Genomic DNA, 55,999 nt, shown 5'->3' on the forward strand with positions numbered 1-55,999 from the left:
CGGCCCATTTCCGACCGTTCGTCGGCTGGCCGCTGTTGTGGCCCCACACCCCCGGGCAAGCGATGTAGCGGCGCGTCATAAGCGCCACCTACTATGGTCTGGCGAGGGAATCCAGGAGCCTGCATGCACAACGTGCAGGCGCCGTCTGAAAGCGTCAAGCAAAGCGAGACCATGAGCAAAGACACCTGCACCGCCGTTCGGGAAGACGGCCTGCGCTATGCCTCCAAGTTGGGGGGATCGCCTTTCCAGGGAAGCGGACAGACACGCTCCTGCTTCAAATGTGGCCGGCACCGTCCGTCCAGCAGCCTGCAATCGAAACGCATCCTGGGCCGGACCGAATTGATCTGCAAACCGGCCTGCGAACCCAAAACCTGAATCGGCGCGCTGTGCAGCGCCTGCTTTGACCGGACCCTGCGGTTTTAGCGTCATTTCAAGGGTGTTTGAAGCCGGTCCACGGGTCCCGTCGTCCGGTCAAAGTCCATCCGTGTCATGGCCTGAGATGCATTTGTGATTTGCCACGCCTGTGCGGCTATGGGCACAATCCCGCTTTTACCCGGATGGCCGGCCTGCGCGCCGCACGATTCATGTCTTCCAGCACCCAGCCGACCTCGGCGCAACCCGGCGATGCCGCTTCCTCGACTCCGGAAACGGCGACCGAGCGCCTGACGCCTTTGGCTCCTTCGGCGGATGCGTCCATGGCCACGCCCATGGACACAGCAGCGCCCGCAGCGTCGTCCGACCCCGTCGCCCTTTCAGAAAACGCTACCGAGGCCTCGTCGCAGCGCGATGCCGCACAGGCGCAAGGCGATCACGCCGAAAGCGCAGAGAGCCCAGAGATCCCAGAGATCCCCGAGAGCGACGATGAAGCCGGGCAGGTTTCGCCCCCCGAGTCCGGTGGCAAATCCGGCGGCAAATCCGGCAGCAAAGCCAGCGGTGAGGGTGGGCGTGTGGATGTGCCCGCCGTGGCCGCCGCACTGAAGGAACTGTTCCCGGCGCTGTTCAGCGGCCAGGCGAAGCCGGTCAAGCTGCGCATCCAGGCCGACATTCAACAGCGCGCGCCCGGCAAGTTCAGCAAGCAGCAGTTGTCGGCGTTCCTGCGCCGCTACACCGGTGGCACCGGTTATCTGATCGGGCTCACCAAGGCCAAGCAGCGCTTTGACCTGGATGGCCAACCGGCAGGAGAGATCACGGACGAGCATCGTCAGGCCGCTCAGGAAGAACTGACCCGCCGTCGCGGCATCACCGAAACGCGCCGTGCGGACGAAGAACGTGGCCGTCAGGAACGTGCCCAGTTGCTGCGCGACTTTTCCCGCACCACACTGACTCCGGCAAACTTCTGCGCACTCAAGGGACTGACGCAGGAACAACTGGACGCTCAACTGGCCCTGGCCCGCGAAGAAGCGACCCAGCAGCCGGTACGGGACGAACGTCCTCCGCGCGGCGATGACCGTCGGCCCCAGGGCCACGGCCGGCCCGACGGTGGCCGGGGCGGTGAGCGTCGCGGCGATCGGCCCCATGGTGGCGGTGGCGGTGCCGGGCGCGGGGGTGAACGCCGTGCCGACGGTGCCCCCAGGCCTGCGCGTGCGGACGGGCAGGCTCGCCCTGAAGGCGGTCGGCGGCCTCCGCGACGCAACAACAATGGGGCTTGAACGGGTTTTCAACGGCTGATCGAGGGGGATCTTCAAGATCTCCATCCGCCACACCCTCTGACGATCCCCATGGCTGCGACCGGCGCAGAAACCCACACCGTCAGCGGCGCATGCGAAAGCATGGCGCCGCTTTCTACTTCACGACAGCGGTGCGGTGTCTGCGCGCGCCCGCTGGCAGGATGCTGGTGTGCCTGCGTGAGGCGGGTCAGCAATCGGGTGCAGGTGCTGATCCTTCAGCATCCTGATGAGGTCCATCAGGCGAAAAACACGGCGGCGTTGCTGCATCGCTGCCTGGACCGCGCCCATCTGCAGGTGGGTGAGACCTTCGACGTGCCGAGCAGTATGGGCGCAATGGTGCTGCTCTATCCGGACACGTCGGGTGATGCGCATCTGCCGACGGCGCGACTGTGGACATCATCGAACAACGCCGCTGGCGTGTTGACGCTGGTGGTGCTGGATGCCACCTGGCGCAAGAGTCGGCGGATGCTCTACAACAACCCTTGGCTGGCCACCCTGCCCCGCTTCAGCCTGGAGGCCCCACCGCAGTCGCGCTACGCCATCCGCCGCGCGAATGGCAAGGACCAGCGCAGTACGCTGGAAGCCACCGCTTTGGCGCTCACCCTGCTCGAAGGCGACAGCCATCGATATCAGCCGCTGTGGCAAGCCATGGAGGCGTTTGTAGAACTGCAGCAGCGCCTTGCGCGCGAGGGCTGCGCCCGACGTGGCGCTCGGGAATCCACAAGCGGGTAAGCTGACGGCTGACCTTGAACCATTGGGGTTGCGTCTCCCTGACGCAATCGGCCCCTTGGTGCCTTGAATGGTTGAATTCCCCGGAGATATCGATGAGCACCACCCCTGCCGCACAAGAACCTCGACTGACCTCGCTCTCGCATGGGGGCGGCTGCGGCTGCAAGATCGCACCGGGCGTGCTGTCGGAGATTCTTCGCGGCACCTCCGGCCTGCCGCTGCCGCCCGAATTGCTGGTCGGTATCGAGACCTCGGACGATGCTGCGGTCTACAGGCTCAATGACGAGCTGGCACTGGTCGCCACCACCGACTTCTTCATGCCGATCGTGGACGACCCGCATGATTTCGGCCGCATTGCGGCCACCAATGCCATCAGCGACGTGTACGCCATGGGCGGGCGGCCGATCATGGCGCTGGCCCTGGTCGGCATGCCGATTTCCGTCTTGAGCACAACCACCATCGGCCGCATCCTGGAAGGTGGCGCGTCGATCTGCCGGCAGGCGGGGATTCCCATTGCGGGCGGCCACACCATCGACTCCGTGGAACCGATCTATGGGCTGGTTGCATTGGGGCTGGTGCATCCCGACCGTGTGCGCCGCAATGCCGATGCGAAGCCGGGTGATGTGCTGGTGCTGGGCAAGGCACTGGGCGTTGGGGTGATGTCGGCGGCGTTGAAGAAGGGGCAACTGAATGAGCAGCTCTATCAACGCATGATGGCCACCACCACGCAGCTCAACACCCCGGGGCCGGATCTGGCGGCGATCCACGGTGTGCATGCCATCACCGACGTGACCGGCTTTGGCTTGGCCGGCCATGCGCTGGAGATGGCACGCGGCTCACGCTGCCAGGTGCAGATCGACTGGTCGGCCGTACCTCTGCTGGAGGGAGTGCCAGCGCTTGCGCGCGAGGGGTTTGTGACCGGCGCATCGGGACGCAATTGGGCGGCCTATGGGCAGGACGTGGAGCTCTCCACTGCACTGCCTCCCGAAGCGCAGGCACTGCTGAGCGATCCGCAGACCAGCGGCGGGCTGCTGGTGTCCTGCACGCCCGAGGCGTTGGATGCCGTGATGCAGACCTTTGCCAACCATGGCTTCGACGCCGCCGCCGTTGTGGGCCGGGTCCGTGAGCCGGCCCTGCAAGGGCGGCCGTTGCACGTGGCTTGATGGCGCGAAGGCCGTTGCATCTGGCGCGACGGGGCGAAGGCCACAGCATCTGGCTCGACGGGGCGGTCACGCGGGCCGCGATCGAATGGCCTCCACGCGACCCACTGCCCCGCTACATCGATCTGCAGCATCGCGCGTCGCCGGGCTCAACAATGGATTGAGCCCAGTGCGCGTGTTGAGCGCACTGTGGGTGTTGGAGGCATTGAGCGCATCGCCCCCGCGTGATGCACTCCAGGCGCATCCATGTGAATCAATGCGCATCAAACGAAAAAGCCGCTCCGACTTGAATCGGAACGGCTTTTTGACCTTGGTTGCGGGGGCAGGATTTGAACCTACGACCTTTGGGTTATGAGCCCAACGAGCTACCAGACTGCTCCACCCCGCGACTGTTTTGTCGCCATCGATATTGCGCTGCATGGTGCCCTATGGATGCTGTCTATAGCATCCAGTGAGGCCACCACTACAGCACCCACCGATGCTGTTGATGCGTTCACGTGAACGACATCGAATTCTGGTTGCGGGGGCAGGATTTGAACCTACGACCTTTGGGTTATGAGCCCAACGAGCTACCAGACTGCTCCACCCCGCGACTGAGAAAGAGAGTCTAGCACGATTATCGAGTTGGGGGCCAGCTCATTGCCAAATCGTGCTGCATTGTGCGAGGGTCAGCGAATGCCGGCTTCCTGCAAGGACTGAAGAAATCGTTCGGCCTTCTGGAATCCGATCACCCGAACCTGCGTTTGCTCCTGGCCGGCGGCGTCGAAGAAGATGGTGCCGGGCGGCCCGAAGAGGTGGAATCGCTTCAGCAGCTCCCGGTCCTGTTCTGAATTGGCAGTGACATCCGCCTTGAGCAGCAGCACACCGGCCAGCTTGGCGCGAACCTGCGGATCGGTGAACGTGTAGCGCTCCATTTCCTTGCAGGACACACACCAGTCCGCATAGAAGTCCAGCATCACCGGCTTGCCAGCGGTGCGCAGGGCTTCATCCAGATCCGCCACGCTGCCAATCTTTTTGAAGCTCACTTCATCTGCCGCCGAACCTGCCCCGATCGGCGTGGCCGCAGCCGATGTCGCTCCCAGCGCCAAGCCCGCCAAGGGCTTGAGCGGATCGGTCCCGCCCGCCGCGACGCCCACAAACTGCGCCAGCCCAAACACGGCAGCGGCCACGGCCACGCTCTTGCGCAACCAGGTGCGCGGCGCATGCGGCTCGGTGGCATGGAAGAGCCCCAACAGGCCCGCAAGACCGATCAGCAAGGCGCCCCAGAGCCATTGAGCGATCACATGCGGCAGGACCGGCTGGACGATCCACAGCGCCACGCCCAGCAGCAGCAGGCCGAAGAAGTATTTGACCGAGTCCATCCAGGCGCCGGCGCGCGGCAACAAGGCCCCCGCCGACAGGCCCACCAGCAGCAACGGCACACTCATGCCACAGGCCAACGCGTACAAGGCGCCGCCGCCCAGCACCACATTGCCGGTCTGCCCGATGTAGACCAGCAAGGTGGCCAGCGGTGCAGCCACACAGGGGCTGACGATGAGCGCCGACAGCGCCCCCATGGTGAAGACACTGGCATACCGCCCGCCAGGCAGGCGCTGCGTGACGCCGGACACCCCGCTGGTGAAGCGGGTGGGCAGCTGCAGCTCATAGACACCGAACATGGACAGCGACAGCACCACCAGCAGCAGGCCAAATACAGCCAGCACCCAGGGCTTCTGCAGGTAAGCAGCCAGGCCACCACCGATCAGTGCCGCCGCAACCCCCAGCGCGGTGTAGACCAGCGCCATGCCCTGCGAATACGACAGCGCCAGCAGGAAGCCCCGCGTGCGGGAGACCTGCGTCCCCTGCCCCACGATGATGGACGACAAGATCGGCACCATGGGCAGTACACAAGGCGTGAAGGACATCAGCACGCCCAGCAGGAAAGCTGCCGCCAGCGCCGTCCACAGCTGCCCGGATTCCAGCAGACGCTTCAATCCGCTGCCATCGGCCAGATCCAGGGCGCTGGAGGTCGTCAGACCGGCTTGTGGCGTTGCGACGCTACCCTCACGGCCGGCACCACTGTCCGCTGCAGGCGCCGATGCGACCGCGTTGGCCAGACCGAAGCCGCTCATCGCATTCTTGGCGGCTGAGATCTTCACCGCCCCATCGCCGCCAAAGCCTCGCAGGCCCAGCATCACGTCGCTGGACAACGGTGGATAGCACAGACCCTTGTCCGCACACCCCTGCCCGGTGAGCACCAGATGCATCGGTACCGCCGCGAGCGACTGCACCGGCACGTCCAGCGTGAGGTGGTCGCGATAGGTCTCGACCTCCTTGTTGAAAGTTTCGTCGAACTTGCGCTTGGGCGTCGGCCATTGGATGGTTCCGAGCGTGGCCCCCTCCGCTTCCAGCTTGAACTGGTCCCGATACATGTAATAGCCCGGCGCGATGTCAAAGCGCAGACGGAACTGGCGATCGCCCACGAGCTCGACACTGACCTTGAAGGCTTGTTCAGGATCCAGGAAATCGTCGGCGTGAGCGGCCTGCAGGAACCCCAATGCCAAGAGCAGCAGGCACAGGATCCGACGGATCAACAGGAATACATTCATGGGGACGGGGGCGGCATCCGCAACAGGCGGCTGGCCTTGAGGGGGAGAGGAAACCGCAAGCTTAGCGCGACGGCGTTCACAGGCCGGTCGTCAGGGTGACGGCTGTGCGCTGGCGGAAAAAGAAAAAGGCCAGCAGAGGCTGGCCTTTTGTGTGCGCGGAGTCGGGCGCGGCGACTGCTTATTCAGCAGCGGCTTCGCCTTCGGTCGCTTCCGGACGATCCACCAGCTCGACGTACGCCATGGGGGCGTTGTCGCCGACACGGAAGCCCATCTTCAGGATGCGGGTGTAGCCGCCCGGACGGGTGGCGAAACGCGGGCCCAGTTCATTAAACAGCTTGCTGACGATGTCCCGGTCACGCAGGCGGTTGAACGCCAGACGGCGGTTGGCCAGCGTGGGTTCCTTGGCCAGGGTGATCAGCGGCTCAACGACGCGACGCAGTTCCTTGGCCTTGGGCAAGGTGGTCTTGATCGCTTCGTGTTGCAGCAGGGACACTGCCATGTTGCGGAGCATCGCGGCGCGGTGCTCGCTGGTACGGTTCAGCTTACGGAGGCCGTTACGGTGGCGCATGGTGCTTTCCTTTCCTTCAGTTATTGCCGGCAGCCGGATCAGGTACTGCCGGGGGCACCGGGCGGGACCAAAAGGCCCTCACCCTCTTTCAAAAATCAACGCTTGTCGAGACCTTGGGGCGGCCAGTTCTCGAGACGCGAGCCCAGGGTCAGGCCGCGCGAAGCGAGCACTTCCTTGATCTCGTTGAGCGACTTGCGACCCAGGTTCGGGGTCTTCAGCAGCTCGGTCTCGGTACGCTGGATCAGGTCACCGATGTAATAGATGTTTTCGGCCTTCAGGCAGTTGGCCGAACGCACGGTCAGTTCGAGCTCGTCAACCGGACGCAGCAGGATCGGATCGAAGCTGCTCGAACGGGCGGCAGGCGCCTGGTCGAACGCGTCCACCAGATCGGTGCCTTGCAGCTGGGCGAAGACCGCCAGCTGTTCGACCAGGATCTTGGCAGAAGCGCGGATGGCTTCTTCCGGGGAGATCGCACCATTGGTTTCGATCTCCATGACCAGCTTGTCCAGGTCGGTACGCTGTTCCACACGGGCGTTTTCGACGGCGTAGCTGACGCGCTTCACCGGGGAGAACGAAGCGTCGAGCACGATACGGCCGATGGCCTTCGTGGGCTCGTCGCCATAACGGCGCATGTTGCCGGGCACATAGCCGCGGCCCTTCTCGACCTTGATCTGCATGTCCAGCTTGCCGCCTTGCGACAGGTGGGCGATGACATGCTCAGGGTTGATGATCTCGACGTCGTGCGGGGTCTGGATGTCGGCAGCGGTCACAGGACCTTCGCCTTCCTTGCGCAGGACCAGAGTCACTTCTTCGCGGTTGTGCAGGCGGAACACGACGCCCTTGAGGTTCAGCATGATGTGAACCACGTCTTCCTGCACGCCGTCGATGGCGGAGTACTCGTGCAGCACGCCCGCGATCGTCACTTCCGTCGGCGCATAACCCACCATCGAAGACAGCAGCACACGACGCAGGGCGTTGCCCAGCGTGTGGCCATAGCCGCGTTCAAACGGCTCGAGGATCACCTTGGCGCGATGACCGCCCAGGGGCTCCACAGTGATGGATTTGGGTTTGAGCAGATTCGTTTGCATGAGGTCTTTCTTTCAATACCCTCGGTTCGTTACACCGATAAGGCTGAGGGACCAACCGGACCCGCCCCTCAACGGGCGGGCAAAGTCCGGACGAGGAAACGCCAAGCGGCCCCTACAGAACAATGTCTGGGCCGCTTGGCAGGCACGAAAGAATTAACGCGAGTACAACTCAACGATCAGCGATTCGTTGATCTCGGCGCCGAACTCGTCGCGATCCGGCGTCTTCTTGAACACGCCTTCCATCTTCGACACGTCCACGGCCACCCAGGCCGGCAGACCGATCGATTCGGCCAGCTTCAGGCTGTCCACGATACGCAGCTGCTTCTTGGCCTTTTCGCGCACGGCGACGACGTCACCGGCCTTGACCAGGTAGGAAGCGATGTTCACGATTTCACCGTTCACGGTGATGCCCTTGTGCGACACGAGCTGACGTGCTTCAGCGCGGGTCGAACCAAAGCCCATGCGGTACACGACGTTGTCCAGGCGGGACTCCAGCAGCACCAGCAGGTTCACGCCGGTCGAGCCCTTGCGGCGCTCGGCTTCGGCGAAGTAGCGACGGAACTGACGCTCCAGCACGCCGTACATGCGCTTGACCTTCTGCTTTTCGCGCAGTTGCAGACCGAAGTCCGAGGTGCGCTGGCCAGAAGTGCGGCCATGCTGACCGGGCTTGCTGTCGAACTTGGCCTTGTCGCTGATGGCGCGGCGGGCGCTCTTCAGGAACAGGTCGGTGCCTTCACGGCGGGAGAGTTTGGCCTTGGGGCCGAGATAACGTGCCACTTTGCGTGTCCTTCATCAATCTGACGCGGTTCGACCTCACCTGGCGGATGACTCCGCTGGGTCAGGCGCGCACTGCGCGAGTCTGGCCAACTGTTGTTCTGGGCTCAGACGGTGGGCTTCATGCTGAAGTGGCCCGCTGGCTACAGCGCGCCACTTCAGCAAAACGGCCGGCTGGTGCAGTACACCAGCCGGCAGCATCGGAAAAGAGTCCGAAATTATGGCACCAAACACAGTGGTCTGGTGCACCTCAGAGCAACAGCCTTAGATGCGGCGGCGCTTCTGAGGACGGCAGCCGTTGTGCGGCACCGGGGTCACGTCCGAGATCGAGTTGATCCGGATGCCCAGGGCAGCCAGCGCGCGAACCGACGACTCACGACCCGGGCCAGGGCCCTTGATCTTCACGTCCAGGTTCTTGATGCCTTGTTCTTGAGCAGCGCGGCCCGCCACTTCAGCGGCCACCTGGGCTGCGAAGGGGGTGGACTTGCGGGAGCCCTTGAAGCCCTGGCCGCCCGACGAGGCCCAGGACAGCGCACCACCCTGACGATCCGTGATCGTGATGATGGTGTTGTTGAAAGAAGCGTGAACGTGGGCGATGCCGTCGGCAACGTTCTTCCGAACCTTCTTGCGAACGCGCTGGGCAGCCGAGTTATTGGGTGCTTTTGCCATGGTGAGCTTTCTTCAGTTGCCGCGATTACTTCTTGCCAGTAGCCGCCGACTTGCGCGGACCCTTGCGGGTACGGGCATTCGTGCGGGTACGCTGACCGCGCACCGGCAGGCCACGGCGATGGCGGAAGCCACGATAGCAACCCAGGTCCATCAGACGCTTGATGTTGATGGACATCTCGCGACGCAGGTCGCCTTCAATGGTCATGCGGCCCACTTCCTCACGGATCTTTTCCAGATCGGAGTCAGTCAGGTCCTTGACCTTCTTGTCAAACGGAATGCCGCAAGTGGTGCAGATCTTCTGCGCGGTCGTACGGCCAATGCCGTAGATCGAGGTCAGACCGATCTCCGTGTGCTTGTGCGGCGGAATGTTGATACCAGCAATACGTGCCATTTGCGTCCTCTAATTCGCTTGCGGTGTTGCCAATCAGCCTTGACGCTGCTTGTGGCGCGGATCGGTACAGATCACACGCACCACGCCATTGCGACGGATGATCTTGCAATTGCGGCACATCTTCTTGACGGATGCCGAAACTTTCATGGTCTGCTCCTTGACCTAACTTTTCGCTCAATCAGCGTTGATCCGGGGGGTTGCTGTAAAGCTCACTTCGCCCGGAACACGATGCGAGCACGACTCAAATCGTACGGTGTCAATTCCACGGTCACCTTGTCACCAGGAAGGATGCGGATGTAGTGCATGCGCATCTTTCCGGAGATGTGACCGAGAACGACATGACCGTTCTCCAACTTGACGCGAAAGGTTGCATTGGGGAGGTTTTCAAGAATCTCACCCTGCATTTGAATGACGTCGTCTTTCGCCATACCTTCGAAACTTGCTGGATAGGGTCGTGTTGTTTATTTCTGCGGCTCAGCGGCTCAGTTGGCTTTGAAACTTGCCTTCTTGAGCAGCGACTCGTACTGCTGGCTCATCACGTAGGACTGGACCTGGGCCCAGAAATCCATCGTGACGACCACGATGATCAGCAGCGAGGTACCACCAAAATAGAACGGTACGTTGTATTTCAGGGTCAGGAACTCAGGCAGCAAGCACACGCCGGTGATGTACACCGCACCTGCCAGCGTCAGCCGGGACAGGATCTTGTCAATGTGCCGAGCCGTCTGGTCACCTGGACGGATACCGGGGATGAACGCGCCGCTCTTCTTCAGGTTGTCTGCGGTCTCACGGCTGTTGAACACCAGGGCCGTGTAGAAGAAGCAGAAGAAGACGATCGCAGCGGAGTACAGCATCACGTAGATGGGACGGCCAGGACGAAGTTCGTCCGAGATGTCCTTCAACCAGCGCATGCTGTCACCCGTCGCAAACCAGCTGACCAGGGTGGTGGGCAGCAGGATGATCGACGACGCGAAGATCGGCGGAATCACGCCAGACATGTTCAGCTTCAGGGGCAGGTGCGAGCTGGTCCCGCCATACACCTTGTTCCCCACCTGGCGCTTCGCGTAATTGACCAGAATCTTGCGCTGGCCACGTTCCACGAAAACAACCAGAAAGGTCACTGCGGCGATGATGGCGATCACGATGAGGCACGAGAAGATGCTCATCGAACCGGTACGCACCAGCTCCAGCAGACCCCCGACCGCTCCTGGCAGACCTGCAGCGATACCGCCGAAGATCAGGATGGAGATGCCGTTGCCCAGACCGCGCTCGGTGATCTGCTCACCCAGCCACATCAGGAACATCGTGCCGGCCACCAGGCTGGTCACGGTGGTGAGACGGAAGCCGAAGCCCGGGCTCAACACCAGACCCTGGGAGCTCTCCAGAGCGAACGCGATGCTCAGGCTCTGGAAGATCGCCAGGCCGAGCGTCCCGTAGCGGGTGTACTGCGTGATCTTGCGGCGGCCAGCCTCACCTTCCTTCTTCAGCGCTTCCAGGCTCGGCACCACATACGTCATCAACTGCATGACGATGGAGGCTGAGATGTAGGGCATGATGCCCAGCGCGAAGACGGTAAAGCGCGACAGCGCACCGCCCGAGAACATGTTGAACAGGCTCAGGATCCCGCCCTGCTGACCCTTGAACAGCTGCTGCAGCTGGGTGGGGTCGATACCGGGCACCGGGATATGCGCCCCGATGCGGTAGACGACCAACGCCAGCAACAGGAACACGAGCCGGCGACGCAGGTCACCGAACTTGCCGCTCTTGGCCAACTGGGATGCGTTGCTTGCCACTGTTGCCTAGTCCTGTTTGACGCCGATCAAGCGACGGTACCGCCGGCAGCCTCAATGGCCGCCTTGGCACCTGCAGTCGCGCCGATGCCCTTGAGGGACACCTTGCGGCTGATCTCGCCCGACTTGATGACCTTGACCGTCTTGGCCAGTTCCGACACCAGGCCCACGGCCTTCAGCGTCAGGAGGTCGATCTCTTCGGAGGTCAGCGCCTGCAGTTCCGACAGCGTCACTTCAGCGTTGTAGGGACGAGCCAGGGACTTGAAACCACGCTTGGGCAGGCGACGTTGCAGCGGCATTTGACCGCCTTCGAAGCCGACCTTGTGGAAGCCACCAGCACGCGACTTCTGACCCTTGTGACCACGGCCAGCGGTCTTGCCCAGACCGGAGCCGATGCCACGGCCCACGCGACGCTTGGCGTGCTTGGCGCCGGCGGCAGGCTTGATGGTATTGAGTTGCATCTTCTTTCCTCGATTCGCGCGGCGCTTACAGCACCTGCACGAGGTAGGCGATCTTGTTGATCATGCCGCGCACTGCGGGCGTGTCTTCCAGCGTGCGAGTGCTGTTGAGCTTGCGAAGGCCCAGGCCAGTCACGGTAGCACGGTGGGAGGCACGGCAACCGATAGGGCTGCGAACCAGCTTGACCGTCAGAGTTTTCTTGTCAGACATCTCGATCTCCCGGCGATCAGTTGAAGATTTCTTCAACTGTCTTGCCGCGCTTGGCCGCCACTTCGGCGGGCGTGGAGCAGCGCTTGAGCGCGTCCAGCGTGGCACGAACCATGTTGTACGGGTTGGTCGAACCGTGGCTCTTGGTCACGATGTCGGTCACGCCCATCACTTCGAACACAGCGCGCATCGGGCCGCCGGCGATCACGCCGGTACCAGCAGGAGCCGGAGCCATGATCACGTGTGCTGCACCGTGCTCACCCACCACGTTGTGCTGGATGGTGCCGTTGCGCAGTTGCACCTTGATCATGTTGCGACGAGCAGACTCCATCGCCTTTTGCACGGCCACGGGCACTTCCTTGGCCTTGCCCTTGCCCATACCGATACGACCGTCGCCGTCGCCGACCACCGTCAGTGCTGCGAAGGACAGCGTGCGGCCGCCCTTCACCACCTTGGTGACGCGGTTCACCGCAATCATCTTTTCCTTCAGGCCGTCGTCATTGCCTTCGGTCTGAGCGCGGGGTTGAAACTTTGCCATTTCCTAATCCTTTGTGCGTCAGAACTGCAGGCCAGCCTCGCGAGCGGCTTCTGCCAGGGCCTTGACTCGGCCGTGGTAGGCGAAACCAGCGCGATCGAACGCAACCTTCTCGACGCCAGCAGCCTTCGCCTTTTCGGCGATCCGCTTGCCAATCAGCGTCGCGGCGGCCACATTGCCACCCTTGCCGGCGAGTTGGGCGCGAACGTCCTTCTCGGCGGTCGAGGCGCTGGCCAGCACGCGCTGACCGTCTTCGGAGATGACCGAAGCGTAGATGTGCAGGTTCGAGCGGAAGACCGTCAGACGGGCCACGCGCTGCAGCGCAATGCGAGCACGCGTTTGACGCGAACGACGCAGGCGTTGTTCCTTCTTGTTCAGCATGGCGCGGCTCCTTACTTCTTCTTGGTCTCTTTGAGAGAGACCTTTTCGTCGGCGTAACGGATGCCCTTGCCCTTGTAAGGCTCCGGCGGACGGATGGCGCGCACTTCAGCTGCCAGCTGGCCGACCACTTGGCGATCCGCGCCCTTGATCAAGATTTCGGTCTGGGTCGGGCATTCCACCTTGATGCCGGCGGGCATGTCCTTCACAACCGGGTGCGAGAAGCCGATCTGCAGGTTCAGCTTTTGGCCCTGGGCCTGGGCACGGAAGCCCACACCAACCAGGTTCAGCTTCTTTTCGAAGCCCTTGCTGACACCGTTGACCATGTTGGCCAGCAAGGCGCGCATCGTGCCGCTCATCGCATCGGCTTCCGCCGAGTCGTTGGTCGGAACGAAGGTCAGCTTGCCGCCTTCGAGCTTCACCGTGACCAGAGGGTTCACGGCTACGAACAGGGTACCTTGCGGGCCCTTGACGCTGATCTTGTCAGCGGCGATCGTCACTTCCACGCCTTGCGGGACGACGACCGGCATTTTTCCAACGCGGGACATTGTCTGTCTCTCCTTGCGCTTAGGCGACGTAGCAAAGCACTTCGCCGCCGACACCGGCTTGACGTGCCTTGCGGTCAGTCATCACACCCTTGGGAGTGGTGACGATCGCCACGCCCAGGCCATTCATGACCTGGGGAATATCGTGACGGCCCTTGTAGATGCGCAGGCCAGGACGGCTCACGCGCTCGATGCGCTCGATCACCGGGCGACCGGCGTAATACTTCAGCGCAATTTCGAGCTCGGGGCGGGCGGCATCGCCACGCACCGCGAAATCGTCGATATAGCCTTCATCCTTCAGGACCTTGGCGATCGCGACCTTCAGCTTGGACGAAGGCATCACGACGCTGGCCTTCTCAACGCTTTGGGCGTTGCGAATGCGGGTCAGCATATCGGCGATAGGATCACTCATGCTCATACGAAATCTCCTAAACCTGCCGATTACCAGCTGGCCTTGACGACACCGGGGATGTCGCCCTTGAAGGCCAGCTCACGAATCTTGTTACGAGCCAGCCCGAACTTGCGGAAGGTGCCACGGGGGCGACCAGTCAGTTCGCAGCGGTTACGCTGGCGGGTGGGGTTGGCGTTGCGAGGCAGCTTCTGGAGCTCCAGGCGGGCGAGGTAGCGCTCTTCATCCGACTTCTTGCTGTCGTTGATGATGGCCTTCAGTTCCTCGTACTTCTTGGCGTACTTGGCGACCAGTTGGGCGCGCTTCAGCTCACGTTGCTTGATCGAGAGTTTTGCCACAAGTCACCTCAGTTCTTGAACGGGAACTTGAACGCAGCCAGCAGAGCCTTGGCTTCGTCGTCCGTCTTGGCGGTCGTCGTGATGCTGATGTTCAGACCACGCAGAGCATCCACCTTGTCGTATTCGATTTCGGGGAAGATGATCTGTTCTTTGACGCCGATGTTGTAGTTGCCACGGCCATCGAACGAGCGACCGGAGATACCACGGAAGTCGCGAACGCGCGGCAGAGCCACGGTCACGAAACGGTCCAGGAATTCGTACATCTGGGCACCACGCAGGGTGACCATGCAGCCGATGGGCACGCCGTCACGGATCTTGAAGCCAGCGATGGCCTTCTTCGACTTGGTGACCACGGGCTTCTGTCCGGCGATCTTGGTCAGGTCGCCAACGGCGTGATCCATGACCTTCTTGTCGGCAACAGCCTCGCTCACGCCCATGTTCAGGGTGATCTTGGTGATGCGCGGCACTTCCATCACGGACTTGTACCCGAACTTCTCGGTCAGGCTGGGCACGACCTTTTCGCGATAAAACGCTTGCAAACGAGCCATGTCTAACCTCTTAAGCCTTGATCTCTTCGCCGGTCGACTTGAACACGCGCACCCGCTTGCCATCGGCGCCGAGCTTGATGCCCACGCGATCGGCCTTGCCGGCTGCGGCGTTGAAGATCGCCACGTTGGATTGGTGGATGGGCATGGCCTTGTCGACGATGCCACCAGTCGTGCCCTTCAGGGGGTTGGGCTTGACATGCTTCTTGACGATGTTGATGCCGTCGACCACCACGTGGTCGGCATCGACGCGCAGCGTCACGGTGCCGCGCTTACCCTTGTCGCGGCCGGTCAGAACGATGACCTCGTCGCCTTTGCGGATCTTGTTCATTGGCAATACCTTTGTCTGTGCGAGGCTTAGAGCACCTCAGGCGCCAGCGACACGATCTTCATGAAACGCTCGGTACGCAGTTCACGCGTGACCGGGCCGAAGATACGGGTGCCGATGGGCTCCAGCTTGGCGTTCAGCAGCACGGCGGCATTGCCGTCGAACTTGACCAGGGAGCCGTCTTGACGGCGCACGCCCTTGGCCGTGCGAACCACCACCGCGTTATAGACCTCGCCCTTTTTGACGCGGCCGCGCGGAGCAGCTTCCTTGATGCTGACCTTGATGATGTCGCCAATATGGGCATAACGGCGCTTGGAACCACCCAGCACCTTGATGCACATGACGGACTTGGCGCCAGTGTTGTCCGCGACGTCGAGTCGCGATTGCATTTGGATCATGTCTGTCCCCAACTTTTCCCGTTCAGGCAACTGCGACCATCGCAGCCATCCAGAGCGGTCAGTCTTGGGCCCGTAAGCCATTCACCTGTCGCTTGATGCCGCGACCCGCGCCTGGCCTGCTTGGGCAAGAAACCGAGAACCGAAGTAAATGCCGCATTCACCAGTGTTGGAGGAGCCCCAAGACGGGACCCTGACTGACAAATGCCGCACTGTGGATTGACCTCATCCGCTTGTACGGTTAACCAGCCCGGTTCGGCCAGCGCCCCTGCACCCACAAATGAAATCGCACTTCGGCGAAGCAGCGGATTATGCCTGGGGCATTCTCCGCCTGTCAACCAAGGGCTTCGCACCGATCTCGGTGCGCACCCCGGGCTGTTGGATGGATCGTGAATTACTGCAGCGAATGAACGCTGCAAGAGCTCTCACGACCCGGATGGGCACCAGGGCAACAATTACAGCGCCTTGGCCTGCGCCAACAGCGTGGCCGCATCACTCACTTCGAACTTGCCCGGCGCCTCGATGTTCAAGGTCTTCACCACGCCGTCCTTGACCAGCATGGAGTAGCGCTGCGAACGCAGGCCCATGCCGCGCGCGGCCAGGTCCAGCGTCAGCCCGGTGGCCTGGGTAAAGGTGGCACTGCCATCGGCCATCATGCGAACCTTGCCCGCAGTCTTCTGGTCACGGCCCCAGGCGCCCATGACAAAGGCGTCGTTGACCGACACGCACCAGATCTCATCCACGCCGGCAGCCTTGAAATCGCCCGCCGCAGCGACGTAACCCGGCACATGCTGCGCCGAGCATGTCGGGGTGAAGGCGCCCGGCAGGGCGAAGATGGCAATGGTCTTGCCGGAGCTCAGCTTCTGGATATCGAAGCTGTTGGGACCCAGGGAGCAGCCCTCGCCCTCGACTTCGATGAATTCCTGCAGGCTGCCTGCGGGCAGATGGTCGCCAACTTTCAACATGGTTCTCTCCTTGATGGATGCCCGCGCATCATGCCCGCCCTGGAAAGAACGGGCCGGATCGGGGCCATAAAAGAAAAAGGCCGGGATACCGCTTGCACGGTATTCCAGCCTCTTGGCTCATCAGGGCAGCACCGCCACACCCCAACGATTCACGGCCTTGACGGCAGCAAAGATTAGACCAGCTGAGCCTTTTGGACCAGGCGGGTCACCACCCAGCTCTTGGTCTTGGACAGCGGACGACCTTCGGCGATCTCGACCACGTCACCCATCTTGTACTCGCCATTTTCGTCATGGGCGTGGTACTTGCGGGAACGGGCCACGATCTTGCCGTACAGCTCGTGCTTGGCACGACGCTCCACCAGCACGGTCACGGTCTTGGCGCGCTTGTCGCTGACAACGCGACCGACCAGGGTGCGAGTGTTCTTTTCTTGAGCTTGCGTCATTTCGCGGCTCCCTTCTTCTCGGCCAGGATGGTCTTGGCGCGGGCGATGTCACGACGCGTCTTGCCCAGCACCGTGGTGTCGGACAGTTGTTGCGTCGCCTTTTGCATGCGCAGACCGAAGTGAGCCTTCAGCAGATCGGTGACTTCCTTTTCCAGGGCAGCCACGTCCTTGGCGCGCAGTTCAGATGCTTTCATGGTGTTCTCCAATCAGGCGCCGAGCTGGCGGGTCACGAAGGTGCAACGCAGCGGCAGCTTTGCAGAGGCCAGCGTGAATGCTTCGCGAGCCAGAGCTTCAGGCACGCCGTTGATCTCGTAGAGCACCTTGCCGGGCTGGATTTCAGCCACGTAGTACTCCGGGTTGCCCTTACCGTTACCCATACGGACTTCGGCGGGCTTCTGCGAGATCGGCTTGTCCGGGAAGATGCGGATAAAGATGCGGCCACCGCGCTTGATGTGGCGCGAGATGGCACGACGAGCCGCTTCAATCTGGCGAGCCGTGATGCGACCGCGTTCGGTCGCCTTCAGGCCGAAGTCGCCAAAAGCAACGGTTGCGCCGCGGGTCGCCACGCCAGTGTTACGACCCTTTTGCTCCTTGCGGTATTTGCGACGAGCAGGTTGCAGCATGTTTATTCTCCTTTGGCCTCACCAGCGGCGGGCTTGCGCACCACACGCTTGGCTGCCGGCTTGGCATCGCCACCTTCGGCGGGCTTGTCGCCACGGCCACGGCCACCCGGGGCACCCGGACGAGCGTTGCGACGCGGACGACGGTCGTCTTCAGCACCAGCGGGGGTGTTGATCACGGGGGCCTCGCCATTGGCCAGGCGGTCACCGCGGTACACCCACACCTTCACGCCGATGACGCCGTAGGTGGTCTTGGCTTCGGAGAAGCCGTAGTCGATGTCTGCCTTCAGGGTGTGCAGAGGCACACGGCCTTCACGGTACCACTCGGTACGAGCGATTTCGATACCGTTCAGACGGCCGGCGGACATGATCTTGATGCCCTGGGCGCCCAGACGCATCGCGTTCTGCATCGCACGCTTCATGGCGCGACGGAACATGATGCGCTTTTCGAGCTGCTGGGTGATCGAGTCGGCGATCAGCTGAGCATCGATTTCAGGCTTGCGCACTTCTTCGATGTTCACAGCGACGGGCACGCCCAGACGCTTGGTCAGCTCGGCCTTCAGGTTCTCGATGTCCTCGCCCTTCTTGCCGATCACCACGCCCGGACGTGCCGAGTAGATGGTGATGCGAGCGTTCTTGGCCGGACGCTCGATCAGGATGCGCGAAACGGCGGCGTTCTTCAGCTTGGCCTTCAGGAACTCGCGCACTTGCAGATCTTCAGCCAGCATGCTGGCGAAGTTCTGGTTGTTCGCGTACCAGCGCGACGCCCAGTTACGGGTGACGGGCAGGCGGAAGCCAGTCGGATGAATTTTCTGTCCCATAGTCTTCCTTCAGGCTCAGTTGCCGACGGTCACGTAGATGTGGCAGGTCGGCTTGCTGATGCGGTTGCCGCGGCCCTTGGCGCGAGCCGAGAAGCGCTTCAGCGTAGTGCCCTGTTCCACATAGATCGAAGTGACCTTCAGCTCGTCAATGTCGGCACCGTCGTTGTGCTCGGCATTGGCGATCGCCGATTCCAGCGCCTTCTTGATGATCAGAGCGGCCTTCTTCTGGGTGAATTCCAGGATGTTCAGCGCTTGATCCACCTTCTTGCCGCGGATCAGGTCCGCCGCCAGGCGGCCCTTATCAAACGACAGGCGGACGCCACGAACGATTGCTTTGGTTTCCATCGTCGCCATCCTTACTTCTTCCCGGCCTTCTTGTCGGCCGGGTGGCCCTTGAAGGTGCGGGTCAGTGCGAATTCACCCAGCTTGTGACCGACCATCTGGTCCGACACATAGACGGGGACGTGCTGCTTGCCGTTGTGCACGGCGATCGTCAGACCGATGAACTCGGGCAGGATCGTCGAGCGGCGCGACCAGGTCTTGATGGGCTTCTTGTCCTTGATGGCAACAGCCTTGTCGACCTTGGCCATCAAGTGATGGTCCACGAAGGGACCCTTTTTGAGGGAACGAGCCATGGTGGTCTACCCCTTACTTCTTGCGACGCGAGACGATGAAAGTCTGCGTGCGCTTGTTGTTACGAGTGCGGTAGCCCTTCGTCAGGGTGTTCCACGGCGACACAGGCGCCTGGCCTTCACCCGTACGACCCTCACCACCACCGTGCGGGTGGTCAACCGGGTTCATGGCGGTACCACGCACGGTCGGGCGGATACCCTTCCAGCGGATGGCGCCGGCCTTGCCGTACTGACGCAGGCTGTGCTCTTCGTTGCTCACTTCACCGATGGTGGCGCGGCAGTCGATGTGAACACGGCGGACTTCACCGGAACGCAGGCGGATCTGGGCATAAGCACCGTCACGCGCCATCAGCACCACGGAGGCACCGGCGGAGCGAGCGATCTGAGCACCCTTGCCCGGCAGCATTTCCACGCAGTGGATCGTCGAACCCACGGGGATGTTGCGGATGGGCAGCGTGTTGCCAACCTTGATCGGGGCTTCAGCGCCGCTCAGGATGGACGTGCCGACTTCCAGGTTGCGCGGGGCGATGATGTAGCGACGTTCGCCGTCGGCATAGCACACCAGAGCGATGTGAGCCGTACGGTTGGGGTCGTACTCGATACGCTCGACCTTGGCCGGGATGCCGTCCTTGTTGCGACGGAAGTCCACCACACGGTAGTGGTGCTTGTGACCACCGCCCTTGTGGCGCATCGTGATGTGACCGTTGTTGTTACGGCCAGAGTTCTGCTTCTGGGGCTCGAGCAGCGATGCTTCGGGAGCGCCCTTGTGCAGGTGCTTGTGCACCACCTTCACCACGCCACGACGGCCAGGCGAAGTCGGCTTGACTTTAACGACGGCCATTACGCAGCCTCCCCGGAGAAGTTGAGCTCTTGGCCCGCCTTCAGCGACACATACGCCTTCTTGACGTGGTCGCGACGACCCAGACGGCCACCAAAGCGCTTGGTCTTGCCCTTCTGGTTCACGACGTTCACGGCTTCGACTTCGACCTTGAACATCAGTTCAACAGCAGCCTTGATTTCAGGCTTGGTCGCGTCGCGCAGGACCTTGAACAGGACTTGGTTGTGCTTTTCGCCGGCAGCCGTGGCCTTTTCGGACACGATCGGGGCCAGCAGCACCTTGGCCAGACGGCCTTCAGCAAACTTGGGCGCGCTCATGCCAGCATCTCCTTCAGTTGCTCGATCGCAGCCTTGGTCACCAGCACCTTCTTGTAGAAGACCAGCGACAGGGGATCGACATAGCGCGGCTCCACCACCAGCACGTTGGCCAGGTTGCGCGAGGCCAGCAGCAGGTTGTCGTCCACGGAGTCGGAGATCACCATGACGTGATCCAGACCCATGCCCTTAAGCTTGGCAGCCAGCAGCTTGGTCTTGGGGGCGTCGATCGAGATCGAATCCACCACGGCCAGGCGGCCTTCGCGAGCCAGCTGCGACAGGATGGCGGCCATACCGGCGCGGTACATCTTCTTGTTCAGCTTGTGCGAGAAGTTCTCGTCAGGCTTGTTCGGGAAGATGCGACCGCCCCCACGCCACAGCGGCGAGGAGGTCATACCAGCACGGGCGTTACCAGTACCCTTCTGACGGAACGGCTTCTTCGTCGAGTGACGAACTTCAGCACGGGTCAGTTGAGCGCGGGTGCCTTGGCGGGCATTGGCTTGATAGGCGACGACGACCTGGTGCACCAGGGCTTCGTTGTAATCGCGTGCGAACAGGGTGTCCGGAGCATCCACTTTGGAAGTGGCCTGGCCCTGCTCATTCAGGAGCTCGAGCTGCATCAGTTAGCTCCTTTCTTGACCTTGACCTTGACGGCGGGACGGATCACAACGAATCCTTCCTTCGCGCCAGGAACGGCACCGCGCACGAACACCAGCTGGCGCGCTTCGTCGATACGGACCACGTCCAGGTTCTGGACGGTCACGGTGACGTCGCCGAGGTGGCCGGACATCTTCTTGCCGGGGAACACACGGCCCGGATCCTGGGCCATCGAGATCGAGCCGGGCACATTGTGCGAGCGGCTGTTACCGTGCGAGGCACGTTGCGATCCGAAGTTGTGACGCTTGATGGTGCCCGTGAAGCCCTTACCGATCGACGTGCCTTGCACGTCCACCTTCTGGCCTTCAGCGAACAGGGTCACCGGAACAGTGCCGCCAGCCTTGTATTCGGCGGCGATGTCCGCGGCAACGCGGAATTCCTTCAGGATTTCGCCAGCTTCGACGCCAGCCTTGGCGAGGTGACCCGCTTCAGGCTTGGTGACGCGGGACGCCTTGCGAGCGCCGTAGGTCACTTGGATGGCGCTGTAGCCGTCGATTTCTTCGGTCTTGACCTGGGTCACGCGGTTGTTGGACACGTCCAGCACGGTCACGGGGACGGTATCACCGTCGACCGTGTACACACGCATCATGCCCACCTTGCGGCCCAGCAATCCGAGACGATTGCTAAGACTCATGGTTTTCTCCTGACCTCCAACACCACGACGGAGACACCGCCGACTGCGCCGGAAATCATTTCACGCACCCCGACATCGGTTGGCCGGGGCTGACAAGCATCGCTCGCAAGCGGTGACCTGGGTAAAGGCCATGGACGCTGCTCTTGAATCGATGCGACGACACCGCACAAGAAAACCTTGTGCGGAAAAGCTGGCGAGTATAGCGCCCGATGCGCCATTGCTGCAAGTTGCAGCAGTGGGCTTACCGCACGTTCGATCAACAAAAAAACAGCAAAAAAAGCGACCCGAAGGTCGCTTTGAGTGGCACGGAAGGACAAGCCCTCCGCCGCCTCCGCATCACTGCAGCTTGATTTCGACGTCCACGCCGGCCGGCAGGTCCAGCTTCATCAGCGCGTCAACCGTCTTGTCGGTCGGGTCGATGATGTCCATCAGACGCTGGTGGGTACGGATCTCAAACTGGTCGCGCGAGGTCTTGTTGACGTGCGGCGAACGCAGGATGTCGAAGCGCTCCTTGCGGGTCGGCAGCGGCACGGGGCCGCGCACGATGGCGCCGGTACGCTTGGCGGTATCCACAATCTCCAGGGCCGACTGGTCAATCAGCTTGTAGTCGAAGGCCTTGAGGCGGATACGGATCTTTTGCTTGGTAGACATGACTATTCCTTCAAAGAGCGACGCAAAGCCCTGTCGGGCGATGCGGGAGAGCTGTTGTCAACATCGGCCGGCCGATGGATCGACCGGCCGATGCCGCCAGCAAAAGATTTACTCGATGATGGTGGCCACGACGCCCGAGCCGACGGTACGACCGCCTTCACGGATGGCGAAGCGCAGACCTTCTTCCATGGCGATCGGAGCGATCAGCTTCACGGTGATGCTGACGTTGTCGCCAGGCATGACCATTTCCTTGTCCTTCGGCAGCTCCACGGCACCCGTCACGTCCGTCGTGCGGAAGTAGAACTGGGGACGGTAGTTGTTGAAGAACGGAGTGTGACGGCCGCCTTCTTCCTTGCTCAGCACATAGATCTCAGCAGTGAAGTGGGTGTGCGGCTTGATCGAACCCGGCTTGGCCAGCACTTGGCCACGCTCCACGTCTTCGCGCTTGGTGCCGCGCAGCAAGATACCGACGTTGTCGCCAGCCTGACCTTGGTCCAGCAGCTTGCGGAACATTTCCACGCCGGTCACGGTGGTCTTTTGCAGATCACGGATACCGACGATTTCGATTTCCTCGCCGACCTTGATGATGCCGCGCTCCACACGACCGGTCACCACGGTGCCACGGCCAGAGATCGAGAACACGTCTTCCACCGGCAGCAGGAAAGCGCCGTCCACAGCGCGCTCAGGCGTCGGGATGTAGCTGTCCAGCGCATCGGCCAGGCGCATGATGGCTTGCTCGCCCAGGTCGCCCTTGTCGCCTTCCAGCGCCAGCTTGGCCGAACCCTTGATGATCGGGGTGTCGTCGCCCGGGAAGTCGTACTTGCTCAGCAGCTCGCGGACTTCCATTTCCACCAGCTCCAGCAGCTCGGCGTCGTCCACCATGTCGCACTTGTTCAGGAACACGATGATGTACTTCACGCCCACCTGACGCGCCAGCAGGATGTGCTCGCGGGTCTGGGGCATCGGGCCGTCAGCGGCCGAGCACACCAGGATCGCGCCGTCCATCTGGGCAGCGCCGGTGATCATGTTCTTCACATAGTCAGCGTGGCCGGGGCAGTCAACGTGCGCGTAGTGGCGGTTGGCCGTCTCGTATTCCACGTGAGCGGTGTTGATCGTGATGCCGCGGGCCTTTTCTTCCGGAGCCGCGTCGATCTGGTCGTAGGCCTTGGCTTCGCCGCCAAACTTCGAGGCCAGCACGGTTGCGATAGCAGCCGTCAGCGTGGTCTTGCCATGGTCAACGTGACCAATCGTGCCCACGTTCACGTGCGGCTTGGTACGTTCAAACTTACCTTTTGCCATTTCAATTCTCCAAAAAGAGCATCAATCCAGTCTATTGGTTTAGCGTTTCCGTTGGAGTCAAAACCCCTGGCGGCTGGCAACCCGGCAACCCCAACGAAGACGATTCTGAAAAACGAAGATCCCCACACCCAGCGCGGCCGTCAGGCCCGCGCCCCTCCAGCGGTGCCGGTGGACTGGCTCTGCCAGTCCACTCGGCTCGCCCCCTGATGGGGGCCGCCGTCAGGCGGTAGGGAGAGAGAGCTTACTTCGCCCGTGCGGTGATGATGGCGTCCGCCACATTCTTCGGAGCTTCAGCGTAGTGCTTGAACTCCATCGTGTATGTAGCACGACCTTGCGTTGCGGAACGCAGCGAGGTCGAGTAGCCGAACATTTCCGACAGCGGCACTTCGGCCTTGATGACCTTGCCACCACCGACCATGTCGTCCATGCCTTGCACCATGCCGCGACGCGAGGACAGATCGCCCATCACGGTACCAGCATAGTCTTCCGGCGTTTCCACTTCCACGGCCATCATCGGCTCGAGGATCACGGGGCTGGCGCGGCGGCAGGCTTCCTTGAAGCCCATCGAAGCGGCCATCTTGAACGCGTTTTCGTTCGAGTCCACATCGTGGTACGAACCGAAGGTCAGCGTGACCTTCACGTCCACAACGGGGTAGCCCGCCAACACGCCGTTCGGCAGGGTGTCGATCACGCCCTTTTCCACCGCCGGGATGTACTCGCGAGGCACCACACCGCCCTTGACGGCGTCCACGAACTCGAAGCCCTTGCCGGCTTCTTGCGGTTCGACCGTCAGCACCACGTGACCGTACTGGCCCTTACCACCGGACTGGCGAACGAACTTGCCTTCGACGTCCTGGACAGCCTTGCGAATGGTTTCGCGGTAGGCCACCTGCGGCTTGCCGACGTTGGCTTCAACGCTGAACTCGCGCTTCATGCGGTCCACGATGATTTCCAGGTGCAGCTCGCCCATGCCGGAAATGATGGTCTGGCCGGATTCTTCGTCGGTCCGCACGCGGAACGACGGATCTTCTGCAGCCAGACGACCCAGGGCCAGACCCATCTTTTCCTGGTCAGCCTTGGTCTTGGGTTCCACGGCCTGCGAAATCACAGGCTCAGGGAAGACCATCTTTTCCAGGGTGATGACGGCTTCCGGATCGCACAGCGTCTCACCGGTGGTCACTTCCTTCAGGCCCACGCAAGCAGCGATGTCGCCCGCCAGAATTTCCTTGATTTCTTCACGCTGGTTGGCGTGCATCTGCAGGATCCGGCCGATACGTTCCTTCTTGCCCTTGATCGGGTTGTAGACGGTCGAGCCGGATTGCAGCACGCCCGAATACACGCGAACGAAGGTCAGCTGGCCGACGAACGGGTCGGTCATCAGCTTGAAAGCCAGAGCGGCGAACTTTTCGCTGTCGTCAGCCTTGCGGGTGACTTCCTTGTCGTCTTCGTCCGTGCCGGACACCGGGGGAATGTCCACCGGGGAAGGCAGGAAGTCGATGACGGCGTCCAGCATGCGCTGCACGCCCTTGTTCTTGAAGGCGGTGCCGCACAGCATCGGCTGGATCTCGGTGGCGATCGTGCGGGTACGCAGCGCCAGCTTGATTTCAGCTTCGGTCAGTTCGCCCGACTCCAGGTACTTGTTCATCAGATCTTCGCTGGCTTCAGCAGCCGCTTCGATCATCTTTTCGCGCCATTCGTTCGCGGTCGCCACGAGGTCGGCCGGGATGTCCTGGTACTCGAACTTCATGCCCTGGGAGGCTTCGTCCCAAATGATGGCCTTCATCTTGAGCAGGTCCACCACGCCGGTGAAGTTTTCTTCGGCGCCGATGGGGATCACGATGGGCACAGGGTTGGCCTTCAGGCGGGTCTTCATCTGGTCAACGACCTTGAAGAAGTTCGCGCCGGTACGGTCCATCTTGTTGACGAACGCGAGGCGGGGCACCTTGTACTTATTGGCCTGGCGCCAGACGGTTTCCGACTGGGGCTGCACGCCACCCACGGCGCAGTACACCATGCAGGCGCCGTCCAGGACGCGCATGGAACGCTCCACCTCGATGGTGAAGTCCACGTGCCCGGGGGTGTCGATGATGTTGAAACGATGCTCGGGGTAGGACATGTCCATGCCCTTCCAGAAGCAGGTCGTCGCGGCCGACGTGATCGTGATGCCGCGCTCTTGCTCCTGTTCCATCCAGTCCATCGTGGCGGCGCCGTCGTGCACCTCACCGATCTTGTGGTTCACACCGGTGTAGAACAGGATACGTTCGGTCGTCGTGGTCTTGCCGGCATCGATGTGCGCGGAAATACCGATGTTGCGGTAGCGCTCGATGGGGGTCTTGCGGGACATGGTGTCACTCCAAATGCATGGAGCCGCCAGCGGGTTGGTAAAAACCCGAGGCGGCCAGGAAGGTCTTGTTTAGAAACGGAAGTGCGAGAACGCCTTGTTGGCGTCGGCCATACGGTGCACTTCGTCGCGCTTCTTCATCGCGCCACCGCGGCCTTCAGCAGCTTCCAGCAGTTCGTTGGCCAAACGTTGGGCCATCGACTTCTCACCGCGCTTGCGTGCCGATTCCTTGAGCCAGCGCATGGCCAGAGCCAGACGGCGGACGGGGCGAACTTCCACGGGAACTTGGTAGTTCGCACCGCCAACACGACGGGACTTCACTTCGACCATGGGCTTCACGTTGTTCAGCGCGATCATGAACACTTCCAGCGGATCTTTGCCGGACTTGTTCTCGACCTGTTCCAGGGCGCCATAAATGATGCGCTCTGCGACGGCCTTCTTGCCCGATTCCATGATGACGTTCATGAACTTGGACAGATCAACGCTGCCGAACTTGGGATCGGGCAGGATTTCGCGCTTGGGTACTTCGCGACGACGTGGCATGGGAGTCTTCCTTCAATGCTTCAGTTGGCTGGCTTTCGCCTGCCGCGGATCTCCACCACCTATTGGGGGGATCCACTTACTCGGTTGTGGGTGCACATGCACCGAAACCGCAACAATTTGGTGACCGTTGTCCTGAGACCTCGGCAGCCAAAACCTGGGCTGATTAGGCCTTCTTCGGACGCTTCGCGCCGTACTTGGAACGCGATTGCTTGCGGTCCTTCACGCCCTGCAGGTCCAGAGAACCGCGGACGATGTGGTAACGCACACCGGGCAAGTCCTTGACACGGCCGCCGCGCACGAGCACGACGCTGTGTTCTTGCAGGTTGTGGCCTTCACCGCCGATGTACGAGATGACCTCGAAACCGTTGGTCAGGCGCACCTTGGCCACTTTACGCAGAGCCGAGTTCGGCTTCTTCGGGGTGGTGGTGTACACGCGGGTGCAGACGCCACGGCGCTGCGGGCACGACTGCATAGCCGGCGACTTGGATTTCGTCACCTCGGTCTCACGACCGTGGCGCACGAGCTGATTGATGGTTGGCATAAGTAACTTGTTCCCGTTTGAAGTCACAGCTTCAGCGGCAGTGAGAGGCGCGGCCAGTTCGACGACCCAGAAGACAAGCGACAAAAGCGCAGCGCCGACCTTGATCGCGGCACCACGCCCTCACTGCCTTCCGAACGTTTTCACTCGCTTCCCTGAATGGGGCTCAGTTGGCTCTACCGTACCTGGGCCGAGATCCGCTATATCCGTGATATCCGTGATATCCGCGTATTCGGCAGGTGGGCAGGGCCCAGGGGATCAAGCCCCCTTTTCAAGCCCCTTCAGGCGCATCTATACACGCTGAAGAGCCCGCGATTGTAGGCCAGTTCGCCGAAAACGCACAAGGCGCTATGCTGGCTGCCCCCATGAACCCTGCTGTTTTACCTTCATTGCCGCCGGCCTCACCCATCGGGCCCCTGCCCCTGCGCGTCGTTCTGGACACTCAGATCGTCATGGATTGGCTGGTTTTTGATGAACCACGCATCCGGCCGATCATTGCCCGCGTCGAAAGCCGGCACTTACTTTGGACTGCCACGGCCCCGATGAAAGCGGAAATGCTGCACGTGCTGGGGCGCGGAGTGGCTGCGCGCTATTCCCCGGACCTGGCGCGGATCCATGCGGCATTTCAACAGCACTGTGAATTCATCGAAGTGCCGGTACTGGGCATTTCGCGTCCGCGATGCAGTGACGAGGACGACCAGAAGTTCATTGACCTGGCGCTGCACTTGGCGGTGTCGCAGCCCACGGTCCTTCTTTCCCGGGATCGGGCTGTCTTGAAGGTGGCGAAGCGCGCGGCGAAGTTGGGATTATCGATTCTGTCTCCCGATGCGTGGCTCCAGCGCCACGCCACCACGGCACTCACAGACCTCGCCTCCCAGTAGCCTCTGCATCCGACAGGGGGGGCCGACCCGAGCTCGGGCTTGGGCTCGGATGGACATCGAGATTGGGCTCGGGATGGGGATGGGCGTTGTTGATCTCGGCCTCTTCGTTCAGTGTTTTTTCGCACGACTCGGTCCGGAGGCATGCGGGCGGAGGCTTCTGCGTAAGTCAAGGAGGAGCCCCGAAGGGGCGGGGGACATGGAGCAGAAGCCTCCGCCCGCATGCCTCCAGCGCCCGCTGCAGCCCCCCCAGAACCCGCCCGCCTCCAGCGCCCGCCCAGGCCCCTCCCCCCAGTCCGAACCCTGAGCGAAAAAAAAGGCTGCCCCCTTTCGGGTCGGCAGCCTTTTCAGCCGGACCGGCGGTTTCACCCGCCGGTCTCAGTCACTCAGGGTGATGAGTCCGCTCAAACGCTCGGCGTGTCGTCCGCATCCAGGGCGGACAGTTGCACCGCCGCCATTTCCTCGGCTTCCTGCATCGCGATGGAACGGCGCTCTGCGTCGTCCATCTCTTCCTTGACGCGACGCGCCTGGTGGAAGGCCATACCGGTACCGGCCGGGATCAGACGACCCACGATCACGTTTTCCTTCAGACCGCGCAGCTCGTCGCGCTTGCCCATGATGGCCGCTTCGGTCAGCACGCGCGTGGTTTCCTGGAAGGAAGCCGCCGAGATGAACGAATCGGTGGACAGCGATGCCTTGGTGATCCCCAGCAGCACGTCGGAGTGGGTGGCAATGATCTTGCCTTCGCCACGCAGACGGTCGTTGGTATCCAGCAGCTCCGAACGTTCGACCTGTTCGCCGGTGATGTAGGACGAATCGCCCGGGTTGACGATCTGCACGCGGCGCAGCATCTGGCGAACGATCACCTCGATGTGCTTGTCGTTGATCTTCACGCCCTGCAGACGGTAAACGTCTTGCACTTCGTCCACGATGTAGCGAGCCAGTTCCTCGATCCCCAGCAGGCGCAGGATGTCCTGCGGATCCGCCGGGCCGTCGACGATCAGTTCGCCGCGGTTCACCACCTGACCTTCGTGCACCAGGATGTTCTTTTCCTTGGGCACCAGCACTTCGTGCTTGCGGCCTTCCGGATCGGTGATCTCCAAGCGCACCTTGCCCTTGGTCTCCTTACCAAACGAGACCGTACCGGTCTGCTCGGCCAGGACACCCGCGTCCTTCGGCGAACGGGCTTCGAAGAGCTCGGCCACGCGGGGCAGACCCCCGGTAATGTCGCGAGTCTTCTGACCTTCCACCGGGATACGGGCCAGCACTTCGCCGGGCGCCAGATCCTGGCCGTCGCGCACCTGGATCAGAGCGCCGACCTGGAAGCCGATCGTCACCGAGTGGTCGGTACCGGGGATCTTCACCTCGTTGCCCTGGGCATCCAGCAGCTTCACCTGCGGACGAACCACCTTGGCTGCACCACGACGCTTCGGATCGATCACCACCAGGGTGGACAGACCGGTCACTTCGTCGACCTGCTTGGCCACCGTCACGCCTTCTTCGACGTTCTCGAACTTCGCCTGACCGGCGAATTCCGTGATGATCGGGCGGGTCAGCGGGTCCCAATTGGCCAGGATGGTGCCAGCCTTGATGGTCTGGTCAGCCTTGATGTTGAGCAGCGCACCGTACGGCACCTTGTGACGCTCACGCTCGCGGCCGTGCGGGTCGGAGATGACGATTTCGCCGGAACGGGAAATCACCACCAACTCGCCCTTGCCGTTGGTCACGTAGCGCATCGTGGCATTGAAGCCGATGATGCCGTCCGACTTGGCTTCCACGCTGGAGGCCACGGCCGCACGCGAAGCCGCACCACCGATGTGGAAGGTACGCATCGTCAGCTGCGTGCCCGGCTCACCGATCGACTGTGCAGCAATCACGCCCACGGCCTCACCGGTGTTGACCAGGCCGCCACGACCCAGGTCGCGGCCATAGCACTTCGCGCACAGACCGAAGCGGGTGCCACAGGTCAGCGGCGTGCGGACCTTCACCTCGTCCACGCCGGCTTGTTCCAGCAGGTCCAGGGTGTCTTCGTCCAGCATGTTGCCGGCGGTCAGCAGCAGCGCCTGCGTTTCCGGGTGCATCACATCCACGGCAGCCACACGACCCAGGATACGGTCGCGCAGAGACTCGATCACCTCACCGCCTTCCACCAGGGCGCGCATGTTGATGCCGTTGTCGGTGCCGCAATCGGATTCGGTCACGACCAGATCCTGCGTCACGTCCACCAGACGACGCGTCAGGTAGCCCGAGTTTGCGGTCTTCAGCGCCGTATCCGCCAGGCCCTTACGAGCACCGTGGGTGGAAATGAAGTACTGCAGAACGTTCAGACCTTCGCGGAAGTTCGCGGTGATCGGCGTTTCAATGATGGAGCCGTCCGGCTTGGCCATCAGGCCCCGCATACCGGCCAGCTGGCGGATCTGGGCCGCGCTACCGCGGGCACCGGAGTCAGCCATCATGTAGATGGAGTTGAAGGACTCCTGCTCCACTTCCTTGCCGTTGCGGTCCAGGATCTTTTCCTTGGACAGCTGCGACATCATCACCTTGCCGACTTCGTCACCGGTCTTGCCCCAGATGTCCACCACCTTGTTGTAGCGTTCACCGGCGGTCACCAGACCCGAGACGTACTGCTGCTCGATCTCCTTGACTTCCTTCTCGGCGCGATCGATCAGCTCGACCTTCTGCTTGGGCACCAGCATGTCGTCGATGGCGATCGAGATGCCGGCACGCGTGGCCAGACGGAAGCCGGACTGCAGCAGCTTGTCTGCCAGCACCACGGTTTCCTTCAGGCCGCACTTGCGGAAGGAGGTGTTGATCAGGCGCGAGATTTCCTTCTTCTTCAGCGCCTTGTTGATGTTGCTGAAGGGCAGGCCCTTGGGCAGGATTTCCGACAGGATCGCGCGGCCCACGGTGGTGTCCACCAGCTTGGTCTCGGGAACCCACTCGCCGGTGTCCTTGTCCTTGCTGTACTCGGTCAGGCGCACGCTGATCTTGGCGGTCACTTCCACCGCACCGGTATCCAGCGCGCGGATGACTTCGGCGATGTCCGAGAACACCATGCCTTCACCCCGGCCGTTCGTACGCTCACGAGTGGCGTAGTACAGGCCCAGCACCACGTCTTGCGACGGGACGATGGATGGTTCGCCGGAGGCCGGGAACAGCACGTTGTTGGAGGCCAGCATCAGCACGCGGGCTTCCATCTGCGCTTCGATGGACAGCGGCACGTGAACGGCCATCTGGTCACCGTCGAAGTCGGCGTTGAAGGCCGCGCAGACGAGCGGATGCAGCTGAATCGCCTTGCCTTCGATCAGCACCGGTTCAAAGGCCTGGATGCCCAGGCGGTGCAGCGTCGGAGCGCGGTTCAGCAGGACCGGGTGTTCCTTGATGACTTCTTCAAGGATGTCCCAGACCACCGGCGTGCCGGATTCGACTTCCTTCTTCGCCGCCTTGATGGTGGTGGCGATGCCCATCGCCTCCAGACGCGAGAAGATGAAGGGCTTGAACAGCTCCAGCGCCATCAGCTTGGGCAGACCGCACTGATGCAGCTTGAGCGTCGGGCCCACGGTAATCACCGAACGGCCCGAGTAGTCGACGCGCTTGCCCAGCAAGTTCTGACGGAAACGACCGCTCTTGCCCTTGATCATGTCGGCCAGCGACTTGAGGGCACGCTTGTTGGCGCCGGTCATCGCCTTGCCGCGACGGCCGTTGTCCAGCAGCGAGTCGACCGCCTCCTGCAGCATGCGCTTTTCGTTGCGCACGATGATCTCGGGGGCCTTCAGCTCCAGCAGACGGGCCAGGCGGTTGTTGCGGTTGATGACGCGACGATAGAGGTCGTTCAGGTCGGAGGTCGCAAAGCGACCGCCGTCCAGCGGCACCAGCGGACGCAGGTCCGGCGGCAGCACCGGCAGCACTTCCAGCACCATCCAGTTCGGCTTGATGCCCGAACGCTTGAAGGCCTCCATGACCTTGAGGCGCTTGGAGTTCTTCTTGACCTTCAGCTCGGAGCCGGTCATGTCGTTGCGCAGGCGATCGATCTCGACGTCGAGATCCATCTCCTCCAGCAGCTTCTTGATGCCTTCGGCACCCATCAGCGCGATGAACTCGTCACCGTACTCGACACGCTTCGCGTCGTAATCGTCCTCGGACATGATGCTGAACTTCTTCAGCGGGGTCATGCCGGGGTCCACCACCACGTAGGCTTCGAAGTACAGCACGCGCTCGATGTCGCGCAGGGTCATGTCCAGCACCAGGCCCAGACGGGACGGCAGGGACTTCAGGAACCAGATGTGGGCGCAGGGCGCGGCCAGGTCAATGTGACCCATGCGCTCGCGACGCACCTTGGTCTGGGTGACTTCAACGCCGCACTTCTCGCAGATCACGCCACGGTGCTTCAGGCGCTTGTACTTGCCGCACAGGCACTCGTAGTCCTTGATCGGGCCGAAGATCTTGGCGCAGAACAGGCCATCGCGTTCCGGCTTGAAAGTCCGGTAGTTGATGGTCTCGGGCTTCTTCACTTCACCGAAAGACCACGAACGGATCTTTTCGGGCGAAGCCAGCCCGATCTTGATCGCGTCGAAGTGCTCGTCCGGCGTGAATTGCTTGAACAGGTCCAGTAAACCTTTCATGTGTCTCTCCTGTTCCCTTTAGTTGCGCTCGAGTTCGATGTCGATACCGAGCGAACGGATTTCCTTCACCAGCACGTTGAACGACTCGGGCATGCCCGCTTCGATCGAGTGCTCGCCCTTGACGATGGATTCGTACACCTTGGTACGGCCATTCACGTCGTCGGACTTCACGGTCAGCATTTCCTGCAGGATGTAGGAAGCACCGTAGGCTTCCAGCGCCCACACTTCCATTTCCCCGAAACGCTGTCCGCCGAACTGCGCCTTGCCGCCCAGCGGCTGCTGAGTCACGAGCGAGTACGGGCCGGTCGAACGTGCGTGCATCTTGTCGTCCACCAAGTGGTGCAGCTTCAGCACGTGCATGTAGCCGATGGTCGTCGGACGCTCGAACTGCTCGCCGGTGCGGCCGTCATACAGGTAAGCCTGCGTACGGGTCGGCGTGAGGCCCTTGCGTGCGGCGATGTCCTCGGGATAGGCCAGTTGCAGCATCGCGCGGATTTCGCTTTCCTTGGCCCCGTCGAACACCGGCGTGGCGAAGGTCACACCCTTGGCCAGGTTTTGCGCCATGTCGATGACTTCAGCGTCGGTCAGCTCGTCCAGCTTCTCGGGCTTGCCGCCGTTCTGGTTGAACAGCTCATCCATGAAGCTGCGCAGCTCGGCCACACGAGCCTCGCGTTGCAGCATGTCGCCGATACGCTGGCCAATGCCCTTGCCCGCCCAGCCCAGGTGCACTTCCAGCACCTGACCGACGTTCATCCGGGACGGAACGCCCAGCGGGTTCAGCACGATGTCGGCGGGTGTGCCGTCGGCCATGTAGGGCATGTCTTCGATCGGGGTGATCTTGGACACAACACCCTTGTTGCCGTGACGGCCGGCCATCTTGTCGCCAGGCTGCAGGCGACGCTTGACGGCCAGGTACACCTTCACCATCTTCAGCACGCCAGCGTCGAGCTCATCGCCCTGCGTCAGCTTCTTGCGCTTCTCTTCGAAGGCCAGGTCGAAGCTGTGTCGGGTCTGCTCCAGCGAGTTCTTGATGGATTCCAGCTGGTTGGCGATGTCGTCTTCGGCCGGACGGATGTCAAACCAATGGAACTTCTCGACTTCCGCCAGATAGTCCTTGGTGATGACGGTGCCCTTGGTGATCTTCTTCGGACCCCCGTTGGCGACCTTGCCGTTCAGCAGCTTCTCGATCCGGTCGAACGCGTCGGCCTCCACGATACGCAGCTGGTCGTTCAGGTCCAGGCGGAAGCGCTTCAGTTCATCGTCGATGATCTGCTGGGCGCGCTTGTCGCGCTGGATGCCTTCACGGGTGAAGACCTGCACGTCGATGACGGTACCGCTGGTGCCTTGGTCCACACGCAGCGAGGTGTCCTTCACGTCGGACGCTTTCTCACCGAAGATGGCGCGCAGCAGCTTTTCTTCCGGCGTCAGCGTGGTTTCGCCCTTCGGCGTGACCTTGCCCACCAGCACGTCGCCCGGGTTCACTTCCGCACCGATGTACACGATGCCGGATTCGTCCAGACGAGCCAGTTGCTGTTCGCTCAGGTTCGGGATGTCGCGGGTGATTTCTTCGCTGCCCAGCTTCGTGTCGCGAGCCTTGACCACCAGTTCCTCGATGTGGATCGAGGTGTAGCGGTCTTCGGCCACCACGCGTTCGGAGATCAGGATCGAGTCTTCGAAGTTGTAGCCGTTCCAAGGCATGAACGCGACCAGCATGTTCTGGCCCAGTGCCAGCTCACCCAAGTCGGTCGAGGCGCCGTCGGCAATGATGTCTTCCGCTTCGACGCGGTCACCACGCTTGACGATGGGGCGCTGATGGATGTTGGTGTTCTGGTTGCTACGCTGATACTTGATCAGGTTGTAGATATCCACACCCACTTCACCGGCCACGGTCTCGTTGTCGTTCACGCGGATCACGATACGGTTCGTGTCCACATAGTCGACCACGCCACCACGGCGGGCGGCCACCACGGTCCCCGAGTCCTTCGCGGCCACACGTTCCACGCCGGTACCCACAAACGCCTTTTCGGGGCGCAGGGTCGGCACGGCCTGACGCTGCATGTTCGCGCCCATCAGTGCGCGGTTCGCATCGTCGTGCTCCAGGAACGGCACCAGCGAAGCCGCCACCGACACGATCTGCGTCGGCGCCACGTCCATGTACTGGATGCGTTCCGGCGAGGTCAGCACCGATTCGCCGTTTTCACGGGCCGAGACCAGTTCGTCGATCAGCTGACCGCTTTCGTTCAGCGAAGCGTTCGCCTGAGCGATGACGTACTTGCCTTCTTCGATGGCCGACAGGTAGTCGATCTGGTTGGTGACCTTGGAGTCCACCACGCGGCGATACGGCGTTTCGAGGAAGCCGTATTCGTTCAGTTGCGCGTAAAGAGCCAGCGAGTTGATCAGACCGATGTTCGGGCCTTCCGGCGTTTCGATCGGGCAGACGCGGCCATAGTGGGTCGGGTGCACGTCACGGACTTCGAAGCCGGCACGCTCACGGGTCAGACCGCCCGGGCCCAGGGCCGAGACACGACGCTTGTGCGTGATCTCGGACAGGGGGTTGGTCTGGTCCATGAACTGCGACAGCTGCGACGCACCGAAGAACTCCTTCAGGGCCGCAGAGATCGGCTTGGAGTTGATCAGGTCGTGCGGCATCAGGGCTTCGGTCTCAGCCTGGCCCAGACGTTCCTTCACAGCCTTTTCGATACGGGCCAGGCCGGAGCGGTACTGGTTTTCAGCCAGTTCGCCGACACAGCGCACGCGACGGTTGCCGAGGTGGTCGATGTCGTCCACTTCGCCACGGCCGTTACGCAGTTCCACCAGGATCTTGACGACGTCCAGGATGTCCTCGTTGGACAGCGTCATCGCGCCTTCGGGGATGTCGCGGCCCACGCGGGCGTTGAACTTCATCCGGCCAACGCGCGACAGGTCGTAGGTGTCTTCCGAATAGAACAGGCGGTTGAACAGCGCTTCGACGGCGTCTTCCGTCGGCGGCTCGCCAGGACGCATCATGCGGTAGATGGCGACACGAGCAGCCAGCTGGTCGGCGGTTTCGTCCGAGGCCAGGGTCTGGCTGATGTAGGCGCCTTCATCCAGCTCGTTCGTGAACAGACACTGGATGTCCTTGATGCCGGCGGCGCGCAGCTTCTTCAGCAGCGAGTCGGTCAGCTCATCGTTGGCCTTGGCAATGATCTCGCCAGTGTCCGGATCGACCATGTTCTTGGCCAGCACGCGGCCGAGCAGGAAGTCTTCCGGCACGGTCACATGCTGCGTGCCGGACTGCTCCATCTGGCGCACATGGCGGGCGGTGATGCGCTTGTCCTTCTCGACCAGGACATTGCCGCTCTTGTCGGTGATGTCGAAGCGAGCCACTTCACCCTTGAGGCGTTCGGCCACGAACTCCATCTGGGCGCCCGAGTCCATCAGGCGGAAGTTGTCGAAGACAAAGAAGTGCGCCAGGATCTGCTCCGGATTCAGGCCGATGGCCTTGAGCAGGATCGTGACCGGCATCTTGCGACGACGGTCCACGCGGAAATAGAGGATGTCCTTCGGGTCGAATTCGAAGTCCAGCCAGGAGCCGCGATAAGGAATGATGCGCGCAGAGAACAGCAGCTTGCCGGACGAGTGCGTCTTGCCCTTGTCGTGTTCAAAGAACACGCCGGGGGAGCGGTGCAGCTGCGAGACGATGACCCGCTCTGTGCCGTTGATGATGAAGGAGCCGTAGTCGGTCATCAGGGGCACTTCGCCCATGTAGACCTCTTGTTCCTTGATCTCCTTGACCGTCTTCGGGGTCGGGCTTTCCCGGTCGTAGATGATCATCTGCAGCTTGGCGCGGACGGCGGCTGCAAAGGTCAGCCCACGCTGTTGACATTCGCGAACGTCAAACGGGGGCTTGGCAATATTGAATTCGAGGAATTTCATTTCCACGAACCCGTTGTGCGAAACGATGGGGAACGTGGACAGGAAGGCAGCTTGCAGGCCTTCGGGTTTACGCTTGAGCGGAGCGACGTCTTTTTGCAGGAAGGCGACGTAGCTGTCCTTCTGCATCGTCAGCAAGTAGGGAACGTTGAGCACGCTCACGCGCTTGCCGAAGCTCTTGCGAATGCGCTTGCGCTCGGTGTAGCTGTAGGGGGTTGCTTGCGCCATAAACACTCCGTGTCGAGTGCGCCCCTGGCCGTGGTGCGCACCGCGTCGGCGACTGGCTGTTCGGGCATTGCACCCGAAGCTTGGTGGTTGGCCACTACCAACCGCTGGCGGACAACCCCGGCGGACTGGACATGACCGGGGGCATTGCACCCACGCATCATCTCCAGCCGGACCGCGGCCCGACCAAACCGTTCTCTGCAGTCGGATCAGAGAACACTTGAAAGAACCGCACATGATACATGGACGATGCTTTCAGGTGCTCTTGTCAAGCCCAAAACCCTGACAACAACCCTACTATGGGGACATTTTCCCGGATCGCGACGCCGTTGCGAGGCATCCGGAGCATGCCGCCCTTAAACGCGGAAAGGGGAGGCCCGTTGGGACCACCCCTCTCTCGGAGAAGAACCGGCAAGCCAGGCCTGCCGATTCTCCAAGGTCATTACTTGAGTTCGACCTTGGCGCCGGCTTCTTCCAGCTTCTTCTTGGCAGCTTCGGCGTCGGCCTTGGCAATGCCTTCCTTGACCGGCTTCGGAGCGCCGTCGACCAGGTCCTTGGCTTCCTTCAGGCCCAGACCGGTGATTTCGCGCACGGCCTTGATGACCGACACCTTGTTGGCGCCAGCATCGGTCAGCACCACGGTGAATTCGGTCTTTTCTTCAGCAGCAGCAGCGCCACCGCCAGCAGCGCCGCCAGCAGCGGGAGCAGCCATCGAAGCGGCGGACACGCCGAACTTCTCTTCAATTGCCTTGACCAGATCGTTCAGTTCCAGAACGGTCATGCTGTCCAGAGCGGACAGGAAAGCGTCTTTGTCGAATGCCATGATAGTTTCCTAAATACAGATGGTTTCTTGGGGGTGCGTCGTTCAGGCAGCAGCATCGGCCGGAGCTTCGGCTTCTGCGCCGCCGCCCCGTTGCTGAGCCAGGGCAGCCAGCACGGCCGCGGTGCGTTGCACCGGCGACTTGAGCAGGCCAGCCAATTGGGACAGCAGGACTTCCTTGCTGGGCACGGATGCCAGGGCCTTCAGGCCGTCAACATCCAGCACCTTGCCGCCATAGGCGCCACCCTTGAGGACGAGCTTGTCGTTGGTCTTGGCAAAGTCAGCGATGACTTTGGCAGCCGCGACAGCATCTTCCGAAAAGCCGTAGATCAGCGGACCGACCATGGCATCCGAAGCAGCCTCGAACGAGGTGCCGGCGACAGCACGGCGAGCCAGGGTGTTCTTCAGGACATGAAGGTACACGCCTTGGGCACGCGCGGTGACACGCAGCTTGTTCAGGGCTTCAACGGTGAGGCCACGGTACTCGGCCAGCGCCAGCGTCTGCGACTTGGCAGCTTGCGCCGCCACGTCCGACACAACGGCTGCTTTCTCGTTGCGATTGAGACTCAAGGTCTACTCCTCACATTACGCCCTCGATCCGACACTTGCGTGTCTCGTCTCGGGCACCGGATTCAGCGACCTTCTGTCGGGATCAGGAAACCATCTGGTGGCAAAGCCGGGCCAGAGATCAGATCCTTTCAGCGGGACCGCCATCTGCGCTGGCGGGAGGCCGAAGCCCCCGATTAAGCAAACTCCCCAGGACTGCGGGAATTCGCGCCAGCGGTCTTGGATGACCCGGGCCGGTGTTGCCACCGACCCGACCCACCAATTCATCAGCGCGACGCCAGACTCGCGTCACACCTCATCTGAGTTGCTTAGGCAGAAGCCGCGGCGTTGATGGTTGCGACGTCCACACGAGCGCCAACGCCCATGGTGGAGGACACAGCCACCTTGCGCAGGTACACACCCTTGCTGGTTGCCGGCTTGGACTTGTTCAGAGCCTCGACCAGGGCGCGCAGGTTGCCTTCCAGCTTGTCGGTGTCGAACGAACGACGGCCGATGGTGGCGTGCACGATACCTGCCTTGTCGATACGGAACTGAACCTGACCGGCCTTGGCGTTCTTGACGGCGGTAGCGACGTCCGGGGTCACGGTGCCGACCTTCGGGTTCGGCATCAGGCCACGGGGGCCCAGGATCTGACCCAGGGTACCGACCACACGCATGGTGTCCGGCGAGGCGATGACCACGTCGAAGGGCATGTCACCCGCCTTGACGCGCTCAGCCAGGTCTTCCATGCCGACGACGTCGGCACCAGCGGCCTTGGCTTCTTCAGCCTTGGCGCCCTGGGCGAACACAGCCACGCGCTTGGTCTTGCCGATGCCGTTGGGCATCACGACGGCGCCACGAACCACCTGGTCCGACTTCTTGGCATCCACGCCCAGTTGGACGGAGACGTCGATCGATTCGTCGAACTTGGCGTTGGCGCATTCCTTCACCAGGTTCAGCGCGTCAGCCAGGGGATACAGCTTGGTCGTTTCGACCTTGCCTTGCAGAGCTTGTTGACGCTTGGTCAGCTTGGCCATGTCACACACCCTCCACGATGATGCCCATCGAACGGGCAGAGCCGGCGATGGTGCGGACGGCGGCGTCCATGTCGGCAGCCGTCAGGTCCTTCTGCTTGGTCTTGGCGATTTCTTCCAGCTGGGCGCGGGTCAGCTTGCCGACCTTGTCCAGATGGGGACGCTGCGAACCCTTTTCGATCTTGGCTGCCTTCTTGATCAGCACGGTCGCCGGGGGCGACTTGATCACGAAGGTGAAGCTCTTGTCCGCGAAGGCGGTGATCACGACGGGCAGCTTGAGGCCCGGCTCATAGCTCTGCGTCTGGGCGTTGAACGCCTTGCAGAATTCCATGATGTTCAGACCACGCTGACCCAGCGCGGGACCCACCGGAGGCGAAGGGTTCGCCTTGCCGGCCGGGATTTGCAGCTTGATAAAGCCGACAATCTTCTTGGCCATAGTTTCTCCTAGCAGCGACGCAACGGCCCCGTCACATCGCCTGAGTGCTAACGCAAGGGGCTCAGGCGACCGCCCTTACCCTTGCTCCTCTTGTCCGCCTCTCGTTGCAGACTGGTCACGGACGTCTTCACAGCCGAAGCTGCGGAGCGATGTCAGGCTCCATGAACGACACCGGCGCCGCGAGCCAGGCTCGGGGCGCCAGGGGTGCGTGACGTCAAACCTTCTCGACTTGCGCGAAGTCCAGCTCGACCGGCGTTGCGCGGCCGAAGATGGTGACGGAAACGCTGAGCTTCGACTTGTCGTAGTTGACTTGTTCGATGCTGCCATTGAAGTCGGTGAACGGGCCTTCTTTGACGCGGACGATTTCGCCCACCACCCATTCAACCTTGGGACGTGGCTTGTCCACGCCCTCTTGCATCTGGTTGACGATCTTCATCACCTCGGACTCCGAAATCGGAGCAGGGCGGTTCTTGGCGCCACCCACAAAGCCGGTCACCTTGGAGGTGTGCTTCACCAAGTGCCAGGTGTCGTCTTCCATCACCATCTCCACCAGCACATAGCCGGGGAAGAAACGACGCTCGGTGACAGCCTTCTTGCCATTCTTCAGTTCAACGACTTCTTCGGTCGGCACCAGGATGCGACCGAACTTGTCCTGCATGCCCGCGCGATCAATGCGCTCGCGCAGATTGCGCTCGACGGCCTTTTCCATGCCCGAATAGGCATGCACCACATACCAGCGCTTGGGCAGGCCGGCGGGGGCGGTCGACTCGGTCGCAACGACGTTTTGATCTTCGCTCATCTCGGTCCTATCTATCCGCTCAGCGTTTCCAGCCCAGGATCAGGTCGTACAGCACCCATTCCAGCGTCTTGTCCGTGAACCACAGGAAGAGCGCCATCACCACCACGAAAGCAAACACGTAGAGGGTCATCTGACGGGCTTCCTTGCCGGTCGGCCAGACCACCTTGCGGACTTCCTTGACGGAGTCCTGACCGTAGGCGATCAGGGACTTGCCGGATTCGGAGGTCAGGAAGGCACCCACGGCGGCGGCCAGCAACACAATCAGCGCGCCCCATTGCACCCAAGGGCCCTGCTTGCCCAGCGCATAGAACGCGACCAGCGCGGCCACGAGCAGGACGACAGCGCCCGCCAGCTTGGCCTTGTCGGCGCCGGTCGTCACTGTTTCGACTTGAGGATTGGACATTGAACTCACTTCTGAACCGCTGCAACACCAGGATGGCTCGCAGAACCCACCAGCAGCAAAGCCCGCCGAGATGAACTCCCGCGGGCTTGGCTTGACCACTTGTTCCAGCGCGCGATTATCGCTTAAATGCGTATCGCCTGTCGCTGGCAGGGGCAGAGGGTCTCGAACCCCCAACCTTCGGTTTTGGAGACCGACGCTCTGCCAATTGAGCTATGCCCCTGTGGCCTTCTTACTAAATTACTCGATGATCGTCGCCACGACACCCGAGCCGACGGTACGACCGCCTTCACGGATGGCGAAGCGCAGACCTTCTTCCATGGCGATCGGAGCGATCAGCTTCACGGTGATGCTGACGTTGTCGCCAGGCATGACCATTTCCTTGTCCTTCGGCAGCTCCACGGCACCCGTCACGTCCGTCGTGCGGAAGTAGAACTGGGGACGGTAGTTGTTGAAGAACGGAGTGTGACGGCCGCCTTCTTCCTTGCTCAGCACATAGATCTCAGCAGTGAAGTGGGTGTGCGGCTTGATCGAACCCGGCTTGGCCAGCACTTGGCCACGCTCCACGTCTTCGCGCTTGGTGCCGCGCAGCAAGATACCGACGTTGTCGCCAGCCTGACCTTGGTCCAGCAGCTTGCGGAACATTTCCACGCCGGTCACGGTGGTCTTTTGCAGATCACGGATACCGACGATTTCGATTTCCTCGCCGACCTTGATGATGCCGCGCTCCACACGACCGGTCACCACGGTGCCACGGCCAGAGATCGAGAACACGTCTTCCACCGGCAGCAGGAAAGCGCCGTCCACAGCGCGCTCAGGCGTCGGGATGTAGCTGTCCAGCGCATCGGCCAGGCGCATGATGGCTTGCTCGCCCAGGTCGCCCTTGTCGCCTTCCAGCGCCAGCTTGGCCGAACCCTTGATGATCGGGGTGTCGTCGCCCGGGAAGTCGTACTTGCTCAGCAGCTCGCGGACTTCCATTTCCACCAGCTCCAGCAGCTCGGCGTCGTCCACCATGTCGCACTTGTTCAGGAACACGATGATGTACTTCACGCCCACCTGACGCGCCAGCAGGATGTGCTCGCGGGTCTGGGGCATCGGACCGTCAGCGGCCGAGCACACCAGGATCGCGCCGTCCATCTGGGCAGCGCCGGTGATCATGTTCTTCACATAGTCAGCGTGGCCGGGGCAGTCAACGTGCGCGTAGTGGCGGTTGGCCGTCTCGTATTCCACGTGAGCGGTGTTGATCGTGATGCCGCGGGCCTTTTCTTCCGGAGCCGCGTCGATCTGGTCGTAGGCCTTGGCTTCGCCGCCAAACTTCGAGGCCAGCACGGTTGCGATAGCAGCCGTCAGCGTGGTCTTGCCATGGTCAACGTGACCAATCGTGCCCACGTTCACGTGCGGCTTGGTACGTTCAAACTTGCCTTTTGCCATCTTGCGCTCCTGGCGATCAGATCGAGGAAATCAGATTGAGAGGAATGAGGTGGTGCCCATGACGCGGATCGAACGCGTGACCTCTCCCTTACCAAGGGAGTGCTCTACCACTGAGCCACATGGGCATCGACACAGGACTGGCGACTCGCGCTATTCAACATAACAAGCAACGCAATCAACAAACCTGTGTCGACACTATCAACACAACACCTGGACTTCCAACTGTGGAGCGGGAAACGGGAATCGAACCCGTGTCATTAGCTTGGAAGGCTAAGGTTCTACCATTGAACTACTCCCGCCCGGGAGTTTTTCAAGTCTCTCACTTCAGCTTCAATCACGAAGCAGATGCATCAAACTTTTGTTCTTTGCATCCACTTCGGGATCTCTGCATAAGTTTGCCTTGGTGGAGGAGGCTGGATTCGAACCAGCGTAGGCGTAAGCCAACAGATTTACAGTCTGCCCCCTTTAGCCACTCGGGCACCCCTCCGAGGCAAGCCCACGACTATAGCACCACTATTTTTTGGCGCAAACAATTTTTGTGGGCACCCTCTTGGGAGTGCGAGCGTCGCCCAATCCGCGACAAGCGCCACTGCGACATCGGGACGTCACTCAAGCTTGATAGGTCGACCGCGCGCCTCCCGCAGAAGCACCCCACTCACCACACAACGGCGGGCAGCCCGCCCTCCCCACCCCTGCGCCATGCGACCCGAACGCGAGCCGCTAATACCACTTAGCGACCAAGCAAGCAGGCCAGCGAGCACATCTGACAACTCGTCACCCCACCTGGAAAAACCCCTAGGCATCGACGTGTGCGCCGGTAGCAAGTCAGCCACAGCAGGGAAAACACGGCCTCGAAACTGGTAGCAAAGTGGCACTACCGGTCGTTATAGTGGCATCGCATTGGTTGTATCAAAGGTGTATTCGGGGGCGCCAGCTGCATGCCACTCCACCGATGGGTGTCGTGACTCGGGTGCCAGTGTTTATCCCCGGCCGCTTGGATCCAGATCCATGGATGCCACATCAAGGCCACTCGAGGAGCAGTTCATGAAGGTCATCAAGACCCCCATTGCTGCCGCCGTCACGCTCACCTTGTTGAGCGCGGCAGGCGCAGCCCAGGCCCAAACCCCAGAACAGAAGACCGAGAAGAAGGCAGAGACCCAACAGCTCGAACAGGTCGTGGTGACCGGCATCCGGGCCTCTCGCGAGTCTTCGCTGAATACGAAGCGCAACGCCGACTCCCTGGTGGAAGTGGTCACTGCGGAAGATGTGGGCAAGATGCCCGACAAGAACGTCGCCGACGCCATCCAGCGGGTGCCCGGCGTGAACATCGCCTCCAGCGCCGGCGGCGAAGGCGGTTTTTCTGAAAACGACCGCGTGAGCATCCGCGGCACCAGCCCCAGCCTGACCCAGACGCTGATCAATGGCCATGCAGTCTCCACCGGGGACTGGTTCGTGCTGAACCTGTTCGGCACCACGGTGGGCCGCAGCGCCAGCTACTCGCTGCTGCCGTCCGAACTGGTGGGCAAGGTCACCATCAACAAGACGGCGCGTGCGGACCTGGTCGAAGGCGGTGTGGCCGGTGCGGTGGACGTCCAGACGCGCCGCCCGCTGGAATTCAAGAAGAACCTGACGCTGGAAGCCTCGCTGGGCGCGATGCACAGCACGCTGGCCGACAAGACCGACCCGCAGTTGAGCGCCCTGGCCGCGTGGAAGAACAGCGCCAATACCTTCGGCGTGCTGCTGCAGGTGTTCGACCAGAAGCAGCATCTACGCCGGGACGGCAATGAAGTGCTGGGTTACTTCACCATCGACAAGAGCAAGTTTGCTGCGGGCACCACCGTGAACGTCAATGGCACGACTCAGTCGATTGACGTGCTGGACGGCGTCAAGGCCCCGAGCCTGATCGGTGCCAGCCTGTTCGAACAGGAACGTCACCGGCAGGGCGGCGCCATCGAGGCGCAAATCAAGCCGACCCACGATGTGACGCTGGGCATCAGCGCTTTCACCTCCAAGGTCAAGGCGACCAACATGAACACCAACTTCATGGCCTCGCCAAAGTGGTTGTTTGATGCTGGTGTCGCGCCGCTGACCGCAACCCTGAGCGCGGACGGCAAGACCCTGGTGGGGGCCAGCTTCCCGCAGACCGGCGCGGCCAACTCCATCATCGTGGACAGCGGCATCCGCCCGGGCGCCGAGCAGAAGTCCAACTACATCAACCTGGACGGCAAGTGGGCGGTCAACGACCGTCTCACGCTGACCGGCCAGGTGGGCCGCACGCGCGGTACCGGCGCCTCCGAGGAATACGCTTCCGAAGTGGGCAACGTCGGCAGTGCCGGCAACACCCCGCTGGCGCTGAGCTACATGATGAACGGCACCAGCCGTGGTCCGACGGTTGGTTTCACCAGTTCCAATGGTGCGAACTTCCGCGACTACAACACCATGTACTGGAACTGGAACTACGGTGCCAAGGTCAAGGTGCCGGATGAAGAGACCTACGGCACCCTGGATGCCGAATGGCAGGTGGAAGCGGGCCCGCTGGAATCGATCAAGGCTGGCTTGCGCTTCACCGATCACAGCCGCAACAACGGTAACTGGATCTCCAGCGGCCCGAACTGGGCCAATCCGAACATCGACAAGACCCTTCCGGGCTGGAGCGGCGGCAGCTACCCGAGCAACTTCGGCTCGGCCTTTGGTGCGCCGATCAACGGCATGTGGCGCCTGAGTCATGCCGACATTGCCAAGTGGGCCACGGTGTCCACCCAGGCCAAGCCCGACCCGAATGCGGTGTTCAACTACGACCCGGCCCAGCGGCACGAGTGGACCAACGACTTCGACGTTGATGAGAAGACCGATGCGGGCTACCTGATGGGTTTCTTCGCGGGCGACCGCTGGAAGACCAACGCCGGCGTGCGTGTGGTCCGGACCAAGGGCCACTACTCCACGCTGCGCGCGCCGAACTCGCAGGATCCGGCCTCGGCCATCGACAACACCTCGTTGTTCGGACCGTTTGTGCGTGAGTACACCGACCGCAGCTACACCGATGTCCTGCCGAGCGCCAACCTGTCCTACCGCCTGAACAGCGACCTCGTGTTGCGTGGTGCCGTGGCCAAGACCATGGCCCGGGCGGACTACACGGCATTGAGCTCGACCACCTCGCTGAACGACCAGCTCAACACTGGCAGCAGCGGCAACCCCAACCTCAACCCGGTGCGGTCCACCAACTACGACCTGTCGCTGGAATGGTATTTCGCGCCTCGGTCGCTGGTGTCAGCGGGCGTGTTCTATCAGGACTTCCGCTCGTTCGTGGACTACCGCGTGACGCAGGGCAGCTACTTCAGCGACCTGCACAAGCAGATCGAAACCTACAACATCACCCAGCCGGTGAACGTGGGGGCCAAGAACAAGGGGTTCGAACTGGGCTACCAGCAGCCGCTGTTTGGCAACTTCGGCCTCAATGCCAATTACACCTACGCCAGCGGCAAGCTGGACGGTGGCGGCGAGATGTCGGGCAACTCGAAGAACACCTACAACCTGGAAGGCTACTTCGAAAACGACTTCCTCAGCGCTCGCCTGGCCTACAGCTACCGCTCGAAGTTCTACGGCAGCTACGACCGTGGCGTGAAGATGCACATGGACGACGTGGGAACGCTGGTGGCGTCGATCAACTACAAGATCAACGACTACCTGTCGCTGAGCCTGGACGGGCTGAACCTGAACAACCCGACGCTGAAGTACTTCGGCGACAACAAAGATCAGCCACGCGCCTTCTACAGCAACGGACGACAGTACTACGTGACCCTGCGCGCTCGCTACTGATCGGGAGCAACCTCCATGGAAAGGAGCCTTCGGGCTCTTTTTTCATTGGCCTGGCGCCGATGTTGACTCAAGGCGCAAGCGGGTGACGGAATCCGCCGATCAGCCACGCAAACCGCTGATCACCGATTCATCAGAGTTTGAGGCAGCGCTTCTCCCGATCCAGCGCCACCATCATCAAGCACCACAGACCCACGAATGCCATCCCCAAGCACCGCGATGGCGTTCACGCCAAAACGCCTGCCCAGTGGCGACCATGCCGGCTCATCCACCAGTTGAGCCACCAGTTGATGCGCCACCGCCACGGCCGCCAGCCCGACCCTCCAGAGCACCAACGAATGGGTCCACCGGAGCGAGCCGTCGGCAGTCTTCAGAAATCACAACGGCTTTCCAGCGCTGGCACGGGTGGACTCACGTCGTCGAGCCGGCTCACCCCACCGGCTCGCCAACGGGCGACCTGCGCCTCCACCTGCGCAGGTGAAAGCACCATATCTCTCGCATGCATCACCCAGTCCACCGCCTGCTCGTACACACGCGGCGGTCCACCCGGGGGCAGCGGCCCATTCGGTGAAAACCAGAGGTTGAAGTTGATGGACATGGGCACCACCGGATAGTTGCGCCCGCCGTGCACCGCCACCTGGCGTCCATCAACAAACCAGCGGGTGCGGCCGTCTGCCACCTGCATCACCAGGGTGTGCCAGTCCTTGCCTGGCACGCCCAGCGCGGTGAACTCCTCATGCTGCTGGTTGTAGGCGAGCCAGGGGTCCAGCCGCACCGTCTGCCAGGTAATGCCATACAGCCGGGTCTTGTCGCTGCCCCATCCGCCGTTGGGTAGATATTCCCAGTCCAGTTCGCTGAACCCGGGATCGAAGTCGAAGCGCAGCGGACTCACCGCATAAAACGTCTGGATCACTGGATCACCATCGGGACCGGAGATCGGCTGGTCGCTGAAGCGCACGCGGGCCGCATAGGTGCCGGCCAGATACTTCCGCTGATGGCACACCTGGACCTGCGTGGTGCCTGGCCCCGTGCCGTCGGTCGACGCCGACAAGCTCAGCAGGCGCTGACCCGGATGCGCCGGGTCCTCCTTCAGTTGCACCCCCTCGCGTACCCACCGCGCGCCAGGGATGCCCGGATGACCGACGGCAGTGCGCAGCTGCCAGCCGGCATGCTCCATGGATTCAATGTCCGGGTAGCTGAAGTCATCAAAGAACAGCCCGGACGACCCAGGTGGCATCGCGGTCGCGGTCGCGGTCGAGGTCGAGGTCGAGATTGCGGTCGCGGTTGCGGTCGCTGGGGCGGCTGTCGCAGCAGCAGCAGCAGCAGCAGCAGCAGCAGTAACAGCAGCATCCGACACAGTCGCCGCAGTTGTCGCAACCAATGCAGTCGTCGCAGTCGTCGCAGTCGTCGCAGTCGCTGCAGTCGCTGCAGTCGCTGCGGCGGTGGCAGTCGTCGCATTCCCGAAGCAAGCAAGCCCGATCAGTGTGAACACCAGTGCCAGCCCCTGCCCACACCCCCCTGCGGATACGGATGAAGGTGATCGCAGCGGCGCCGCCGCCATCGCGAACGGTCGTGCCGACGTCGGCTCACCGGGCGCTTGCCCGCCCGCGTCCCTCAACATCACGAGAGGGCGACCCACGCCGATCATGCCGCCGGCTTGGTGCTGGCCGCCGTCGTCGGCCCATCAGGCCGAGCCAAGGAGGCAGCGCCATCCCCACCATGCCCGGCGTCCCCGCCCGTTTGCCAGCCCGTTTGCCTGCCCGTTTGCCCGGCCGCATCAACGCCGTCCGGTCCGCCAGGGCCTGCCGGAGGCGCCGACATCCGGACGAACGGCAGCAACAGCAGCACTGGCAGCCCCCCGAAAATCGTCCACAGGAAGAAGTGCTCATAGCCCATCGCCAGCTGGATGTCCCCGCTGATGCTGCGCGACAGGATGTAGCCCAACTGCATGACTCCGGAACCCAGCGCATAGTGGGCAGTCTGGAACCGGCCGGGCGCGACCGCCTGCATGATGTACAGAATCATGCCGACGAATCCAAAGCCATAACCAAACATCTCCACCAGCACCGCAGCGCCGATGTGCCAGAGATCCTGCGGCAGCGTGATCGCCAGGTAGTAGAAAGTGACGTTCGGAATGGCCATCGCCACAATCAACGCGGGCATGGCGCGGCGCAGGCCGAGCCATGCACTGAAGTATCCGCCCAGCACACTGCCCGCCAGAAAGGCCGTTGTGCCCACCCAGCCATACACGTCAGCCACCTGGCTGGTGGTCAAGCCCAATCCGCCCTTGTTGCGCGCTTCGATCAGAAACAGCGGCCCGATGGCCTGCACCTGCCCTTCGGCGAATCGAAACAGCACGATGAACAGCACCGCCAGCCAGATGCCGGGCTTGCGGAAGAAGTCGACGACGATCTTCAAGGTCGTCGCCAAGATGGCCGACGCTCGCAGGTCCGTGTGCCCGGTATGGAGTTGGCCCGGCAACGACAACGCGTTGTAGCTGGCGAGCCCTGCCAGCAGCACCCCCAGCCCGATGAACACCACGCTCCAGGCGTTGAACACGCCGACCGAAGTTTCCAGCACGCCCGCGATCTTCAGCACCACGCCCACCATGAAGAACCGAGCCGTGTTGAAGAAGGCGCCTTGCCACCCTGCGTACTTCGCCTGGCGCTGATGGTCCAGCGCGCCCATGTAGAGCCCGTCGCAGGCGATGTCGTGGGTCGCGGACCCGTAGGCGATCAGGAACAGCACACACAACGCACCGGCCAACCACCAGGGTGTCTGCAGCACCAGGGCCATGAGCAACAGCGCGACCGCGCCCACGGCCTGCATGATGACCACCACCAGCTTCTTGCTGTTGACCAGCTCCAGAAACGGGCTCCACAGCCACTTGATCCCCCAGGCCGTTCCCAGCAGGCTGGTCCAATGGGCGATCTGGTCATTGCCCAGCCCCATGTTCTTCAGCATGAAAGTGGACAGCGACATCACCACGAAGAACTGCATGCCCTGCGCAAAGTACAGGCTGGGCACCCACCGCATCGGGGAACGTGCAGTTTCCATCGCTGGGGTCGGTGCAAGGGACGGATGGCTCATGGGGAGGCCTTCTGGGAGTCAGGGTCAGTCCAGCGTCACGGGCGCGCGGCCCGAGGCTGTGAGGGTGCCGCGCATCCAGTCACCAAGCGCGGCCAGGGCACCTTCGGCGTAGCCCCAGCTGATCACGGTGGGAGCGGCCACATCCAGCGCCTGAAAGGGATTCCACAGCACCAGATGCAGGTCAGGGGACCAATGCCGCGCCTGCTGGCCATAACGCGCCCGGTGCGTCGAGGCCAGCACGGTGAAGCGACCATCCTGCGGCAGCTCGGTCCAATCCAGCGCGGAGATGTCTTTCAAGGACACAAACTCCACCTGCGTGTGGGCACGGAACAGCGCCCTCACCTGCTGCCCGGTGGGGCCCGCCTCCGACACGCCGTCGGTCGGCACCTCATCCTGCACCAGCACCCGCAGGGGCAGGTCCAGGCCCGGCGCCTTGGCGCCGCGCAGGCTGCACAGGCCAGCAGCCCACGCGCGCCGCATCAGCGCATCATCGGCCTGACGAGGCGCCCCGGCGTAATCCTCCTGCCGCACCGGATACTGCGCCGCCAGCCGGTCCAGACGCGCGGCCGCCTCGGCCGCACGCGCGGGCTCGACCTCTCCGCGCACCAGTCCGTCACGCAGCGCCTCGATGGCCAGCGCCTGCTCCGCCAGGGACCCCTGCGCCAGGATCATGTCTGCGCCCGCGTTGATGGCCAGCACTGCCGCACGCGCATAGCCATACCGGTCGGCAATCGCCTTCATCATCAAGGCGTCGGTGATCACCACGCCGTCGTAGCGCAACTCCTGCCGCAAGATGCCGCCCAGGAGGGTGCGGGACAAGGTGGCCGGATAGTCCGGGTCGATGGCCGGGTACACGATATGCGCGGTCATCACCGAAGGCGCAGCCTCGCGCAGTGCCTGGAAGGGCTTCAGCTCCAGCGCATCCAGTTCCGCACGGGACTTGTCCACGGTCGGCAGGTCGAGGTGCGAGTCCACATGGGTGTCCCCATGCCCGGGAAAATGCTTGATGCAGCAAGCCACGCCCTCGGACAAGGATCCCTTCATCCACGCACCGGCCAGACGCGTCACGGTCTCGGCCGTCTCGCCAAAGCTGCGCTCCGCGATCACCGGATTGGCCGGGTTGTTGTTGATGTCCACCACCGGCGCGAAGTTCCAATTGATGCCGATGCCGCGCAGCCCGCGCGCCACGGCGGCACCCACCTCGGTGGCCAGGGTGTCATCGCCCGCAGCCCCCAGCGCCATGGCCGAAGGCGGCTGCGGCAAAAAGGTGGCGCGCACCACAGAGCCCCCCTCCTGGTCCAGCCCGATCAGGGCCTGCGGACCCATCACCTCGCGCAGGTCGCGAGTGAGTTGCCGCACTTCCGCTTCGGTGCCCAGATTCTTGCGGAACAGGCAGACCGCGCGGATGCGATGCTGACGAAGAAAGTCGGCCGTGGTCGCATCCAGCGATGTGCCGACGATGTCCACCATCACCAGCCGTCCGGGGTCGAACCCTGCGTCCATGCTCGTATTCATCACACGCTCTCCAACACCAACGAACGATGGGCCTGCGGCGCTCCTCGTTCATTCACATCCATCCCGTGCTCTCGTGGCGCTGATCCGTCCGATGCCTGCCCATGCGCCAGGCCTCGTCCGCCCCGCCCGGTGTCACACGCCCCGTGCCCCAGGACGTCAGTGAGTCTTGGTGACCTTCGCCAAATGCCGCGGTTGATCCGGATTGAGCCCCCGCGCCCGCGCCAGCGCTTCCACCATCGGATAGAAACTCTGCACCGCCGCAATCGGATCCAGGTCCTCGCTACCGGTGCAGGTCAACGGCAGCTCCGCGCCCGGTGTGCCTGCCGGCGCAGCCAGCAACACACGCGCGCCACGTCCACGCATCTCCTCGGCCAGTGCCAGCAGCCCGGCCTGGGCCGGCCCGCGCGGTGCGAACACCAGCAGCGGATAGCCGTCCTCCACCAGCGCCATCGGCCCATGCTTGACCTCGGCGCCCGAGAAGGCCTCGGCCTGGATGCCGCAGGTTTCCTTGAACTTCAGTGCAGCCTCCAGCGCAATCGGCAGCGAAGTACCACGCCCGATGACAAACAGCTTGTCCGCACCCTTGAGCACATCCACCGCCACATCCCAGCGCTGCCGGGCCGCCTGCTCCAGCGCCTGGGGCAGATCCTGCAAGGCAGCGGCCAGATGCGGATCGTCCTGCCAGGCGGCCACCAGCCGCGCACCGGCCAGCAACTGCGTGATGTAGCTCTTGGTGGCGGCCACGCTCTGCTCGATGCCGGCCTGCAGCGAGAACACATGCTCGGCCGCAGCAGCCAGCGGAGAACCCTCCGCATTCACAAAGGCCACTGTGCGGGCGCCATTGGCCCGGAAATACTCGGTGGGTGACACCAGGTCCGGGCTTTGGCCGGATTGGGAGAACGCCAGCGACACCAGCCCCCGGCTTTCCAGACGGCTTTGATAGAGCGTGATCACCGACATCGGCAACGAGGTCACCAGCCGGCCCAGCCGCGCCATCACCAGATAAGCCAGGTAATGCGCCGCATGGTCGGAGCTGCCGCGCGCCACGGTCAGCAAGGCGCTGGGCGGCTGCTCACGCAGCACCCGGCCCAGCACCAGATAGGACTGTTGATCGGCCGCCAACTGACGGGCCACGGCCTGCGGCGCGCTCAGCGCCTCTTCAAGCATTCGCGAGGTCAATCGATTCTCCTTCTACGACCACGCGTTGCAACTGCAAGCCACGGTCCAACACCACCACATCGGCCCACGCGCCTGGCGTGAGCCGGCCCCGATCCTCCATGCCGAGGAAGTCCGCCGCATGGGTCGAAACCCGCCGCGATGCCTCCTCGATCTCCAGCCCCAGCTTCAGCACCAGGTTGCGCAGCGCCTGGTCCATGGTCAGCGTGGATCCCGCCAGCGTGCCGTCGGGCAGGCGCACGCCGCCCAGGCACTTGGTCACCTTGTGTCGGCCCAGCCGGTAGTCACCGTCCGGCATGCCGGCGGCGGCGGTTGAATCGGTGACACAGAACAGGCAGGGGATGCTGCGCAGCGCCACGCGGATCGCGCCGGGATGCACATGCAGCAGGTCTGGAATGACTTCGGCGTAATGCGCATGGGCCAGTGCTGCGCCCACCATGCCGGGTTCGCGGTGATGCAAGCCGGTCATGGCATTAAAGAGATGGGTGAATCCGCCCGCGCCGCGCGCCAGGGCGGCCACTCCGTCCTCATAGGTGCCCAGCGTGTGGCCGATCTGCACCTGGAAGCCCTCGGCCCGCAGTTGCGACACCAGCGCCAGATGCGCAGGCAGCTCCGGCGCCAGCGTCACCAGCCGGATGGGGGCGATGTCATGCAGTGCACGCACTTCGTCCAGCGCGGCGGCTCGGGCGAAGTCGGGTTGCGCGCCGAGCTTCCCCGGGTTGATGTAGGGCCCTTCAAGATGCACACCCAGCACGCGGGCCATGCCGGCCCCGCGCTGCCGGCAGGCGCCGCTGAGCGCGCGAATGGCGCTGCGGATCTCGTCCATCGGCGCTGTCATGGTGGTGGCCAGCAGCGAGGTGGTGCCGTGGCGGGCATGCAGCCGGGCCATTGCAGCCACTGCATCGCCGCCTTCCATGGTGTCGTGACCGCCGCCGCCATGGACATGCAGGTCCACAAAACCCGGCAGGACCAGCGGCAGGTCCTGGGCGCCATGGCGCACTTCGTATTCCGGGACCGGCTGGCCGTCGATGCGGCAGATGCGGCCCTCTTGATGCTCCAGCACACCGCGGATGAATCCGGCAGGCGTCAGAATGAATCCGTCGATATGCTGAGCCTCCGTCATCCGTCGCGCCTCATCTCCGCGACGAAGTCGTAGTAATCGCTGCGGCAGTACGAATGGGTCAGCTCCACGGCCTGCCCCTGATCCAGATAACCCACTCGCGTGATGAACAGCACCGCCTGACCCACTGGCACTTCCAGCAGGCCTGCCAGGCGTGAATCCGCATTGATGGCACGAATGTGTTGCAACGCGCGCACCGGCGCGCGGCCCATGCGGGCCAGATGCTCATACAGCGAGCTGTCGACCTTCTGCGGCTCCGGCAGCACGGCTTCCGGCAGCACACTCAGCTCATAGGCCATCACCACCTGGTCGGCCAGGCGCAGGCGCTCCAGCCGGGCCACACGTTGGCCGGTGGTCAGGCCCAGGGACAACTGCTCATCCGGTGCGGCCATGGCAAAACCACGGTTCAGCCAGCGGCTGCTGGGCTTGAAGCCGCGCTGATGCAGCTCTTCCGAGAAACTGGTCAGGCGCGACAGCGGCTGCTCCAGCTTGGGGGCGATGTAGTTGCCAGACCCGCGCTTTCGCACGATCAGGCCCTGCTCCACCAGGCGGTCAATGGCCTTGCGGGCGGTGACCCGCGACAAGTCCAGCGATTCCGACAGCACCCGCTCGGACGGCAGGGCCTCGTCGGCCTGGTATTGGCCCTCGCGAATGGCCTGGGCCAGCTTGTGGGCCAACTGCATGTACAGCGGCGACGCAGCGGCAGGATCGGGCTTGAATTGAAAGGGCAGCTTGGTGCTCATCGGGCGGTTCTCGATCAACGTGTGTCAGAGAGCGCGCCGCGGACCAGCCGCAGCGCCCCGTCAGCCGCGTCACCCTGCGGTGACACGCAACGGGCCCGAATGTTGCCTGAGAAACTGCCCCCCAACCGCTGGGCAATGCTGCCCGCCAGGGAGAGCGGCAGGGTCTGGGAGGGGTCCAGCGCCAGCGCCACCGATTCCAGCTCGGCAACGGCCGCCTCCACCAGCGCCTGGGCGGCAGGGTCCTGCGCGGCATGCTCGAACACCAGCGGTGCGAGCTGGGCATAGGCATGCTGACCGGCCTGCGCCACCCAGGCCGACACCGCGCCCCGGTCCTGCTCATCGGCAGCGCCGCAGTGGCTCCAGACCGCCCGGGCCAGCCGACCGGCCGGTGCACGTCCATCCATGGCCTTCTGCGCCATCCGCATGGCCTGCAGCCCGAGCCAGGCACCGCTGCCTTCATCGCCGCCGATCCAGCCCCAGCCGCTGACACAGACCCAGTTGCCGTCCGCACGCAGCGCCTCGCCGACCGTGCCGGTGCCAGCCGCAATCACAGCGCCTGGATGGCCGCCATGGGCGCCCAGCACGCTGGTGGTGCCGTCGTTGACGAGTTCCAGATGAGCGTAACCTGGCTGCTGCGCCTTGAATTCCGCCGCCTGCGCGGCCACACCGGCGCCGGAGAGTCCCAGACCCATGGCCATCTCTTCCAGCCGCAGCGGGCCGGCCTTGAAGGCCGCATCGTCCGGACCTGCCCCAAGCTCAGCAGCCTGGGCCGCCGCCTGGGCCGCCGCTTGTTCCACCGCCTGCTGAATGTGGCGCCACGCTTGCGCCACACCCTGGCCCAGTGCGGAGGGGCCCGCCCACCCCTGGCCCAGCAGCCGACCCTTGAGATCGCTCAGCCGCGCCCGCGTGCCCGTGCCACCTCCATCAACGCCCACAAGGAAGCGCACGGCAGCGAAGCGCGGTTGCAAGGGAGCCGTCCAGACGTCGGCCAAAGCGGGAACTGTCATGATTAATACCAGTTTAGTACCAAAAATCGAAGACCGTCAATTGGTAGTGCACTGGACTTAACCCTGAGTCCGCCTCTTTGCCAGGCAGACCCGCACCGCCGCCTTCGTACCACGATGGACACGAAGAGAAACAATGCAGAGACCGTGGTGTTGTCCAGGTCGCAGGTTGCGTGACCACAACCGTACCAGTTGGGGAAGACTTCGCCATGAGGATCAGCCCGAATCAGCCCGAATCAGCCGGAATCAGGCGGAGTCGGGCAGTCAAATGGGTGATCCTTGAGGGGCGCAGCAGCGGCGAGATCGCCGCGAGACAGCCACAAGACCGCCACAACACAGCCGCAGGATGGGCGCGAACACGAGGGCGACTGGGAGCGACCGGGGGCGTCTGCGCAGGAGTATGGTGACCGGGGGCGAGGCGTGAGTGGTGCTGGTGACTGGTGCCGCCGCGCTCCAGGGCGTGGTCAGTCCAGCGACCAGTCCAGATCCGCGCCCTGCGCGCGCAGCCATTGGCGCGCAGCGGAGAAATGGCCGCAGCCGATGAACGGGGTGGGCCCGCGCATGGCGGAGAGCGGCGACGGATGATTGGCCTGCAGCACAAGATGCTGTTGGCCGGCCGCCTGGATCAACCCCGCCTTGGCCTGTGCATGCGCCCCCCACAGCAGATAGACCTTTGGTGCGGCATCCCGGGCGGTGGCTTGCATCAGCGCGTCGGTGAGGGATTCCCAGCCTTTGCGGGCATGGCTGCCCGCCTGCCCATCTTCAACGGTGAGGCTGGTGTTGAGCAGCAGCACGCCGCGCTGGGCCCAGGCCCCCAGGTGGCCGGACATGGCCGGCTGCTGCCCGAGGTCGCGCAGCAGTTCCTTGAAGATGTTGCGCAGCGACGGGGGCACCTTCTCGCCGGTCGGCACCGAGAACGCCAGCCCCTCGGCCTGCCCGGGCCCGTGATAGGGGTCCTGCCCCAGGATCACCACCTTTACCGTTGATAGCGGCGTGAGGCGCAGCGCCCGCAGGGGGTCCTCCGGATAGATGCGAGCGCCCGCAGCCAGCCGCTCGGCCAGCAGGGCCTGCACCCGTTGTCCGTCCGCACTGTGGCGCCAATGATCAACACCGGCCTGCCAGCCTCCATCGACCTGCCAGTCGATGCCGTCCGTGGTCAGCGCCATCAGTTGAACAGCGCCGCCAGCGCCGCGCCCGGATCGTTCGCCCGCATGAAGGCTTCACCCACCAGGAAGGCATTCACATTCGCCGCACGCATGCGTTGCACATCGGCCGGGCCCAGGATGCCGGATTCGGTCACCAGCAGTCGGTCCGCAGGCACCTGCGCGAGCAGGCCAAGCGTGGTGTCCAGCGTCACCTCAAAGGTCTTGAGGTTGCGGTTGTTGATCCCCACCAGCGGTGTTTTCAGGCGCAAGGCACGGTCCAGCTCGTGGCCGTCATGCACTTCCACCAGCACGTCCAGGCCCAGGCCCGACGCGCAGTCTTCCAGCTCGGCCATCTGGCCATCGTCCAGGCTGGCGGCAATCAGCAAGATGCAGTCTGCCCCCATCGCGCGGGCTTCGTAGACCTGATAGAG

Annotated in this window: 60 protein-coding genes and 6 tRNA genes (1 of these 66 running past the window's edge); 6 read left to right on the forward strand and 60 right to left on the reverse strand. The window is 62.8% G+C overall.

Translation table 11 applies throughout. From position 1 onward, the window contains the following. Positions 1-123 precede the first annotated feature (123 nt). The 4 genes from OU995_RS02405 to selD all read left to right on the forward strand — a co-directional run bounded on the left by OU995_RS02405 (position 124) and on the right by selD (position 3,559). Positions 124-375 carry a hypothetical protein gene (locus tag OU995_RS02405; protein WP_267833747.1) on the forward strand — a complete coding sequence of 84 codons (252 nt, stop codon included), beginning with the start codon at positions 124-126 and terminating at the stop codon, positions 373-375. A gap of 209 nt (positions 376-584) precedes the next feature. Further along, positions 585-1,649, forward strand: coding sequence for a ProQ/FINO family protein (locus OU995_RS02410; RefSeq protein WP_267833749.1), 1,065 nt, complete (start codon positions 585-587; stop codon positions 1,647-1,649). A gap of 120 nt (positions 1,650-1,769) precedes the next feature. Further along, positions 1,770-2,399 carry a tRNA-uridine aminocarboxypropyltransferase gene (locus OU995_RS02415; protein WP_267833750.1) on the forward strand — a complete coding sequence of 210 codons (630 nt, stop codon included), beginning with the start codon at positions 1,770-1,772 and terminating at the stop codon, positions 2,397-2,399. Positions 2,400-2,491: 92 nt separating this feature from the next. Beyond that, positions 2,492-3,559: a selenide, water dikinase SelD gene (gene selD, locus OU995_RS02420; RefSeq protein ID WP_267833751.1), complete on the forward strand. Its 1,068-nt coding sequence runs from the start codon at positions 2,492-2,494 to the stop codon at positions 3,557-3,559. 308 nt (positions 3,560-3,867) lie between these two features. Here selD and OU995_RS02425 read toward each other — a convergent pair. From OU995_RS02425 to rpsL, 37 genes are all read right to left on the reverse strand, one after another. After that, a tRNA-Met gene (locus OU995_RS02425) sits at positions 3,868-3,944 on the reverse strand. Between the two features lie 127 nt (positions 3,945-4,071). Beyond that, positions 4,072-4,148 (reverse strand) — tRNA-Met (locus OU995_RS02430). Between the two features lie 76 nt (positions 4,149-4,224). Then, positions 4,225-6,144 carry a protein-disulfide reductase DsbD gene (dsbD, locus tag OU995_RS02435; RefSeq protein ID WP_267833752.1) on the reverse strand — a complete coding sequence of 640 codons (1,920 nt, stop codon included), beginning with the start codon at positions 6,142-6,144 and terminating at the stop codon, positions 4,225-4,227. A gap of 178 nt (positions 6,145-6,322) precedes the next feature. Beyond that, the gene (rplQ, locus tag OU995_RS02440; RefSeq protein WP_058933620.1) at positions 6,323-6,712 is read right to left on the reverse strand and encodes a 50S ribosomal protein L17; all 390 of its coding nucleotides are present in this window, start codon (positions 6,710-6,712) and stop codon (positions 6,323-6,325) included. Between the two features lie 95 nt (positions 6,713-6,807). After that, on the reverse strand, positions 6,808-7,800 hold the full coding sequence (locus OU995_RS02445; protein ID WP_058933619.1) for a DNA-directed RNA polymerase subunit alpha: 993 nt from the start codon (positions 7,798-7,800) through the stop codon (positions 6,808-6,810). Between the two features lie 153 nt (positions 7,801-7,953). Next, entirely contained in the window at positions 7,954-8,577 is a 624-nt protein-coding gene (rpsD, locus tag OU995_RS02450) for a 30S ribosomal protein S4 (protein WP_267833755.1), read from the reverse strand. A gap of 261 nt (positions 8,578-8,838) precedes the next feature. Further along, positions 8,839-9,243: a 30S ribosomal protein S11 gene (rpsK, locus tag OU995_RS02455; RefSeq protein ID WP_056194196.1), complete on the reverse strand. Its 405-nt coding sequence runs from the start codon at positions 9,241-9,243 to the stop codon at positions 8,839-8,841. Between the two features lie 25 nt (positions 9,244-9,268). Further along, a complete protein-coding gene (gene rpsM, locus OU995_RS02460) occupies positions 9,269-9,634 on the reverse strand; it encodes a 30S ribosomal protein S13 (protein WP_058933617.1) in 366 nt (121 codons plus the stop codon). 33 nt (positions 9,635-9,667) lie between these two features. Further along, positions 9,668-9,781 (reverse strand): 50S ribosomal protein L36, encoded by a 114-nt coding sequence (rpmJ, locus tag OU995_RS02465; protein WP_058933616.1) that lies wholly within the window; start codon positions 9,779-9,781, stop codon positions 9,668-9,670. Between the two features lie 62 nt (positions 9,782-9,843). Further along, positions 9,844-10,062 carry a translation initiation factor IF-1 gene (infA, locus tag OU995_RS02470; RefSeq protein WP_009855680.1) on the reverse strand — a complete coding sequence of 73 codons (219 nt, stop codon included), beginning with the start codon at positions 10,060-10,062 and terminating at the stop codon, positions 9,844-9,846. Between the two features lie 54 nt (positions 10,063-10,116). Then, the gene (secY, locus tag OU995_RS02475) at positions 10,117-11,427 is read right to left on the reverse strand and encodes a preprotein translocase subunit SecY (protein WP_267833772.1); all 1,311 of its coding nucleotides are present in this window, start codon (positions 11,425-11,427) and stop codon (positions 10,117-10,119) included. Positions 11,428-11,453: 26 nt separating this feature from the next. Then, complete coding sequence (rplO, locus tag OU995_RS02480; protein ID WP_267833775.1) at positions 11,454-11,885, reverse strand: 50S ribosomal protein L15; 432 nt, start codon at positions 11,883-11,885, stop codon at positions 11,454-11,456. A gap of 25 nt (positions 11,886-11,910) precedes the next feature. Then, positions 11,911-12,093 carry a 50S ribosomal protein L30 gene (gene rpmD / locus OU995_RS02485; RefSeq protein WP_058933613.1) on the reverse strand — a complete coding sequence of 61 codons (183 nt, stop codon included), beginning with the start codon at positions 12,091-12,093 and terminating at the stop codon, positions 11,911-11,913. Between the two features lie 16 nt (positions 12,094-12,109). Continuing rightward, the gene (gene rpsE, locus OU995_RS02490) at positions 12,110-12,628 is read right to left on the reverse strand and encodes a 30S ribosomal protein S5 (RefSeq protein WP_058933612.1); all 519 of its coding nucleotides are present in this window, start codon (positions 12,626-12,628) and stop codon (positions 12,110-12,112) included. 18 nt (positions 12,629-12,646) lie between these two features. Continuing rightward, a complete protein-coding gene (rplR, locus tag OU995_RS02495; protein WP_058933611.1) occupies positions 12,647-13,006 on the reverse strand; it encodes a 50S ribosomal protein L18 in 360 nt (119 codons plus the stop codon). 11 nt (positions 13,007-13,017) lie between these two features. Beyond that, a complete protein-coding gene (rplF, locus tag OU995_RS02500; RefSeq protein WP_267836155.1) occupies positions 13,018-13,551 on the reverse strand; it encodes a 50S ribosomal protein L6 in 534 nt (177 codons plus the stop codon). A gap of 19 nt (positions 13,552-13,570) precedes the next feature. Next, a complete protein-coding gene (gene rpsH, locus OU995_RS02505) occupies positions 13,571-13,966 on the reverse strand; it encodes a 30S ribosomal protein S8 (protein ID WP_058933609.1) in 396 nt (131 codons plus the stop codon). Positions 13,967-13,989: 23 nt separating this feature from the next. Beyond that, positions 13,990-14,295 carry a 30S ribosomal protein S14 gene (gene rpsN, locus OU995_RS02510; protein ID WP_058933608.1) on the reverse strand — a complete coding sequence of 102 codons (306 nt, stop codon included), beginning with the start codon at positions 14,293-14,295 and terminating at the stop codon, positions 13,990-13,992. A gap of 8 nt (positions 14,296-14,303) precedes the next feature. Continuing rightward, positions 14,304-14,843, reverse strand: coding sequence for a 50S ribosomal protein L5 (gene rplE, locus OU995_RS02515; RefSeq protein ID WP_058933607.1), 540 nt, complete (start codon positions 14,841-14,843; stop codon positions 14,304-14,306). Positions 14,844-14,853: 10 nt separating this feature from the next. Further along, positions 14,854-15,171, reverse strand: a complete 318-nt coding sequence (gene rplX, locus OU995_RS02520) for a 50S ribosomal protein L24 (RefSeq protein ID WP_267833780.1) — start codon at positions 15,169-15,171, stop codon at positions 14,854-14,856. A gap of 26 nt (positions 15,172-15,197) precedes the next feature. Further along, on the reverse strand, positions 15,198-15,566 hold the full coding sequence (gene rplN / locus OU995_RS02525) for a 50S ribosomal protein L14 (RefSeq protein WP_058933605.1): 369 nt from the start codon (positions 15,564-15,566) through the stop codon (positions 15,198-15,200). Positions 15,567-16,018: 452 nt separating this feature from the next. Further along, positions 16,019-16,528, reverse strand: a complete 510-nt coding sequence (locus OU995_RS02530; protein WP_267833781.1) for a peroxiredoxin — start codon at positions 16,526-16,528, stop codon at positions 16,019-16,021. Between the two features lie 173 nt (positions 16,529-16,701). Further along, the gene (gene rpsQ / locus OU995_RS02535) at positions 16,702-16,971 is read right to left on the reverse strand and encodes a 30S ribosomal protein S17 (protein ID WP_267833782.1); all 270 of its coding nucleotides are present in this window, start codon (positions 16,969-16,971) and stop codon (positions 16,702-16,704) included. Further along, a complete protein-coding gene (gene rpmC, locus OU995_RS02540) occupies positions 16,968-17,165 on the reverse strand; it encodes a 50S ribosomal protein L29 (protein ID WP_088454501.1) in 198 nt (65 codons plus the stop codon). The genes rpsQ and rpmC overlap by 4 nt, the downstream gene beginning before the upstream one ends. Positions 17,166-17,177: 12 nt before the next feature. Beyond that, entirely contained in the window at positions 17,178-17,594 is a 417-nt protein-coding gene (rplP, locus tag OU995_RS02545; protein ID WP_058933601.1) for a 50S ribosomal protein L16, read from the reverse strand. 2 nt (positions 17,595-17,596) lie between these two features. Next, positions 17,597-18,412, reverse strand: coding sequence for a 30S ribosomal protein S3 (rpsC, locus tag OU995_RS02550; RefSeq protein WP_267833783.1), 816 nt, complete (start codon positions 18,410-18,412; stop codon positions 17,597-17,599). Positions 18,413-18,427: 15 nt separating this feature from the next. Beyond that, positions 18,428-18,757 (reverse strand): 50S ribosomal protein L22, encoded by a 330-nt coding sequence (gene rplV, locus OU995_RS02555; protein ID WP_267833784.1) that lies wholly within the window; start codon positions 18,755-18,757, stop codon positions 18,428-18,430. Between the two features lie 11 nt (positions 18,758-18,768). After that, on the reverse strand, positions 18,769-19,047 hold the full coding sequence (gene rpsS, locus OU995_RS02560; RefSeq protein WP_058933599.1) for a 30S ribosomal protein S19: 279 nt from the start codon (positions 19,045-19,047) through the stop codon (positions 18,769-18,771). Between the two features lie 13 nt (positions 19,048-19,060). Continuing rightward, a complete protein-coding gene (gene rplB, locus OU995_RS02565; protein ID WP_267833785.1) occupies positions 19,061-19,885 on the reverse strand; it encodes a 50S ribosomal protein L2 in 825 nt (274 codons plus the stop codon). Continuing rightward, positions 19,885-20,199, reverse strand: coding sequence for a 50S ribosomal protein L23 (rplW, locus tag OU995_RS02570; protein WP_058933597.1), 315 nt, complete (start codon positions 20,197-20,199; stop codon positions 19,885-19,887). The genes rplB and rplW overlap by 1 nt, the downstream gene beginning before the upstream one ends. Beyond that, positions 20,196-20,816, reverse strand: coding sequence for a 50S ribosomal protein L4 (gene rplD / locus OU995_RS02575; protein ID WP_058933596.1), 621 nt, complete (start codon positions 20,814-20,816; stop codon positions 20,196-20,198). The genes rplW and rplD overlap by 4 nt, the downstream gene beginning before the upstream one ends. Beyond that, complete coding sequence (gene rplC, locus OU995_RS02580; RefSeq protein ID WP_267833786.1) at positions 20,816-21,487, reverse strand: 50S ribosomal protein L3; 672 nt, start codon at positions 21,485-21,487, stop codon at positions 20,816-20,818. The genes rplD and rplC overlap by 1 nt, the downstream gene beginning before the upstream one ends. A gap of 336 nt (positions 21,488-21,823) precedes the next feature. Continuing rightward, a complete protein-coding gene (rpsJ, locus tag OU995_RS02585) occupies positions 21,824-22,138 on the reverse strand; it encodes a 30S ribosomal protein S10 (protein ID WP_058933594.1) in 315 nt (104 codons plus the stop codon). Between the two features lie 108 nt (positions 22,139-22,246). Next, a complete protein-coding gene (gene tuf, locus OU995_RS02590; RefSeq protein WP_184294483.1) occupies positions 22,247-23,437 on the reverse strand; it encodes an elongation factor Tu in 1,191 nt (396 codons plus the stop codon). A gap of 241 nt (positions 23,438-23,678) precedes the next feature. After that, a complete protein-coding gene (fusA, locus tag OU995_RS02595; RefSeq protein ID WP_267833787.1) occupies positions 23,679-25,781 on the reverse strand; it encodes an elongation factor G in 2,103 nt (700 codons plus the stop codon). A 69-nt stretch (positions 25,782-25,850) separates the two neighbouring features. Beyond that, positions 25,851-26,321, reverse strand: a complete 471-nt coding sequence (gene rpsG / locus OU995_RS02600) for a 30S ribosomal protein S7 (protein WP_088454766.1) — start codon at positions 26,319-26,321, stop codon at positions 25,851-25,853. 163 nt (positions 26,322-26,484) lie between these two features. Then, on the reverse strand, positions 26,485-26,862 hold the full coding sequence (gene rpsL, locus OU995_RS02605; protein ID WP_058933591.1) for a 30S ribosomal protein S12: 378 nt from the start codon (positions 26,860-26,862) through the stop codon (positions 26,485-26,487). Between the two features lie 362 nt (positions 26,863-27,224). On the opposite strand from rpsL, the gene OU995_RS02610 reads away from it, so the two are divergent. Then, positions 27,225-27,740, forward strand: coding sequence for a PIN domain-containing protein (locus tag OU995_RS02610; protein WP_267833789.1), 516 nt, complete (start codon positions 27,225-27,227; stop codon positions 27,738-27,740). A gap of 401 nt (positions 27,741-28,141) precedes the next feature. Here the strand turns inward: OU995_RS02610 and rpoC are convergent, their stop codons facing one another. The 13 genes from rpoC to OU995_RS02675 form a co-directional block, all read right to left on the reverse strand. Next, the gene (gene rpoC, locus OU995_RS02615; RefSeq protein ID WP_267833790.1) at positions 28,142-32,359 is read right to left on the reverse strand and encodes a DNA-directed RNA polymerase subunit beta'; all 4,218 of its coding nucleotides are present in this window, start codon (positions 32,357-32,359) and stop codon (positions 28,142-28,144) included. Between the two features lie 18 nt (positions 32,360-32,377). Beyond that, positions 32,378-36,499 (reverse strand): DNA-directed RNA polymerase subunit beta, encoded by a 4,122-nt coding sequence (gene rpoB, locus OU995_RS02620; RefSeq protein ID WP_267833791.1) that lies wholly within the window; start codon positions 36,497-36,499, stop codon positions 32,378-32,380. A 439-nt stretch (positions 36,500-36,938) separates the two neighbouring features. Then, a complete protein-coding gene (rplL, locus tag OU995_RS02625) occupies positions 36,939-37,319 on the reverse strand; it encodes a 50S ribosomal protein L7/L12 (RefSeq protein WP_267833792.1) in 381 nt (126 codons plus the stop codon). A gap of 42 nt (positions 37,320-37,361) precedes the next feature. After that, positions 37,362-37,886 carry a 50S ribosomal protein L10 gene (gene rplJ / locus OU995_RS02630; protein ID WP_267833793.1) on the reverse strand — a complete coding sequence of 175 codons (525 nt, stop codon included), beginning with the start codon at positions 37,884-37,886 and terminating at the stop codon, positions 37,362-37,364. Between the two features lie 305 nt (positions 37,887-38,191). Next, entirely contained in the window at positions 38,192-38,899 is a 708-nt protein-coding gene (gene rplA / locus OU995_RS02635; RefSeq protein WP_267833794.1) for a 50S ribosomal protein L1, read from the reverse strand. A gap of 1 nt (position 38,900) precedes the next feature. After that, the gene (gene rplK / locus OU995_RS02640) at positions 38,901-39,332 is read right to left on the reverse strand and encodes a 50S ribosomal protein L11 (RefSeq protein ID WP_058933584.1); all 432 of its coding nucleotides are present in this window, start codon (positions 39,330-39,332) and stop codon (positions 38,901-38,903) included. A 214-nt stretch (positions 39,333-39,546) separates the two neighbouring features. After that, positions 39,547-40,131 (reverse strand): transcription termination/antitermination protein NusG, encoded by a 585-nt coding sequence (gene nusG, locus OU995_RS02645; protein ID WP_267833795.1) that lies wholly within the window; start codon positions 40,129-40,131, stop codon positions 39,547-39,549. Positions 40,132-40,150: 19 nt separating this feature from the next. Then, positions 40,151-40,534, reverse strand: coding sequence for a preprotein translocase subunit SecE (gene secE / locus OU995_RS02650; RefSeq protein ID WP_267833796.1), 384 nt, complete (start codon positions 40,532-40,534; stop codon positions 40,151-40,153). A gap of 144 nt (positions 40,535-40,678) precedes the next feature. Beyond that, positions 40,679-40,754: transfer RNA gene (locus OU995_RS02655), tRNA-Trp, on the reverse strand. A 17-nt stretch (positions 40,755-40,771) separates the two neighbouring features. Further along, entirely contained in the window at positions 40,772-41,962 is a 1,191-nt protein-coding gene (tuf, locus tag OU995_RS02660) for an elongation factor Tu (protein WP_184294483.1), read from the reverse strand. A gap of 50 nt (positions 41,963-42,012) precedes the next feature. Continuing rightward, positions 42,013-42,087: transfer RNA gene (locus OU995_RS02665), tRNA-Thr, on the reverse strand. 100 nt (positions 42,088-42,187) lie between these two features. Continuing rightward, a tRNA-Gly gene (locus OU995_RS02670) sits at positions 42,188-42,261 on the reverse strand. A gap of 102 nt (positions 42,262-42,363) precedes the next feature. Then, positions 42,364-42,449: transfer RNA gene (locus OU995_RS02675), tRNA-Tyr, on the reverse strand. A 557-nt stretch (positions 42,450-43,006) separates the two neighbouring features. Here OU995_RS02675 and OU995_RS02680 point away from each other — a divergent pair. Continuing rightward, positions 43,007-45,778 (forward strand): TonB-dependent receptor, encoded by a 2,772-nt coding sequence (locus tag OU995_RS02680; RefSeq protein ID WP_267833797.1) that lies wholly within the window; start codon positions 43,007-43,009, stop codon positions 45,776-45,778. Between the two features lie 119 nt (positions 45,779-45,897). Here the strand turns inward: OU995_RS02680 and OU995_RS02685 are convergent, their stop codons facing one another. The 10 genes from OU995_RS02685 to trpC all read right to left on the reverse strand — a co-directional run. After that, positions 45,898-46,110 (reverse strand): hypothetical protein, encoded by a 213-nt coding sequence (locus OU995_RS02685; RefSeq protein ID WP_267833798.1) that lies wholly within the window; start codon positions 46,108-46,110, stop codon positions 45,898-45,900. Between the two features lie 35 nt (positions 46,111-46,145). Continuing rightward, on the reverse strand, positions 46,146-47,012 hold the full coding sequence (locus tag OU995_RS02690) for a glycoside hydrolase family 16 protein (RefSeq protein ID WP_267833801.1): 867 nt from the start codon (positions 47,010-47,012) through the stop codon (positions 46,146-46,148). Between the two features lie 407 nt (positions 47,013-47,419). Then, on the reverse strand, positions 47,420-48,865 hold the full coding sequence (locus OU995_RS02695) for an MFS transporter (protein ID WP_267833803.1): 1,446 nt from the start codon (positions 48,863-48,865) through the stop codon (positions 47,420-47,422). 24 nt (positions 48,866-48,889) lie between these two features. Next, positions 48,890-50,380 (reverse strand): beta-N-acetylhexosaminidase, encoded by a 1,491-nt coding sequence (gene nagZ / locus OU995_RS02700; protein WP_267833804.1) that lies wholly within the window; start codon positions 50,378-50,380, stop codon positions 48,890-48,892. Between the two features lie 156 nt (positions 50,381-50,536). Beyond that, positions 50,537-51,559, reverse strand: a complete 1,023-nt coding sequence (locus OU995_RS02705) for an SIS domain-containing protein (RefSeq protein WP_267833805.1) — start codon at positions 51,557-51,559, stop codon at positions 50,537-50,539. Beyond that, the gene (gene nagA, locus OU995_RS02710) at positions 51,540-52,679 is read right to left on the reverse strand and encodes an N-acetylglucosamine-6-phosphate deacetylase (protein WP_267833806.1); all 1,140 of its coding nucleotides are present in this window, start codon (positions 52,677-52,679) and stop codon (positions 51,540-51,542) included. The genes OU995_RS02705 and nagA overlap by 20 nt, the downstream gene beginning before the upstream one ends. Next, a complete protein-coding gene (locus OU995_RS02715; protein WP_267833808.1) occupies positions 52,676-53,419 on the reverse strand; it encodes a GntR family transcriptional regulator in 744 nt (247 codons plus the stop codon). The genes nagA and OU995_RS02715 overlap by 4 nt, the downstream gene beginning before the upstream one ends. Positions 53,420-53,433: 14 nt before the next feature. Next, positions 53,434-54,426 carry a BadF/BadG/BcrA/BcrD ATPase family protein gene (locus OU995_RS02720; RefSeq protein WP_267833810.1) on the reverse strand — a complete coding sequence of 331 codons (993 nt, stop codon included), beginning with the start codon at positions 54,424-54,426 and terminating at the stop codon, positions 53,434-53,436. 461 nt (positions 54,427-54,887) lie between these two features. Further along, positions 54,888-55,589, reverse strand: a complete 702-nt coding sequence (locus tag OU995_RS02725; RefSeq protein WP_267833811.1) for a uracil-DNA glycosylase — start codon at positions 55,587-55,589, stop codon at positions 54,888-54,890. Next, positions 55,589-55,999, reverse strand: the 3' portion of a protein-coding gene (gene trpC, locus OU995_RS02730; protein ID WP_267833812.1) for an indole-3-glycerol phosphate synthase TrpC. Its footprint extends 381 nt past the window's final position; 411 of the gene's 792 nt are visible here — the last part of the coding sequence; its start codon lies beyond the right edge, outside the window — the gene reads right to left on this strand; it ends in the stop codon at positions 55,589-55,591. The genes OU995_RS02725 and trpC overlap by 1 nt, the downstream gene beginning before the upstream one ends.

Source organism: Roseateles sp. SL47, assembly GCF_026625885.1.
Taxonomy (GTDB): domain Bacteria; phylum Pseudomonadota; class Gammaproteobacteria; order Burkholderiales; family Burkholderiaceae_C; genus Roseateles.

Bases quoted from the DNA above. Each gene is read 5' to 3' on its own strand.
- OU995_RS02715 (WP_267833808.1), bottom strand. From the start codon at position 53,419: ATGAGCACCAAGCTGCCCTTTCAATTCAAGCCCGATCCTGCCGCTGCG.
- rplA (WP_267833794.1), bottom strand. From the start codon at position 38,899: ATGGCCAAGCTGACCAAGCGTCAACAAGCTCTGCAAGGCAAGGTCGAA.
- rpsM (WP_058933617.1), bottom strand. From the start codon at position 9,634: ATGGCACGTATTGCTGGTATCAACATTCCGCCGCACAAGCACACGGAG.
- selD (WP_267833751.1), top strand. From the start codon at position 2,492: ATGAGCACCACCCCTGCCGCACAAGAACCTCGACTGACCTCGCTCTCG.
- tuf (WP_184294483.1), bottom strand. From the start codon at position 41,962: ATGGCAAAAGGCAAGTTTGAACGTACCAAGCCGCACGTGAACGTGGGC.
- rpsH (WP_058933609.1), bottom strand. From the start codon at position 13,966: ATGAGCATGAGTGATCCTATCGCCGATATGCTGACCCGCATTCGCAAC.
- rplC (WP_267833786.1), bottom strand. From the start codon at position 21,487: ATGAGTCTTAGCAATCGTCTCGGATTGCTGGGCCGCAAGGTGGGCATG.
- nusG (WP_267833795.1), bottom strand. From the start codon at position 40,131: ATGAGCGAAGATCAAAACGTCGTTGCGACCGAGTCGACCGCCCCCGCC.
- OU995_RS02610 (WP_267833789.1), top strand. From the start codon at position 27,225: ATGAACCCTGCTGTTTTACCTTCATTGCCGCCGGCCTCACCCATCGGG.
- rplB (WP_267833785.1), bottom strand. From the start codon at position 19,885: ATGGCCGTCGTTAAAGTCAAGCCGACTTCGCCTGGCCGTCGTGGCGTG.
- OU995_RS02720 (WP_267833810.1), bottom strand. From the start codon at position 54,426: ATGACAGTTCCCGCTTTGGCCGACGTCTGGACGGCTCCCTTGCAACCG.
- OU995_RS02410 (WP_267833749.1), top strand. From the start codon at position 585: ATGTCTTCCAGCACCCAGCCGACCTCGGCGCAACCCGGCGATGCCGCT.
- nagA (WP_267833806.1), bottom strand. From the start codon at position 52,679: ATGACGGAGGCTCAGCATATCGACGGATTCATTCTGACGCCTGCCGGA.
- rplK (WP_058933584.1), bottom strand. From the start codon at position 39,332: ATGGCCAAGAAGATTGTCGGCTTTATCAAGCTGCAAATCCCGGCCGGC.
- rplO (WP_267833775.1), bottom strand. From the start codon at position 11,885: ATGCAACTCAATACCATCAAGCCTGCCGCCGGCGCCAAGCACGCCAAG.
- rpmJ (WP_058933616.1), bottom strand. From the start codon at position 9,781: ATGAAAGTTTCGGCATCCGTCAAGAAGATGTGCCGCAATTGCAAGATC.
- OU995_RS02690 (WP_267833801.1), bottom strand. From the start codon at position 47,012: ATGCCACCTGGGTCGTCCGGGCTGTTCTTTGATGACTTCAGCTACCCG.
- rplV (WP_267833784.1), bottom strand. From the start codon at position 18,757: ATGGAAACCAAAGCAATCGTTCGTGGCGTCCGCCTGTCGTTTGATAAG.
- rpoB (WP_267833791.1), bottom strand. From the start codon at position 36,499: ATGGCGCAAGCAACCCCCTACAGCTACACCGAGCGCAAGCGCATTCGC.
- OU995_RS02530 (WP_267833781.1), bottom strand. From the start codon at position 16,528: ATGTTGAAAGTTGGCGACCATCTGCCCGCAGGCAGCCTGCAGGAATTC.
- OU995_RS02445 (WP_058933619.1), bottom strand. From the start codon at position 7,800: ATGCAAACGAATCTGCTCAAACCCAAATCCATCACTGTGGAGCCCCTG.
- rpsJ (WP_058933594.1), bottom strand. From the start codon at position 22,138: ATGTCTACCAAGCAAAAGATCCGTATCCGCCTCAAGGCCTTCGACTAC.
- OU995_RS02415 (WP_267833750.1), top strand. From the start codon at position 1,770: ATGGCGCCGCTTTCTACTTCACGACAGCGGTGCGGTGTCTGCGCGCGC.
- rplQ (WP_058933620.1), bottom strand. From the start codon at position 6,712: ATGCGCCACCGTAACGGCCTCCGTAAGCTGAACCGTACCAGCGAGCAC.
- infA (WP_009855680.1), bottom strand. From the start codon at position 10,062: ATGGCGAAAGACGACGTCATTCAAATGCAGGGTGAGATTCTTGAAAAC.
- OU995_RS02695 (WP_267833803.1), bottom strand. From the start codon at position 48,865: ATGAGCCATCCGTCCCTTGCACCGACCCCAGCGATGGAAACTGCACGT.
- secE (WP_267833796.1), bottom strand. From the start codon at position 40,534: ATGTCCAATCCTCAAGTCGAAACAGTGACGACCGGCGCCGACAAGGCC.
- rpmC (WP_088454501.1), bottom strand. From the start codon at position 17,165: ATGAAAGCATCTGAACTGCGCGCCAAGGACGTGGCTGCCCTGGAAAAG.
- OU995_RS02405 (WP_267833747.1), top strand. From the start codon at position 124: ATGCACAACGTGCAGGCGCCGTCTGAAAGCGTCAAGCAAAGCGAGACC.
- rplD (WP_058933596.1), bottom strand. From the start codon at position 20,816: ATGCAGCTCGAGCTCCTGAATGAGCAGGGCCAGGCCACTTCCAAAGTG.
- rplL (WP_267833792.1), bottom strand. From the start codon at position 37,319: ATGGCATTCGACAAAGACGCTTTCCTGTCCGCTCTGGACAGCATGACC.
- rpsG (WP_088454766.1), bottom strand. From the start codon at position 26,321: ATGCCACGTCGTCGCGAAGTACCCAAGCGCGAAATCCTGCCCGATCCC.
- rpsK (WP_056194196.1), bottom strand. From the start codon at position 9,243: ATGGCAAAAGCACCCAATAACTCGGCTGCCCAGCGCGTTCGCAAGAAG.
- OU995_RS02680 (WP_267833797.1), top strand. From the start codon at position 43,007: ATGAAGGTCATCAAGACCCCCATTGCTGCCGCCGTCACGCTCACCTTG.
- rplX (WP_267833780.1), bottom strand. From the start codon at position 15,171: ATGAACAAGATCCGCAAAGGCGACGAGGTCATCGTTCTGACCGGCCGC.
- rplP (WP_058933601.1), bottom strand. From the start codon at position 17,594: ATGCTGCAACCTGCTCGTCGCAAATACCGCAAGGAGCAAAAGGGTCGT.
- rplR (WP_058933611.1), bottom strand. From the start codon at position 13,006: ATGCTGAACAAGAAGGAACAACGCCTGCGTCGTTCGCGTCAAACGCGT.
- rpmD (WP_058933613.1), bottom strand. From the start codon at position 12,093: ATGTCTGACAAGAAAACTCTGACGGTCAAGCTGGTTCGCAGCCCTATC.
- rpsE (WP_058933612.1), bottom strand. From the start codon at position 12,628: ATGGCAAAGTTTCAACCCCGCGCTCAGACCGAAGGCAATGACGACGGC.
- dsbD (WP_267833752.1), bottom strand. From the start codon at position 6,144: ATGAATGTATTCCTGTTGATCCGTCGGATCCTGTGCCTGCTGCTCTTG.
- rplE (WP_058933607.1), bottom strand. From the start codon at position 14,843: ATGGCTCGTTTGCAAGCGTTTTATCGCGAAAAGGTCGTGCCCAGCCTG.
- rpsL (WP_058933591.1), bottom strand. From the start codon at position 26,862: ATGCCAACCATCAATCAGCTCGTGCGCCACGGTCGTGAGACCGAGGTG.
- rpsS (WP_058933599.1), bottom strand. From the start codon at position 19,047: ATGGCTCGTTCCCTCAAAAAGGGTCCCTTCGTGGACCATCACTTGATG.
- rplW (WP_058933597.1), bottom strand. From the start codon at position 20,199: ATGAGCGCGCCCAAGTTTGCTGAAGGCCGTCTGGCCAAGGTGCTGCTG.
- nagZ (WP_267833804.1), bottom strand. From the start codon at position 50,380: ATGAATACGAGCATGGACGCAGGGTTCGACCCCGGACGGCTGGTGATG.
- rplN (WP_058933605.1), bottom strand. From the start codon at position 15,566: ATGATCCAAATGCAATCGCGACTCGACGTCGCGGACAACACTGGCGCC.
- rpsC (WP_267833783.1), bottom strand. From the start codon at position 18,412: ATGGGACAGAAAATTCATCCGACTGGCTTCCGCCTGCCCGTCACCCGT.
- rpoC (WP_267833790.1), bottom strand. From the start codon at position 32,359: ATGAAAGGTTTACTGGACCTGTTCAAGCAATTCACGCCGGACGAGCAC.
- rpsQ (WP_267833782.1), bottom strand. From the start codon at position 16,971: ATGACGCAAGCTCAAGAAAAGAACACTCGCACCCTGGTCGGTCGCGTT.
- rplF (WP_267836155.1), bottom strand. From the start codon at position 13,551: ATGTCCCGCGTTGGAAAAATGCCGGTCGTCGTCCCGCAAGGCGTGGAA.
- tuf (WP_184294483.1), bottom strand. From the start codon at position 23,437: ATGGCAAAAGGTAAGTTTGAACGTACCAAGCCGCACGTGAACGTGGGC.
- fusA (WP_267833787.1), bottom strand. From the start codon at position 25,781: ATGTCCCGCAAGACCCCCATCGAGCGCTACCGCAACATCGGTATTTCC.
- OU995_RS02725 (WP_267833811.1), bottom strand. From the start codon at position 55,589: ATGGCGCTGACCACGGACGGCATCGACTGGCAGGTCGATGGAGGCTGG.